Consider the following 57671-nt stretch of genomic DNA (forward strand, 5'->3'; position numbering starts at 1 on the left):
CTGCACACCATCATGCGCTGGGCAGTCATGCAGACCAGCAAGATCCCGGCGTTTCCGCCCGAAATCGAGGCCTCGCTGCAGCCAGAGCCGGGCGACAAGTACGTGCGCGATGCGTCGATGAATCCCGAGGACCTGCGCTAGGAGATTGCAGACGGCGGGGCGGCCGCCCGGATTTGCGCTAGGATTACCCCGACCATTCCGCCCCTCCCCCTGGAGCCCCCGCATGACCGACCTCAGCGCCTTTCCCATCACCAAGAAGTGGCCCGCCCGGCACCCCGACCGCATCCAGCTGTATTCACTGCCCACGCCCAACGGCGTGAAGGTGTCTATCCTGCTGGAGGAATCCGGGCTGCCCTACGAGGTCCACCGGGTCAGCTTCGACGCCCGGGACCAGTTTTCGCCCGAATTCCTGTCGCTCAGCCCGAACAACAAGATTCCAGCCATCCTCGACCCCAACGGTCCCGAGGGCAAGCCGCTGGGCCTGTTCGAGTCTGGCGCCATCCTGATCTATCTGGCCAGCAAGGCGGGCAAGTTCCTGCCGGCGGATACGGCGGGGCGCTACGAGACGCTGCAATGGGTCATGTTCCAGATGGGCGGCATCGGCCCGATGTTCGGCCAGCTGGGCTTCTTCCACAAGTTCGCGGGCAAGGACTATGAAGACAAGCGTCCGCGCGACCGCTACGCGGACGAATCCAAGCGCCTGCTGGCCGTGCTGGACCAGCGCCTGGAGGGGCGTGACTGGGTGATGGGCGACGAGTACACCATCGCCGACATCGCCATCCTGCCCTGGGTGCGCAATCTGGTGGGTTTCTACGGCGCGGGTGAATTGGTGGAGTTCTCGCGCTTCAAGAACGTCGCCCGCGTGCTGGAAGCCTTCGTGGCGCGTCCGGCGGTGGCCAGGGGCCTGACGATCCCCGCGTAGGCGACGGATCGCGCGGCCGCCGCAAGAGCGGCCGCAGTCTTCCGTTTTCGGCAGGCCGGCAGCGGGCTTGCGGCAAATCAAACAAGCCCGCAAGTTATATGTTTTTCGGTCATTAACTTATTACTGAAAGGCGTAAGCTTCCTCCATAAGCTGGACAGGCCGTACGAACACCCCGACGTGCACGCTGCCCAGCGTGCAACGGAGGGCAGTAATGAAGAGGATCGGGATCAAGGCCGCAGTGGTTCTGCTGGCGGCCGCGGGCCTGGCCATCGGCGGCGCGCAGCTGCTGACGGCGAATCGCAAGGCCGACGCGGCGGCGTCCGTCGACGTCAACGACAGGCGGCTGGCCGAGGCCGGCGCCTACATTGCGCGCACGGGCGACTGCGTGGCCTGTCACAGCGTGCCCAATGGCAAGCCCTTTGCGGGCGGCCTGGCGATGCAGACGCCGGTGGGCACCATCTATTCGTCGAACATCACGCCCGACAAGCAGACGGGCATCGGCGGCTACAGCTACGCGGATTTCAAGAACGCGGTGCAGCACGGCATCCGCAAGGACGGCACGCCCCTGTATCCGGCCATGCCGTACCCCTCGTACGCCATCATGCCGGACGCGGACGTCCAGGCGCTGTACGCCTACTTCATGTCGCAGGTCGAACCCGTCAGCCAACCCAGCGCGGATTCCACCATTCCGTGGCCGCTGAACATGCGCTGGCCCATGGCCTGGTGGCAGCTGCTGTTCGCGGGCAAGCGCGAGTTCGCGGCTCCGGCCGGCGCCGATGAAAAGCTGGTGCGCGGCGCCTATCTGGTCGAAGGCCCCGGCCATTGCGGCGCCTGCCACACGCCGCGCGGCCTGGCCTACCAGGAGCAGGCCCTGTCCCTGGCGGACGGCGACGCCTTCCTTTCCGGCGCCGTGATCGACGGCTGGCGCGCCAAGAGCCTGCGCGGCGAGGCCCAGGGCCTGCAATCCTGGAGCGCGCAGGACATCGAGTTGTTCCTGAAGACCGGCCGCACCGACAAGGTGGCGGCATTTGGCGCCATGGCCGACGTGGTCGAGCACAGCACGCGGTATTTCACCGATGGCGACCTCGCCAGCATCGCGGCCTATCTGAAGCAATTGCCCGCGGCCGGCGGCAAGCTCGCCGCCTTCCCGCCCAAGGCCGACAGCACCACCGCGTCCTTGCGCGATGGCCGCTACGACTCGCGCGGCGCGGTCATCTACATGGAGCAATGCGTGGTGTGCCATCGCGCCGACGGGCAGGGCATGGCGCGCATCTTCCCGGCGCTGGCCGGCAATTCGGCGGTGTTTGCGCAGAACCCGCAATCCATTATCCAGATCACGCTGGAAGGCGGCAGGATGCCGGCGAATGACATGGACGCCATGACGTTCGCGATGCCGGGCTTCAAGCACCTGAGCGACCGCGATATCACGGACGTGATCAATTTCATCCGCACGGGATGGACCAACCAGGCGCCCGACATCGTCGAGAAAGACGTCGCGCATATCCGCGAGTTCCTGGCCAGCAAGAAGCCGAACATCGGCGGAGGCAAGCATGAGTAAGCACATCAGGATCGCCGCGCTGCTGGCGGCAGTCGTCGCGGTGGGCGGCTGGACGGTCGCCACGGCGGAGCCCGAGGCCGCGGCGCCAGGCGCGCGCAGTACCTTTCCGGTGCTCGACAAGGACGGCAAGCGGCTGCCGGACTACACCATTCCGTCGGACACGCAGATCGCCTCGCAGCCCAATGCCGAGCAGATCAACTACGGCAAACGCCTCCTGACCGAGACTCGTCGCCTGCTGCCGCAGAACACCGGCGCCAGCCTGAACTGCAACAGCTGCCACGTGCAGGGCGGCAAGAAGCCCATGGGCGCGCCCTACATCAACACGGTCAACACCTTCCCGCAGTTCAATCCGCGCGCCAACCGGGTCGTGACGCTGGAGGACCGCATCAACGGCTGCTTCATGCGTTCAATGAACGGCAAACCGCTGGAGAAGGACTCGGCCGAGATGAAGGCCATGATTGCCTACATGAAGTGGCTGGCCCAGGACGTGCCGCACGGCGCCCGCGTGCAGATCGAGAACGCCTGGCCGATAGACACCAAGCTGGTGCCCGACCCGGTGCGCGGCAAGAGCCTGTACGCGGCCCAATGCGCCTCCTGCCACGGCGCCAACGGCGAGGGCAAGCGCGACCGTTCCGGCGATATTGCGTTCCCGCCCTTGTGGGGCGAAGAGTCCTTCAACATCGGCGCGGGCCTGGCGCGCACCTACAAGGCGGCCGCCTTCATCCGCAACAGCATGCCGATGGGCGTGAACACGCATGGCAGCTGGGGCGAGGGCGGCGTGCTGTCCGACCAGGACGCGGTGGACGTGGCTGAATACTTCACCCACATGCCGCGCCCGGATTTCGCAGGCAAGGACAAGGACTGGCCGCAGGGCAAGAAGCCGAAGGACGCGCGCTACTGAGGCGCGGCGGCCCAGCCTCTACAATCGGCCCTGTCATCCCTTATGGAAAGCCGGGGCCGCCCATGGAACTGCGCCAACTGCGTTACTTCGTCCGCGTCGTGGAGGCGGGCAGCATCGGCCGCGCCGCGCAGTCCATCGGCATGGTGACCTCGGCGCTCAGCCAGCAGATCAGCAGGCTGGAGGGCGAGTTGTCCACCCGGCTGCTGCGGCGCAGCGCCAGCGGCGTGGAGCCCACCGACGCGGGGCTGGCGTTTTTCCGCCAGGCGCAGCTTGCGCTGCGCCACGCCGACGATGCGGTGCACGCGGCGCAGCAGGCCAGGCTGGCGGGCCACGTCAGCGTGGGCCTGCCTTCCACCACCGCCGCCATCCTCGGCGCGCCCTTCGTGCAGGCCATGAATGAGCGTTATCCCGACATCCGCCTGCATCTGGTGGAGGCGCTGTCGGGCCATTTGAGCGACATGCTCAACGGCCGCCTGCTGGACCTGGCCATCGTGTTCCAGGCCGAATCCGCGCGCCGCTGGAGCATTACGCCTTTGCTGGACGAGCCGCTGTTCCTGCTGGCCCATCCCGGCATGCCGGGTTTGCCGGCAGGCGACACCACCCGCATCGAAGCCATTGCGCATCTGCCGCTGGTCCTGCCCAGCGGACGCCACGGGTTGCGGGCGCTGGTCAACCACGCGTACCAGCAGTCGGGCCGCGCGCCGCTGGTGGCGGTGGAGGTGGATGGCCTGCCGGTGCTGATGGACGTGGTGCAGCTGGGTCATGTGGCCACCATCCAGCCCAGTTCCGCCATGGCCAGGATCGCGCCAGGCCAGTTGCACATGGCGCGCATCGACGACGCCCACCTGTACCGTCCCAATCTGCTGGCCAGCCTGTCCGAGGACGAGCTGTCGCCCGCGGCCCTGGCCGCCCGCCTGGTGCTGGCGGATGTCTCGCGCACGCTGGCGCGCGCGGGCAAATGGCCGGTGGTGACCCTTCACGATTCATGAAGACCTGTTGACGCCTGGCTGATATCGGCGGACGCTTGCGCTGGCTACAGTCCGTTCCTTGGAAGAGGAACAATGGCATGGTCGATGTCTTGGTGGTGGGAGGGGGCAACGCGGCGCTGTGCGCGGCCCTGATGGCGCGCGAGGCCGGCGCCAGCGTGCTGCTGCTGGAAGCGGCGCCGCGCGAGTGGCGCGGCGGCAACTCGCAGCACACGCGCAATCTGCGCTGCATGCACGATGCGCCGCAGGACGTGCTGATCGAGGCCTACCCCGAGGAAGAATACTGGCAGGACCTGCTCAAGGTGACGGGCGGGCTGACCAACGAGCATCTGGCGCGCCTGGTCATCCGTGAATCCTCCACCTGTAGGGACTGGATGCGCCGCCACGGCGTGAATTTCCAGCCGCCGCTGTCGGGCGCGCTGCACGTAGCGCGCACCAACGCTTTCTTCATGGGCGGCGGCAAGGCCCTGGTCAACGCCTACTACCGCAGCGCCGAGGCGCTGGGCGTGCAGATCCGCTACGACGCCCCGGTAGACTCGCTGGAGCTGGACGGCGGGCGCTTCGTGGCCGCGCGCATCGGCGATGAACGCATCGAGGCGCGCGCCTGTGTGCTCGCGGCCGGCGGCTTCGAGTCCAACCGCGAGTGGCTGCGCGAGGCCTGGGGCCAGAACGAACGCGGCGAATGGCCGGCCGACAATTTCCTGATCCGCGGCACCCGCTACAACATGGGCGTGCTGCTGAAGTTCATGCTGGATGCGGGCGCGGACCGCATCGGCGATCCGTCGCAGTCGCATTGCGTGGCCATCGACGCGCGCGCACCGCTGTACGACGGCGGCATCTGCACGCGCATCGACTGCGTGTCGTTGGGCGTGGTAGTCAACCGCGAGGCTCGCCGCTTCTATGACGAAGGCGAGGACTTCTGGCCCAAGCGCTACGCCATCTGGGGCCGCCTGACGGCCATGCAGCCGGGGCAGATCGCCTATTCCATCATCGACGCCAAGGCCGTCGGCCGCTTCATGCCGCCAGTGTTCCCCGGCGTGCAGGCCGACACCTTGCCGGGACTGGCCGTGAAGCTGGGGCTGGATCCGGCGGTGTTCGAGCAGACGCTGCGCGACTACAACGCGGCCTGCCGCGTCGGCAAGTTCGACCATACCGCGCTGGACGACTGCCATACCGAGGGCCTGGCGCCGGCCAAGACGCACTGGGCGCGGCCCATCGACACCGCGCCGTTCTATGGCTATGCCTTGCGGCCCGGCATCACCTTCACCTACCTGGGCCTGAAGGTGGACGACACCGCCGCAGTCCGGTTCAACGACATGCCCAGCGACAACCTGTTCGTCGCGGGCGAAATGATGGCTGGCAATGTGCTGGGCAAGGGCTATACGGCCGGGGTGGGCATGTCCATCGGCACGGCCTTCGGCCGCATCGCCGGCACCCGGGCCGCCGCCGCCGCGCGCGGCCGGCACCACGCGGAAGCACGATATGAAGCAGCTTGAAGCCCTGGCGCGCGAGGCGCAGTCCTTTTCCACGCCGCATGCCGAGGCGGCGCCCGTCATGGCCGAGCAGCCGGTGCGCTGGCTAGGCAAACAGGCCAAGCCCCAGGCGGAGCTTCTGACCGGCGATGAAACCGAGGTCGCCCGCGTCATGCAGATCTGCAACGCCTGCCGCTATTGCGAAGGATTCTGCGCGGTGTTTCCCGCCATGACCCGCCGCCTGGAATTCGGCAAAGCCGATCTGAACTACCTGGCCAACCTGTGCCACAACTGCGGCGCCTGTTTGCACGCTTGCCAGTACGCGCCGCCGCACGAGTTCGCGGTGAACGTGCCGCAGGCCATGGCCCGGGTCCGGATGCAGACCTACACCGATTACGCCTGGCCCGCGGCGCTGGGCGCGCTGTACAAGCGCAATGGCCTGGTGTTGTCGCTGGCGACCGCCGCCGGTCTGGCGCTGTTCCTGACGCTGGCCGTGCTGATGGCGGGCGGCCTGTTCCACGAGCCGATGGCCGGCAACTTCTATGCCGTGTTCCCACACAACACGCTGGCGCTGATGTTCGGCGTGGTGTTCGGATTCTCGATGCTGGCCTTGGGCGTGGGCGTGACACGCTTCTGGCGCAATGTCAGCCCGGGGGCGGCCACGGGCGCGGCGGTGGCGGAGGCGGCGCACGACGCGCTGCGGTTGCGCTATCTGGACGGGGGGCATGGCAAGGGCTGCAACAACGCGGACGACGCCTTCACCTTGTGGCGCCGGCGTTTCCATCACTTCACGTTCTATGGGTTCATGCTGTGCTTCGCCGCTACCTGTGTGGCGACGCTGTACCACTATCTGCTGGACCTGCAGGCGCCGTATCCGTTCTGGAGTGCGCCGGTGCTGCTGGGCACTACGGGCGGCATCGGCCTGCTGATCGGGCCGGCGGGATTGCTGTGGCTGAACCTAAAGCGTCATCCGCAGCAGGGCGACGCGGCGCAAAAACCCATGGACCGTGGCTTCATTGCGCTGTTGTTCCTGACCAGCGCCACCGGCCTGGCCTTGTTGGCCGGCCGCGACGGCGGCGCGATGGCGCTGCTGCTGGCGATTCATCTGGGCGTGGTGATGGCGCTGTTCCTGACCTTGCCCTACGGCAAGTTCGCCCATGGCATCTACCGTTCTGCCGCGCTGCTGAAGTGGGCCATCGAGAAGCGCCAGCCCAACAAGCTGCAGCTGGGCTCGGACTGAAGGGCCGCGCAGCCGCGCGGCCATGACGGCGTCCGTCGACGGCGCCGCAACCGATAACAAACCAGGAGACTTCAATGTTCCGCACTTCCTTGCTGGCGCGCGCCGCGCTGGCCGCCTGTCTGCTGCCGGCCTTGCCGGCGGCGCAAGCCCAGGCCTTCCCCTCGAAGCCGATCACGCTGGTGGTGCCGCATTCCGCCGGCGGCACCTCGGACATCCTGGCGCGCACGGTCGCGGCCGAAGCTGCCAAGACCTTGGGGCAGACCATCGTCATCGACAACAAGGGCGGCGCCAACGGCACCATTGCCGCCAAGCAGGTGGCGACGTCCGCGCCGGACGGCTACACGCTGCTGCTGGCCACCGCCAGCACGCATGGCATCAATCCGTCCTTGTACTCGCGGATTTCCTACGATGCGGTGAAGGACTTCACGCCCGTGACGCTGCTGGCCACCGTGCCCAATGTGCTGGTGGTGGGCAAGCAGGTGCAGGCCGCCAATGTGCAGGAGCTGGTGTCCTACATCCAGTCGCAGGGCGACAAGATCAACATGGGCTCGGCCGGCGCGGGCACGCCCGGCCATCTGGCCGGCGAAATGTTCAAGAGCGCAGCGAAACTGCAGTTCACGCACATCCCCTACAAGGGCGGCAGCCCCGCCATCACCGACCTGATCGGCGGGCAGATCGACTTCATGTTCACGACCATTCCCGGCGTGCTGCCGCACGTGAAGGCCGGCACGCTGCGCGCGCTGGCGGTCACCTCGCCGCAGCGCTCGCCCGCCATGCCGGATATTCCCACCATGGCGGAATCGGGCCTGCCGGGCTTTCAGGCGGTGTCGTGGCACGGCATTGTCGCGCCGGCCGGCACGCCGGACGCGGTGGTCGCCACGCTGAACCAGGCCTTGAGCGCGGCGCTGGCGGCGCCGGCCGTCAAGCAGCGCCTGATGGAGGAGGGCGCGCAGGCTTCCAGTCTGAACACCGCGGCATTCGGCGCCTTCATCCAGAGCGAGATCGCGGCCTGGGCCAAGGCGGTCAAGGATTCGGGCGCGACGGCGAACTAGAACTTGTACCGCAGTTGCGCCAGCACGTTGCGCGGCGCGCCGTAGTACACGGAGTTGTAGTTGCCGATGCCGGAGTAGTAGGTCTTGTCCAGCACGTTGTTCAGGTTCACCGTCACGCGCAGGTCCTTGCTGAAGTCATAGGCGGCCATCAAGCCGAGCACGCCATAGCTGTCTTGCGTGAAGCGGCGGTTGGCGCCGTTGACGGACTGCGAGAAATAGGTGCCTCCTTGCCAGTGCACGTTGCCGCCCACCGTCAGGCGGTGCCAGTCTCCCGGCAGGCGATAGGTGGTGGCAAGCTTGAACAACTGCTCGGGCTGGGTCGTGCTGACGCGTTCGCCGTCCCGGTCGCGTGACCGGCTATAGGTGTAGCCTGCATGCAATTGCCAGCCTGGCAGCAATTCACCGGATATCTCCAGTTCGATGCCCCGGGTCGTCACGCCGGGCACGGCAATGTAGGCGGTGCCGCCGGTGGGCGTCATGGCGCCGCTGGGATCCAGTTCGGCGACGTTGTCCTGCTTGAGCTGGAACAGCGCGACGCTGGCGTTCAGCCGGCCGTCCAGGTATTCGCCCTTGGCGCCCACTTCCACGCTTTTGCCCGTCATGGGATCCAGCTGGCGATTGGAGGCATCGAAGTTGAAGGCCTGCGGCTTGAACACGTCGGTGTAGCTGGCATAGACGGTGTGATGGGAGTCCACATCGAACGTGACGCCGGCATACGGGATGAATTTGTTCTTCACCTCGGTGCCGTAATTGCCGCGAAAGCCGCTGCTGAAAACGGAATTCTGTTCCCAACGGTAGTCGGTGAGCCGTCCGCCCAGGATGAGCGCGAACCGGTCGGTGGGGTGCAGGACGGTGGCGCCATAGAGGATCTTCTGCGACACCTCGATATCATGGTCCAGCAGGCGCTTGTAGACGGTGGGCTTGAAGCTGTTGTTGTTCCAGTTGAAGGCGTCCTTGATGATCGTGTCGCTCAGGCCGTCGTCGCGCCGCGAGGTTGAATGCGTGCGCGCGGCGTTGTAGCCGAACACCAGGTCGTGGCGGCGGCCCAGCAACGAGTACATGCCGGAGGCCTGCAGGTCCACGCTGTTCTCGCGGGAGTCCGTATCGAACAGGCTGGCCTGGCCCAGGCTGTGGCTGATGCTGTGCGTCTTCGCGTCGATGAATGAACTGCCCATCCCCGCGATCAACTCGTTGGAGGAATAATTCCGATGCCCCGCGGCCAGCTTCAGTTGCCAGTCGTTGTCGAAGGTATGCGTGACGTCGGCGAAATAGCGGGTGGTCTCGTGATTGCGCCAAGTCCATTTGTCGGCGGGATTGGTCGAACGCGAGAAGCTCGCTTGCCGGCCGTCCGAGTAGAACGCGGGCAGGTGGATGTTGGAAGAGGCGTCGTTCTTGTTCTTTTGGTACTCGATACCCAGCGTCGCGGTCGTGCGCGGGGTGATGTCGGCTTCGACAATGCCGTAGAGCACGTCTTCGCGGGTCTTTGTGTAGTCGATGAAGCTGGCGCTGTCGTCCACCGCGGCGATCATCCGACCGCGGATCCTGCCGTTCTCGGCCAGCGATCCGCTCAGGTCCAGTTCGCCCCGATATTGGTCCCAGGAGCCGGCGCCGGCGGTGACGCTGCCCTGGAATTCGCGGGTGGGCCGCTTGCGGATCAGGTTGATGACGCCCGAAGGATAGCCGGCGCCATTGACCAGGCCCGTGGCGCCCTTGAGGATCTCGACGCGGTCGTAGATGACCGAGCTGCTGATGCTGTAGTTGTCGCGCACGTTGCCGCCGTCGCTGGACAGGCTGGGCAGGCCGTCGAACTGGAAATTCTGCAGCTGGAAGCCGCGGGAATAAAAGGCGTAGCCTTCGGAGTTGCTGCGGCTGACGACCACGCCAGGCGCCTGCTCCAGCGCGCCGGCAACGGTGACGATGCCCTGGTCCTCCATCTGCTGGCGCGTGATGACCGTCACGGACTGCGGCGTTTCGCGCAAGGACAGGCGCATGCGCGTGGCGGAGTTGGATTCCGGCACGGTGTAGGAACCCGTGCCTTCGCTGGGCGGGATGATGCTGCTGGCGGTGACCATTACCGGTTCCAGCGATGTCACGGCGCCGGCCGAGGGTTGCAGGCGCACGCTCAGCACTCCTGCCGGGGTGACGACGAGTTCCAGGCCGGTGCCTGCCAGGGCCTGCCGCGCCGCGGCTTCGGCGCTCAGCGCGCCGCGCACCGGCGCGGCTTGCCTGCCCGCGACGAGTTCCGCATTGGCCGAGATGGTGCGGCCGCTATGCAGCGAAATCCGGCTCAGCGTGTCCGCCAAGGGGGCAGCGGGCAGGTCATAGGACTGCGCGGCCTGGTGCGTGGGGGCGGTGTCCTGTGCAAGCACGGAGGGCGTCAGCGCGCAGGCGCTGAGGGCGCCGGCGACAAGCGCCGCGCTGCGGCTCAAGGGGAAATTCATGATTCAAGATGTCCGGCAAAAATGGGGGGTTTCGGTTGCGTCACAGGTAATGACGGATGCCCGATCCCAATCCCCTCATCGCCGCGGGGGGTATGCGCTTTTTTTTGTTATGCGGCGTCCACCAGCGTCAGCCACGGACCGTAGCGGCGGACCTGTATCGGCAGGGTTTCGCCCAGGGCCAGCAGGGTCTGGCGCGGGTCGTCCAGCGGAAACACGCCAAATACGCGCAGTGCCGCGGCTTCTGGCGACAGGCGGATCACGCCGGGTTGATAGGCGCGCAACTGCTCTATGACTTCGGCCAGGCGGGCATCGCGCACGCTGAGGATGCCGCTGCGCCAGCTGGCTTGCGCGGCATCGTCCCGTTGCCACGCGCGGTTGCGGTCGAAGGCCGCCGTGCCGGCTTGCGGCAGGGCCAGGGGGTTGCCGTGGTCGGGCTGCAGGACCAGCGCGCTTTCCAGGGCGCTGGCCATGGCGTAGGCGTCGAACTGGATCACAGCCAGATGCGATTCGCCGCCGGTCACGGCGCCATAGCGCGTTTGCACCACGAAGGGCCGGCTGTCGGAGCGGGTCTCGGCGTAGAGTCCCCCTTGGCGCAGCACGACCGTGCGCCGCATGCCGTCATAGTGCACATCGGCGGCCGAACGCGCGTTCAGCGTCAGCATGGTGCCGTCTTCCAGCGTGTAGGTCCGGCGTTCGCCCGTGTGAGTGGAGTAGGTTGCGGACAGTCCGGCAAGCGGAATGTAGCGGTCGGCCATCAAGGCGCCGGCCGACACGCCGGAAAACAGCATCGCCAGCTTCAGCACGCGGCGCCGGTCCAGGCCGCTGCCTTGCAGCAGGGCGGCGCGCGCCGCGCGGGCGGGTCCGGGAGCCGCTTCGGCCGCGCCGCGCAATTGGGCCAGCGGCTGGCGCATGATGCCGTCCACCTCGGCCCAGGCGCGCGCATGCTCCGGATGGCTGGCGAGCCAGCGCTCGAAGCGCTGGTGGTCTTGGTCGGTGGCCTGGCCGGATGTCAGCAGCACGATCCAGTCGACCGCGCGTTCCATCAGCGCGTCGCGGGCGGCGCCGGCCATGGAGGCGCCGCTCATGCCGCGTCGCGTGCGCGGCGCGACGCAATGCAATGCAGGAAGGCGCGCTTCACATGGCGTTCCACGGTCGCCAGCGACAGGCCCAGGGTTTGCGCAATGGCGGGATGGGTCATGCCGTCCAGCCGGTTCAGCAGGAAGGCGTGCTTGACCGGCACGGGCAGGCCATCCAGCAGATGGTCGATTTCCATGACCGCCTGCTTCAGCATGATCAGGGTTTCGGGCGACGCGGCGACCGGTTCCGGCTCCAGCGCAAGCGCTTGCAGATAACGCGCCTCGACATCGCGCGCGCGCCACAGGTCGATGGTCAGCCGGCGCGCCAGGGTCAGCAGGTAGGCGCGCGGTTCGGACAGGGGGGCGGCGGCGGGAGAGGTGAGGACGCGGACAAACGTGTCCTGCGTGAGGTCGGCGGCGTCGGCGCGGTTGCTGACGCGCCGGTTCAGCCAGCCGAGCAGCCAGTCGTGGTGATCCGCGTAAAGCCGGTGGACGTTCGTGTACGCGGGGGAATCCATGGATGGCGGGACAGCGATGGGTGTTAATAAGAATAACACTCATTTATAACGTGAATCGCCGGCCAGGACAACGGGCTAGCCCGCGAGCAGCTTGCCCAGCGTCGCCATGCCTTGCTCCATCTCCGGGTTCCAGGGATGTCCGCCGTTCAGGCGCAGGAAGTTGCCGAAGCCGCCGGAGGCCGAGAACAGCGGGCCCGGCGCGATGCTGATGCCGTGGTCGAGCGCGGCGCGGTGGACCTTGAGCGTGTCGATGTGCGCAGGCAGCTCCACCCACACGAAGTAGCCGCCCAGTGGCCGCGTGGCGCGCGTGCCCTTGGGGAAGTAGCGGGCGATGGCCTGCAGCAGCTCGCCTTGCTGCGAGGCCAGGGCCTGGCGGAACTGGCGCAGGTGGCGGTCGAAGCCGCCTTTTTCCAGATAGGCGGCGATGGCGGCCTGGGTGGGCGCGGCGGTCGCCAGGCTGGTGGTGAGCTTGTTGCGCATGATGCGCCGCGTGTAGCGGCCGGCGGCCACCCAGCCCACGCGATAGCCCGGCGCCAGCGTCTTGGAGAACGACGAGCAGTGCATCACGATGCCGTCGCGGTCGAAGGCTTTGGCCGGGCGCGGCCGCTGCTCGCCGAAATACAGCTCGCCGTAGACGTCGTCCTCGATCAGGGCCACGTCGTGGCTGGCCAAGAGCCGCACCAGCGCTTCTTTCTTGTCGTCGGGCATCAGGCTGCCCAGCGGATTCTGGAAGGTGGTCATGAGCCAGCAGGCTTTGGGACGGTGGCGCAGGATGGCCTGTTCCAGCGCTTGCAGGTCCATGCCTGCGCGCGGATGCGTGGCGACTTCGATGGCGTGCAGGTGATTGCGCTCCAGCGATTGCAGCGCGGCGTAGAAGGTGGGGGACTCCACGATGACCGCGTCGCCGGGATTGGTGACCGCCGCCAGGCTCAGGTTCAGGGCGTCCAGCGCGCCGTTGGTGATGATGATGTCGTCCACCGGCACGGACATGCCGTCGGCCAGGTAGCGCAGCGCGATGGCGCGGCGCAGCGCGGCATCGCCCGGGCTGAGGTCGTCGATGGAACCCCAGGGATCCAGGCGCTGCACCGTGGCCGCCATGAACTTCGCCAAGCGTCCGTAGGGCAGCAGCGAGGGGCTGGGAAAGGCCGAGCCGAAGGGCAGCATGTCGCGGCGCAAGGTGGCGTTGAGCACTTGCAGCACGTTGTCGCTGACGTCCACCGGATGGCGTCCGGCGCTGGCGCTGGACAGGCCGTCCAGCTCCGGCAGCGTGGCATGCGGCGCGCGCAGCACGTAGTAGCCGGAGCGGTCGCGCGCGCGGATCAGGCCGCGCGCCTCCAGCAGGTAATAGGCCTTGAACACCGTCGACGGGCTGACCCCGCGGCTGGCGCTGGTCTGCCGCACCGAGGGCAGGCGGTCGCCCGCCTGCAGCAGGCCCGATCGGATCGAGGCGGTGATTTCTTCTGTCAGCCGTTCATAGCGCTTCATGGGGCGGGTCCGTTTGCGTGGGTCGTATCAGGTAGACATGCCGATCGATTTCATCACCAGGCGCAGCGCATAGGCCGCCACGCCCAGCGCCGCGACGCTGCATGCCCAGATCATCGCCAGCCAGAGCAGGCGGCTGCGCCACGAGGGCAGGGAGGGTTGGGATCCGTTCATCAGTGGAACTCCTCGCCAAGGCGCACCTTGCCCCGGAACACGTAGTACGACCAGGCGGTGTACATGAGAATAATCGGAATGATCGCCAGCGCTCCCACCAGCGCGAAGCCCAGGCTTTGCGGCGGGGCGGACGCGGTCCAGATGGACACGTCCGGCGGGATGATGGCGGGCCAGATGCTGATGCCCAGGCCGCTGTAGCCCAGGAACAGCAGCGCCAGCGACAGCACGAAGGGGCCGGCGTTCGGCATGCCCTTGACGCGGCGGATGAGATCGAAGCCGGCCACGGCGACCAGCAGCGGCACCGGCAGGAACCAGAACATATTGGGCAGGCTGAACCAGCGCTGTGCGATCTGCGGCTGCGCCAAGGGCGTCCAGAGGCTGAGCGCCGCGATCACGGCCAGCAGCAGCAGCGTGAGCGTACGGGCGATGTCGCACATGTGGCGGTGCAGGCGGCCCTCGGTCTTCATGATGAGCCAGGTGCAGCCCAGCAGCGCGTAGGCCACCACCAGCCCCACGCCGGTGAACAGCGAAAAGGGGCTGATCCATTCCCAGGCGCCGCCTTGATAGGCGCGGTCCACCACCGGGATGCCTTCGATGTAGGCGCCCAGCGTCACGCCCTGGAAGAAGGTGGCGCACACGGAACCGAGCACAAAGGCGCGGTCCCACAGCGGGCGGTGATGCTCGTCGGCCTTGAAGCGGAATTCGAACGCCACGCCGCGGAAGATCAGGCCCAGCAGCATGAATACCAGCGGCAGGTGCAGCGCGCTCAGGATCACCGAGTAAGCCAGCGGGAACGCGGCCATCAGGCCGGCGCCGCCCAGCACCAGCCAGGTCTCGTTGCCGTCCCACACGGGCGCCACGGTGTTGACCATGACGTCGCGTTCCTCGCGGTCGTTAATCAGCGGAAAGAGGATGCCGATGCCCAGATCGAAGCCATCCATGATTACGTACATCATCACGCCAAACAGGATGATGACGGCCCATACCAGTGCTAGATCGATGCCCATGGCCTCAGACTCCCGAATGCTTGCGTTGCGCGGGCTCGATGCCCGCCAGGGTGGAGGCGGCCGACAACGGCCGCGACGGCTGGCGCGGTTCGCCCGGGCCGCCCGACAGGGGCGCGTGGCCGGGGGCGGGGCTGGGACCCATGCGGATCAGGCGCAGCATGTACGAGACGCCGGCGCCGAACACCAGCAGGTACACCACCACGAACAGCGCTAGCGTCAGCGTCAGTTCGCCCAAGCCGTGCGGCGTGGCGGCGTCGGCCGTGCGCATGACGCCGTACACCACCCAGGGCTGGCGGCCGATTTCCGTCACGTACCAGCCGGCCAGGATGGCGATCAGCCCGGACGGTCCCATCCACAACGCGAAGCGGTGCAGCCAGCGCGATTCGTATAGCCGGCCGCGCCAGCGCGACCAGGCGGCCCAGAGGGCCAGGGCGATCATCAGCATGCCCAGGCCCGCCATCACGCGGAACGACCAGAACACGGCCGTGGCGTTGGGCCGGTCTTCGGGCGGATAGGACTTCAGGCCCGGGAACTGGCCGTCCCAGCTGTGCGTGAGGATCAGGCTGCCCAGGCGTGGGATATTGACCGCGTAGCGCGTTTCCTCGCGTTCCATGTCGGGGATGCCGAACAGCGTCAGCGGCACGCCGGCGCCGGGTTCATTTTCCCAATGGCCTTCGATGGCCGCAATCTTGGCGGGCTGGTGCTTCAGCGTGTTCAGGCCGTGGAAGTCGCCCACCACGGCTTGCAGCGGGGCCACCAGCAGCAGCATGCCCATGGCCATCGCGAACATCTTCTTCACGGCGGGGCTGCGGTCGCCGCGCAGCATGTGCCAGGCGCCGGAAGCGCCCACCATCAGCGCGGTCGCCAGGAAGGCGGCGATGCCCATGTGCGCCAGGCGGTAGGGGAAGGACGGATTGAAGATCACGGCCAGCCAGTCCGTGGGCACCACGCGCCCGTCCAGGATTTCGTAGCCGGCGGGCGTCTGCATCCAGCTGTTGGAGGCCAGGATCCAGGTGGCCGACACCAGCGTGCCCAGCGCCACCATGACAGTCGAAAAGAAGTGCAGGCCCGGCCCGACCCGCGACCAGCCGAACAGCATCACGCCCAGGAAGCCGGCCTCCAGGAAGAAGGCGGTCAGCACTTCATAGGCCAGCAGCGGTCCGGTCACGCTGCCGGCAAAGTCAGAGAAGAAGCTCCAGTTAGTGCCGAACTGATAGGCCATCACCAGGCCGGACACCACGCCCATGCCGAAGTTGACGGCGAAGATCTTGGTCCAGAAATGGTAGAGGTCGCGGTAGACGGTGTTGCGCGTGCGCAGCCACAGGCCTTCGAGCACGGCGAGATAGCTGGCCAGGCCGATGGTGATGGCGGGGAAGATGATGTGAAACGAGATGGTGAAGCCGAACTGTATTCGGGCAAGCAATAGCGCGTCGCTATCCATGGCGGTATTCCTGACTTCTTCGCCAGCGCGCCTCAACCGCCACAAGACGGCGTGCGCTGACGGGTGTTTGACCTACACCGTGAAGTTAGAGCCGCAGCCTGAATCAGTACAGATTCAGAACAAGAAGAAAAAAGCGGATCAGTTTTGGTGAATTACCAGGACGGAATCGACTTTTCATAGGGAAACTATCTGTGCTGCAACTCCTGGTCAGATCGTGGAGTTACAAAAAAAGCAGCACAGAAAAGGCGGCTGCGTCCCCTGATATGCTCGTTTGGAGACGCAGGCCGCCGGGCGCCGCCGTGGTCAAGACGCGGCGCGCGCCGCCTCGTCGATCAGGGCGGCCACCTCGCTGGCGCGGGACGCGAGCGATGCGTGGCTGGCGTCCAGGGTGATGGTCTTGCGCGTATTCATGCGCGCGGCCATCCGCGTCTGGTTCTCGGGAGCGATCATCCGGTCCTGGCTGGAGATCTGGTACCAGGACGGCTTGCTGCGCCATGCGGGGACGGACACCGTTTCGCCGAAGGCGCTGGCCAGGGGCGCCTTCTGCGTGACGGCCATGACCAGGCCCTCGTCGGCGGACAGGTCCTGGCAGAAACTCTCGTGGAACTTGTCAGGGCGCAGCCACAGGTAGCCGTCGCTGTCGGGCGCCAGATTCGGCGCGGCGGCCGGCAGGTGCTCCTGCGTGATGCCACCGGGACTCTCGCCCGCGTCCGGGGCGAAGGCGGCGATGTACACCAGGCCGGCCACGTTGGGCTGATTGCCGGCTTCGCTGATGACGGCGCCGCCGTACGAATGGCCCACCAACAGCACGGGGCCCTTTTGCTGCGCAATCATCTTGCGCGTGCGTTCGGCGTCATCGGCCAGGGACGTCAACGGCATTTCCACGGCGTGCAGGTCTTGGTAGCCCTTGCGCGCCAGCTCCAGGATGACCCGGGTCCAGTGGGCGGCGCCGCCCCAGAAACCGTGGACAAGAATGATGCTGGGTTTGCTGCTCATGGTGCGGCTCCTTCCTTGGGATGGAGCACCGATCATGCGCGAGCCGCGCCGGCGCCGCTATCTGTTTTGCGTGCCGGTGTGTTACAGCGGCCGCGGCGCTGACGCGGCGGCAGCAGGGCGTTGGGTGCGCTGGCTCAGCCACACGCTGGCGACCACGATCGCCATGCCGGCGATCTGCGCGGCGCTCAGTTGCTGGCCCAGGATGCCCCAGCCCAGCAGCACGGCGGTAATGGGACTGAGAAAGCCCAGCGAGGACACCACGGCCGGTTCCAGCCGCGCCACGCCCCGGAACCAGAGCACGTAGGTCAGCGCCGCGCCGATCAGGCCCAGGTAGGCGATGCCGGCCACGTTCAGCGCGGAGAGCGGCGGCAGGGCGGGTTCCGCCGCGAGCGCCAAGGGCACCAGCAGGATGCCGCCCGCCGTCAGCTGCCAGGAGGTGAAGGTGAGCGCCGATACCGGCGGCTGCCAGCGCCGGCTGAGCACCGTGCCCAGCGCCATCGAGGCGGCGCTGACCAATCCGGCCGCGATGCCCACGGGGTCCAGCGCGGCCTTGGGCGTCAGCACCAGCAGCGCCACCCCGCCCAGGCCGCCCAGCGCCGCCAGCACCGACAGGCCGCGCACGGGCGTGCCCAGCAGGCTGCGCGCCAGCAGGATCACCACCAGCGGCTGGATCGCGCCCAGCGTGGCGGCCACGCCGCCGGGCAGGCGATAGGCCGCCACGAACAGCAGGGCCCAGAAAACGGAGAAGTTCAGCGCGCCCAGGATGAAGGCGCGCAGCCACCAGATGCCCTGCGGCAGCTGGCGCACGGCCAGCAGCAGCAAGAGACCTGCGGGCAGGGCGCGCAGCATGGCGACCGTCAGCGGGTAATCCTGCGGCAGCATCAGGGTGGTGACGACATAGGTGCTGCCCCAGATGGCGGGCGCCAGGGCAGTCAACAGCAGATCGGAACCGCGATTCATGGTCATGCTCCGGCAGGGGCTCAGGCGAGTTCAAGCACGTCGTTGACGGGGCGGCGCGGCTTCTGCGGCCAGTTGCCTTCCTGGGCGTAGCCCATGGCGACCAGCATGACCGGCACTTCCTCCTGGCGCAAGCCGAAGGCCTGGGCCACGCCGGCGGCGTCAAAGCCGGTCATCGGGCTGGCGGCCAGGCCCTGGGCCTGGCCTGCCAGCATCAGGGTGGAGGCGCCGAAGGTGGCGCTGCGCACCGCTTCGTCGCGCCGGGTCTGCGGCGAATCGGCGTAGAGGCGGCTGGCCGCGGCTTCCCATGACGGGACCATGGCCGCCGGCATGAAGCCCGCGTCCACCGAGGGCTGTAGGCGGTCGGCCATCCAGGCGGCCTGGGGCAGCACGCCCAGCACGATGAAGGTCACCGCCGATTCGCTGACCTTGGGCTGGTTCCATGCCAGCTCCCGCAGCCGGCGCTTGCCCTCCTGGCTGCGCACGGCGATGAAGCGCCAGTTCTGCAGATTGAAGGCGGTGGGGGCGCGGGTGGCCCAGGAAATCAGGGTGTGGATATCGTCGTCGTCCACGCCGCGGGCGGGATCGAAGAAGTTGGCGGAAACGCGTTGCGCGATTGCGTCGGTCAGGGCGTGGTTCATGGCTGCCATCCTTGGGATTTGCTGAGATTGCCGGCTCGCGACAGGCGCGCCGTCTCCATGCCCACAGGCTAATTGAATCCTGATTTGGCGATAATATCCAATTCAATGGCAATATCATTCACCAAAAGTGAATAATCAATGGATCATCTGACGGCGCTGAGAGTGTTCAGGCAAGTGGTGGAGCGTGGCGGCTTCGCGGCCGCGTCGCGGCAGATGGGCCTGTCGCCCGCGGCGGTCAGCAAGAACATTGCCGAACTGGAAAGCCACCTCGCGGCGCGGCTGCTCAATCGCACCACGCGCCGCATGAGCCTGACCGAAGCCGGCGCGCGCTATTACGACCAAGTGGCCCGCATCCTGGACGACCTGAGCGAAGCCGAGCAATCGCTGGGGCCCTTGCAACAGGCGCCGTCGGGCACCTTGCGGGTCAGCGCGCCCATGTCGCTGAGCCTGGTCCGGCTGTCCGCCGTCATGCCGCGCTTCCTGGAACGCTATCCGCAGGTATCGCTGGACCTCAACCTGGAGGACCGGCGCATCGACATCGTCAAGGAAGGCTACGACCTTGCGATCCGCGGCACCGACAGGCTGGAGGATTCCAGCCTGGTGGCGCGCAAGCTGATGACGCTGGACCATGTGCTTTGCGGCGCGCCGGCCTATTTCGAGCGCCACGGCCTGCCGGCCTCGCCCCTGGCGCTGCGCGGCATGGAGTGCGTGCAGTTCACCTTGTCGGGCCATGCGGACGAATGGACCTTCAAGCGCGCCGGCGAGACCGAGCGCGTGCCGGTGCGCGGGCGCTACAAGGTGAGTTCCAGCCTGGCGGTGCGCGATGCCCTGCGCGCGGGCTTCGGCGTCAGCCTGGTGCCGCGCGTGTACGTGCAGCAGGACCTGGACAGCGGCGCGCTGCGGGCGGTGCTGCAGGACTGGCAGCCGGATGAAACCTACGTTTACGCGGTATATCCGTCGCGCCGCCACATGGTGGCCAAGGTGCGCGCCTTCGTCGACTTCCTGCTGGAAGAGCTGGGCGCGCCGCGGGAATGAGCCGCGGCGGCCCGCTGCCGCATCAATACATGTGCTGGCCGCCGTTCATGGCAACATTGCTGCCTGTCATGAATCCGGCGGCATCGCTGCAGATGAAGGCGACCAGCGCGCCGATCTCTTCGGGGCGGCCGAGCCGGCCCAGCGGGATCTGCGGCAGGATCTTCTCCTTCAATACCTCGTCGGGCACGGCCTCCACCATGCGCGTCGCCAGGTAGCCGGGCGACACGGTGTTCACCGTTACGCCTTTCCTGGCCAGCTCCAGCGCCAGGGATTTGGTGAAGCCGTGGATGCCGGCCTTGGAGGCCGCGTAGTTGGTCTGGCCGAACGCGCCCTTGCTGCCGTTGACGGACGAGATGTTGACGATGCGGCCCCAACCCCGGTCAGCCATGGCGCCGCACAGCGGCTGCGTCATGTTGAACATGGAATCCAGGTTGCCGCGCAACACGTCCGTCCAGTTCTCGTAGCTCATCTTGCGCAGGCTGGCGTCGCGGGTGAGGCCTGCGTTGTTGATCAGGATGTCGATCTGATGGCCGTCTTCCTCCAGGCGCCGCGCCAGCGCCTGGCATGAGTCGTAGTCGGCCACGTCCACCTTGTACATGGCATGGCGGCGGCCCTGGGCTGCCTCCGAGTCGATCCAGGCCCGCGCGGCGTCTTCGTTGGAGTGATAAGTGATGATGACCTGGTGGCCGGCATCGTGCAGGGCCCGCGCGATGGCCTGTCCGAGGCAGCCGGCCCCGCCGGTGACCAGCGCCTTGCGTTCAGCCGTCATGGTGGGCTCCCGGGTTGTTCGCGTCGCGCATGGCCGAGCACGCCGACGCCATCTGGCTCGACAGGGTCTTCCAGATCTGCGCCATGGGCGTGTCTTCGATGCCCATGGCGCCGCCCGTGGCCTGCTTCAGCCAGCCACGCATGGCATCGCTCATGCCGGCGGCGAGGGTGGCCTGCTCTTCGAGCAGCGCGTGGGTGATGGCCTGGCTGGCTTCAAGCTGGCTTTGCCATTGCTTGCGCGTCATTTCGCCCAGCGCGGGCGCGATCTCTTGCCAGTTGCCGGACTGTTGCAGGGGCGCCAGCGTGGCCTGGTACTGTTCGGCGCTGCCGCCGGCCAGGCGGCGGCCCAGTTCGATCCAGCGCTGCTGGCTTTCCTGCGCAAGCTGCGCCATGCGCTGGCAATAGGCGGCATTGGCGCCGGCGAGGCCCAGAGGCGTGGAGGCAGTGGTTTTCTTCATCATCCGTCCTTTTAAGAGAGTGGTAAGGGGTAACGAACACACAGGCCTCAAGCCATCTGGCTGAGGGTCTTGCGAAAGCGCGCCAGCGAAAACGCGAACAGCACCGAGCCGATCAGCGCCAGCGCCAGGAAGGGTTGCCACACGACGCTCAAGCCTGCGCCGCGGTAGAGAATGGCCTGGCCGAGTTCCACGAAATGGGTGGTGGGGGCGGCCAGCATGATGTCCTGCACGAACTGCGGCATGCTTTCGCGCGGCGTGGTGCCGCCCGACAGCATTTGCAGGGGCAGCAGCACTAGTACCAGCAACATGCCGAACTGCGGCATGCTGCGCGCAAGCGTGGCCATGAATATGCCCATAGAGGTCGTCGCGAACAGGTGCAGCGCCGCTCCGACCAGGAACAGCGCCACCGATCCTTCGATCGGTACTTGCAGCAAGCCGCGTACCACGAAAGTCAACGATAGCCCAGCAGACGCCAACACCACCAGCCCCATCGACCAGACCTTGGCAACCATGATTTCGGTCGGCGTCACCGGCATGACCAGCAGGTGCTCGATGGTGCCGTGCTCGCGTTCGCGGATCAGCGCGGCGCCGGTCAGGATGATGGACAGCATGGTGACGTTGTTGATGATCTCCATCAGCGCGCCGAACCAGGCCTGGGTCAAATTGGGGTTGAAGCGCATGCGCACCGCCAGCTCCACCGGCAGTTCGGTGGGCGCGCGGTAGCGCTTGACGAACTCGTTGATCTCGTCGTTGATGATCTGCTGGATGTAGCTGCTGCCCGTGAACGCCTGGCTCATGCGGGTCGCGTCCACGTTGAGCTGGATTTCGGCGGGCCGGCCGGCCAGCACGTCGCGCTGGAAATTGGGCGGGATGTTGACCGAAAAGGTGTAGCGCCCCGCGTCCATGCCGGCATCGGCCTCGGCCGAAGTCGTCACTTCCGGCGGCGTGAAATGAGGCGGATAGAAGGCTGAGGTGATGCGCGCGGACAGGGGTGAAACGTCCTCGTCCACCACCGCGATGGGGGCATTGTGCAGCGTTTCGGGCACGGCCGTGGCGGCGGTGTAGATCATCAGCGTGAAGGACACGAGGATCAGGATCAGCATCATCGGATCGCGCGCCAGGCTCCACAGCTCCTTCACGCCCAGGCGGTAGATATTGGCCAGGTGCCGCATCTCAGGTCTCCTGTTTCTTCAGCAGCAGCGCCGAGGCGCCCAGGATGACGGGAATGGCGATCAGCAGCGGCCAGAACGAGCCTTGCAGGTTGGAGAAGTCCAGGGCCTTGCTGAACACGCCGCGGCTGATGGTCAGCATATGCGTGGCGGGGTAGACCTGCCCGATCAGGCGGCCGGCGCCTTCCAGCGACGACACCGGGTTGAGCAGGCCGGCGAACTGCACCGCGGGCACCAGCGTGCCTATCATGGTGAAGAACAGCGCCGCGATCTGGCTGCGCGTGAAGGTGGAGGCCAGGAGGCCGATGGCGGTCGCCACCACGTTGTAGATCAGCGCGGCCACCAGCAGCGTGAGGAAGCTGCCGGTGATGGGTACGCCGAACAGCGTCACGGCCAGCAGCGTCATCAGCAGGAAATTCAGCATGGCCAGCGCCACATAGGGGGCCTGCTTGCCCAGCAGGAATTCCAGCCGCGTCACGGGCGTGACGTACAGGTTGATGATGGAGCCCAGCTCCTTTTCGCGCACGACGGCCAGCGCCGTCAGCATCGCCGGCATCATCAGGAGCAGCAGCGGAATCACGGCGGGCACCATGGCGGGCAGGCTGCGCACGTCCGGGTTGTAGCGAAAGCGCGTTTCCACGCTGACCGGCAGGGTCGCGTCCGCGCCCAGGCGCTCGCGCGCCTGCTGCATCAGCCAGCCCTGGTGCATGCCCAGGACGTAGCCGCGGATGGTTTCGGCGCGCTGCGGCATGGCGCCGTCGATCCAGACGCCGATCTGCGCGCCGTTGCCGCGCTCCGCGTCGCGCGCGAAACCTTGCGGGATCTCGATGGCCAGCGACAGTTCGCCGCTGCGCATGCGCGCATCCATTTCCTCGTAGCTGGAGATGGGAGGGTGCTCGATGAAGTAGCGCGAGCCGGCCAGGTTCAGGCTGTAGTTGTGGCTCAGGCCGGTCTGGTCGCGGTCCATGACCGCATAGCGCAGGTCTTCCACGTCCATGCTGATGCCAAAGCCCATCACGAACATCAGCAGCAGCGACCCGGCCAGGGCCAGCGTGGCGCGCACCGGGTCGCGGCGCAGTTCCAGCGATTCGCGCCACATGTAGCTCAGCATGCGCTGCAGGCTGAAGCCGCGATGCTCAGGCGCCTCGGCGGGAGCGGCCGCCAAGGCCGGAGCGGCTTGCCCGGCGGCGTCTTCCGCCTTGGTGCCGGCGCCCGCGTCGATCAGGTAGGCGATGAATGCTTCTTCCAGCGTCTTGGCGCCGCGCATCCGCGTGATCTCGTCAGGCGATGCGCTGACCAGCACCTTGCCCGCATGCATCAGCGACATGCGGTCGCAGCGCTGCGCCTCGTTCATGAAGTGGGTGGAAATGAAGATGGTGACCTGGTCGTGGCGGGCCAGCGCGATCAGCAGCCGCCAGAAATTGTCGCGCGCCACGGGGTCCACGCCCGAGGTCGGCTCGTCCAGGATCAGCAGCTCGGGCTTGTGCACCATGGCCACCGCCAGCGACAGCCGCTGGCGCACGCCCATGGGCAGGTTCTCGGGCAGGGTGTCCAGCACCTCGCCCAGGTCGAAGCGCTGCACCATCTCGTCCACGCGCGCCGGAATCTCGGATTCCGGCACATGGAAGAGACGCGCATGCAGCACCAGGTTCTGCTTCACGGTCAGCTCGCCATACAGCGAAAACGCCTGCGACATGTAGCCCACGCGGCGGCGCGTATCGATGTTGCGGGGATCGACCTCGGCGCCGAACAGCCAGGCCTGCCCCTCGCTGGCGGGCAGCAGACCCGTCAGCATTTTCATCGTGGTGGACTTGCCGCAGCCGTTGGATCCCAGGAAGCCGAAGATCTCGCCCTTGCGGATGCGGAAATTGACATGGTCCACCGCGACGAAATCGCCGAAGCGCATGGTCAGGTCGCGCGCCTCGATGGCGATCTCGGCGTCCTCGTCGATCGCCAGCGGAACGATCTCCACCGGTTTGTGGCCGCGGCGCTTTTCTTCCGGCAGCAGGGCGATGAAGGCGGCCTCCAGCGAATCCGCGCCGGTGCGCCGTTCCAGTTCGGCGGGCGTGCCGGTGGCCAGCACCCGGCCCTCGTCCATGGCGATCAGCCAGTCGAAGCGCTGCGCCTCGTCCATGTAGGCCGTGGCCACGATCACGCTCATGCCGCTGCGTTCGCGGCGGATCTCGTTGATCAGGTCCCAGAACTGCGCGCGCGCCAGCGGATCCACGCCGGTGGTGGGTTCGTCCAGGATCAGCAGGTCGGGGTCGTGGATCAGGGCGCAGCACAGCCCCAGCTTCTGCTTCATGCCGCCGGACAGCTTGCCGGCCGGGCGCGACAGGAAGGCCGACATGCCGGTGCTGCGCGTCAGGCTGTCGATGCGGCGGCGGCGCTCGGCTTCGTCATGGCCGAACAGGCGGCCGAAGAACTGCAGGTTCTCCTCGACCGACAGGGTGGGGTAGAGGTTCTTGCCCAGGCCCTGTGGCATGTAGGCGATGCGCGGGCAGACGTCGTCGCGGTGGCGGCGGTCGGCCATGTCGCCGTCCAGCACGTCCACCTTGCCTTCCTGGACCGCGCGCGAGCCGGCGATCAGGGCCAGCAGGCTGGACTTGCCCACGCCGTCCGGGCCGATCAGCCCGACCATGCGGCCGGCGGGAATGTCCAGGGTGATGCGGTCCAGCGCCACCGTCTTGCCGTAGCGCAGGCTGACGCCGGACAGCGTCACGACGGGCGCGGCGTCCGGGGCGGCCATCAGGGCACCTTGACTTCAAGATTGGCGGGCCATTGCGCGTCGGCATCGAGCTTCAGCCAGGCCACACCGGGCAGGCCGGTCTTGACCTGCTTGAGGTGCCGCTGCAGCAGCTCCGGGCTGATCTGGGCCTTGACGCGGAACATCAGTTTCTGCCGTTCGCTGGCGGTCTCCACTGTCTTGGGCGTGAACTGCGCGGTGCTGGCCACGAAGGACACCTTGGCAGGGATCACGTACTGCGGCGCGGCGTCGAGGATGATGCGCACGTCCTGGCCCAGCGCCACGCGGCCGGCCGCCTGCTCGGGCAGGAAGAACGTCATGTAGACGTCGGACAGGTCCACCATGTTCAGCACCTTGCCGCCCGCGCCCAGCACTTCGCCGGGCTGCGCCACGCGGTATTGCACGCGGCCGTCGCGCGGGGCGCGCAGCTCGCTGTCGGCGATGTCGGCCTCGATGCGGGCAATGGTGGCCAGTGCGGCGGTGACGGCGGATTGCGCGCCGATCTCGGCGGCGCGCGCGGCATCGATGGCGGCCTGCGCGGCCTTCACCTGTGCGCGCGCGGCGTGCACCGAGGCCTGCGCGCTGCGCACGCGGGCGCGGTCATCGTCCAGTTCCTGGATGGACGAGGCGCCTTCCTTGGACAGCGTCTCGGAGCGGGCCAGGCGGCGGCGCGCGGCGTCCAGCTCGCTTTCACGCTGCACCACCACGGCCTCGGCGGCCAGCTTGTCGCTCTCGCGCTGCGCGACCTGCGCGCTGGCGCTGGCGGCGCCGTTGACGGCCTGCTGGTGCTGGGCGCGGGCTTCCTCGCGCTGCGCCTGCAAGGTGTCGATCTGCATGCGCGCCAGCGGCTGGCCGGCGGCAACGAAGTCGCCTTCGACCGCCAGCACCTCCTGCACCCGGCCAGCCAGCTTGGCGGCCACGTCGATTTCGGTGGCTTCGATGCGGCCGTTGCCGCTGACGAATCCCTCGCCCGGGCCGGTATCGGACAGTAGCCGCCAGCCGTAGTAGCCGCCGGCGGCGACCGCCAGGGCGATCAGGACAGGGACCAGTTTTCGGGTGGGCAGGCGCATCGGGGATCCTTGGTTCTTGGTTTATCGGGGGCTGGCGTCTTGCGCGGGGGCAGAGGCGGTTTGCGCTGTGGCGGGCGCTTGCGTGCCGCCGCCCAGCGCCGCGTACAGCCGGACGCGGCTGGACAGCAGCGCGCGGCGCGTCTGCGCGAGCTTCTGCTGCGCAGCCAGCAGATCGCGCTGCGCGTCCAGCACTTCCAGGTAGGGCGAGGCGCCATGGTCATAGCGCAGTTGCGCGAGACGGGCGCGCTCGCTCTGGGCTGCCACGGTGGCGCGCAGCACGTCCACCTGCGCGGCCAGCCAGTAGCGCGCGGACAGCGCGTCGGATACGTCCTTGAAGGCGGTCTGTATGGTTTGTTCGTAGGCAGCCACGGCCTGGTCGCGGCGCGCTTCGGTCAGGTCCAGGTTGGCCGAGCGGCGGCCGGCGTCGAAGATCGGCAGGCTGATGCTGGGCGCGAAGTTCCAGGCGCGGCTGCCGCCGGAAAAAAGGCCGTCCAGTTCGTTGCTGGCCGTGCCGAACGCGCCGGTCAGGGTAATGGTCGGCAGGAACGCGGCGCGGGCCGCGCCGATATTGGCGTTGGCGGCCTGGAGCTGATGCTCGGCGGCGACGATGTCGGGGCGGTTGACCAGAAGGTCCGAGGGCAGCCCCGCCGGCAGCTCGCGCATGACGGCGTTGTCGTCCAGGCGCGTGGGCAGCTTGGGCAGGTTCAGCGGCGCACCCACCAGCAGTTCCAGCGCGTTGGCCTGGGCGGCGCGGGTCTGTTCCAGGTCCGCGCCCAGCGCCTTGGCCTGCTGCCACAGCGTTTCGACCTGGGTCAGGTCCAGCTTGGAGATCGCGCCTTCCTCGAAGCGGCGGCGGAAGATGCGCAGGGATTCTTCGCGCGAGGCGATGGTCTCGCGCGTCAGCTGCAGGCGTTCATCGAGTTCGCGCAGGGACAGGTAGCTGTCCGCCACTTCGGCGATCAGGCTCAGCGTGGCGGCGCGCGCGGCTGCATCGGAGGCCAGGTAGTTCTGCAGCGCGGCGTCTTTCAGGCTGCGTACGCGGCCCCAGAAGTCCAGTTCCCAGCTGGCCATGCCCAGGCCCACCTGATACTGGCTGGAGACCAGCGGCTGCCCCGTGAGGTTCAGGTCGCCCGGCACGCGGGAGCGGGAGCCGTCCGCCTGTACGCCCAGAGTGGGGAACTGGTCGGCGCGCTGGATGCCGTACAGCGCGCGCGCTTCCTCCACGCGCAGCAGGGCGCGGCGCAGGTCGCGGTTGTTGGCCAGGGCAGTGGAAATCAGCGTCTGCAACGCCGGGTCGGGAAAGTAGGTCCGCCAGCCGATTTCGGCCGCGGCGGCGGCGCTGGCCGCTGCCGCGCCGGGCGCAGGGGCCGTATAGGCGGCAGGGACGGGCAGGGCGGGGCGCTGATAGTCGGGCGCCATGGACACGCAGCCAGCCGCCAGCAGCGTCAGCAGGGCTGCGGGAACGAAGCGCGTGGCGATCATGGCCGGAAACGGGCGGCGTGTCATGCGGGGTTTCTCCAGCGCGGGGGCCGGGCGCGTCCCGAGGCAAGGCGGGCTTGTGGCGCCGCCTGCGGGGCGGACCCGATACCGGGTTCATGCTTGTAGGTATTGTGCAGTGCGGCGGCTGCGCATTCCTTGATCAGAATCAAAGTAGCGACTGACTGGTCGGTTTTTAATGGACCGCACATGCACAGGGAGCAGAGGGATGGTCATGCAGCGCCGTCGTCTTCCTCCGGCGGTGCGGGTCGGGCAGATTCTCGATGCCGCGCTCCAGGAGTTCTCGCAGGCGGGCTATGCCGGCGCCAGGATGGATGACATCGCGCTGCGGGCAGGCTTGTCCAAGGGCGGGCTCTACGCGCATTTCGACAGCAAGGAGGCGGTCTTCGAGGCCCTGCTGGCGCGCCACCTCAGTCCGTCGCGGCTCGACATCGAGGCCGTGGTGGACGGCGCCGAGTCACCGCGCCATCTGGCCGAACGCATCGTCAATCATCTCTACGTCAGCCTGAGCAATCCGGCGATGATCAGCACCATGCGGCTGCTGCTGGCTGAAAGCGGCCGCGTGCCGCATCTGGCCGCGCGCTGGCGCCAGGAGACCGCGCAGGCGCATCAGATCGATATCGCGCGGCTGCTGGAGCGCGCCCGGACCCGCGGCCTGTGCGCCGATTGCGTGGCGCTCAGGCATCCCTGGCTGCTGCTGTCGCCCATCGTTCATACCCTGGTCATGTCCGCGCTGATGGGGCCGGGCGAGCGCATCGATCTGCCCGAGCGGCGCCAGGCGCATGTGGCGCTGATCTGCGAACTGTTGCGCCAGGCCCCCGCATGATGGACGGGCGCGGAGTTTCTTGACGCTGTGCCCGCCTTGGTGTCCTATCCAGAGTGGTCGCGCGGCGGCCATGCACGACCTACGCGGCGAGGTGACATGGCGACATCGGGAGTGACCGGCGACACACCACCCTGGCGTTATCTGCCAGTGGCTTTGGCATTGATGCTTCCCATCGTGGCCTGCGTGGGCTGGACCTGGCTGCAGGCGCACGAAGCGCAGCGGCTTGAAGGCGAGACGGCGGCGCGCGTGGTGCGCGCCCAGGCAGAGAGCATCCTTGCGCAGTCTGAGGAAATGCTGGGGCGGGTGACGGAGCTTGCGGGCAAGCCTTGCGCCGAGGTACTGCCGGTGCTGCAGCGCTGGGGCACCTTGAATCCCTATTTCCGTTCCCTGGTCCTGGTCCGGGACAAGCGCGTGTACTGTTCGTCGGCTGTGGGCGAGGTGGACGCATCGCTCGACGATTTCAGCAAATGGAAGGTCGACGTGTCGGCGCCACAATGGCAGACGTCCGTGGCCGGCACGCCGCTGGCGCCTGACCGTCCGGCCATTCTGTTGGGCAAGTCCGGCGCGGACGCTGGCAGCAGCGGCATCGTGGTAGTGGATGGCCGCTATGCGCAGGACCTGGTGAACGCGGTCGCCACCATGGACGATCTGCAGCTGGAACTGGCCGTCGGCAGGCATGGCGCGCCCATCCGCAGCGATTCATGGGGCGGCGCGGCGGCGCGCGCGGTGCAGCTGCGCGAGGAAGACGCGCGCGAGGACAGCGTCGCCGGCCTGAGGGTCAGCGTGCTGGCGCCGCCTGAAACGCTGGTGCGCGCATGGTCGCGTTCAATGGCGACGTACCTGCCGGTAGCGCTGTTGCTCGGACTGGGGCTGGCGCTGGGCACGCATCGCCTGCAGGCCAGCAGGCGATCGTTCAAGGAGCAACTGCGCCGCGCCATGCGGGCCGGCGAGTTCCAGGTGCATTACCAGCCCGTATATGGCCAGGCCACGGGCCGCTGCGAGGGCGTGGAGGCGCTGATGCGCTGGGAGCGGCCAGGCATCGGACCGGTGCGCCCGGACCTCTTCATCGCCGAGGCCGAGGCGCAGGGTGCGATCATTGCGCTGACCCAGCACCTGCTCATGCTGATCGAGCGCGACATGCGGACCTGGCCCACGCCGCCGGATTTCCACATCGGCGTGAACATCGCGGCCGAGCACCTGTCCAGCGCGGAACTGCTTCCCGACGTGCAGTCCTTCGCGGCCAAGGTCGCGGCGCGGCATCCGCTGGTGGTGCTGGAGATCACCGAGCGCAGCCTGATCGCCGACGACGGCCAGGCCCGGCGCAACATCGACGCCCTGCGTGCGCAGGGCGTGCGCGTCGCCATCGACGACTTCGGCACTGGCCACTGTTCGCTGTCGTATCTGCAGAAGTTTCCGGTGGACTACCTGAAAGTCGACCAGGGCTTCGTGCAGGCCATTGGACCCGCGGGCGAAGAGGCGCCGGTGCTGGACGCCATCATCACGCTGGCGCATCGCCTGGGGCTGTCGGTGGTGGCGGAGGGCGTGGAAACGCCGCATCAGTTCGATTACCTGAAGGCGCGCGGCGTGGCGTTCATTCAAGGCTATCTGTTCGCGCGGCCGATGCCGTCGGCCGAGTTCGTGCGCTGGTATGCCGGGCATGAACAGCCCGGCGGCGCGGCGTAGCGCTCAGGCGGCTTTGCCGTTGGGGGCGGCCTTGGCGAAGAACAGATCGGTGATGCTCTGGCTGTCCATGGGTTCGCCATTGATGGCGCGGGCCAGCAGCTCCGCGCCCAGCAGTTGCACGGAGAACACCAGATCAGGATTCACCCGGCGGATCTTCTCCAGGTGCTTGCTGGTGTTGACGAGCGCGACTGTCTTGGCGCCGTTCTCGCCGCAAGCTTCCTTCGCGGCCAGCACGATAAAGGCGTTCTCGGCGTCGTCGTCGCGCAGCGCCAGCACGTAGCGGGCGCGCGAGACACCCGCGCTGTGCAGCACGTCGACGCTGGAAGGATCGCCTTCGATGAGGTCCGTGGCGGCAGGGTATTCCTGCGGCACGCCGGGAGGCACGATGACCGTGACTTCGTCGCCGCGGCGGCGCAGGCCGTCGTAGACGCTCATGGCCAGGGGCGTTGCGCCCGCGATGATGATGTGGTTTTTGCGCATGGCGGTGGAGAACCTGCCTTTGACCAGCCGTTTCAGATTGCCGCCGATCACCGGCCCGGCGATCGCGCTGATGGAGGTGGCGAAGATGGTGATGCCCAGGATGATAATCGACGCGGTGAACAGCCGCGCGGTCCCGCTGTGCGGCGTGATGTCGCCATAGCCCACCGTGGACATGGACACGATGGAGAAATAGAGCGCGGTGGTGGCGTCCGTGATGGGCGGGTTGAATTCGTTGCCCAGGTAGAGCGTGCCGAAGACCGCGTAGATCAGCAGCGACAGCATGCTGACCAGGGCAAACAGCGAACCGGCCGTGACGCTGGCGCGGTCGAAGCGGCGCCAATAGGCGATCAGCGCGATGACGAGGACCAGCGTGTAGATCCCCAGGCCGGCGCGGCCGCTGTCTCCCATGATGGCGAAGGTGCCGACGCCGATCAGCAGCACCAGCGAAAACGCCCAGGCGATGCGGGCCTTGAGGATCAGCCCCAGTGCAATGACCTGCAGCCCCACGCCCAGCACCAGGCGCGGTATTTCCAGCAGGCCCACCACGCGCATGACCTCATGCCAGTTGTCGATGGCGAGCCAGAATCCGTATTCGCGCGCCCGCACCTCGCGCAGCACCGGATGCATGAAGGCATAGCCGTCCAGCGCCACCAGGATGGCCAGGCACCAGTTGGGCGGAAACAGTGCAAGCAGCTTGCGCAGGCGGTGCTTGAGGGGAACGGGCAGTGTGGGCATGGGTTTGGCGGGAACGGATCCCAAGTCCTTTGCCGGCATTGTAGGGGGCATGCCGCCCTATATCAGATATGTATGGAAGGCTATCAACAAAGAATTACTGGAAAGCGGTCCGAGGTCCTAAACTTCGTGCATCAAGCGGCTATCCATGGGGAACGCCGCTGATAAGGGCGGGACGCCTGCTGTTTCTGCAAGCGGACGATTCGCCTGGCGTTGATCACGTTGCAGCTTGTGCAGGGACTAGAGACCCGGCCCAGGTTCACGGTCTGACCGTACGTGAGCAGTATGAGGCACGAATGTTGGAATCGCGTGATCCAGGTAGTAGGCATCAGTGCCGGCTGATGACTCCAGGTTCACGTGTTGTTTTAGCGCGGCGTCTTAACCTTTCGGGGCAGCGCCGCGTTTTTTTCGTCCCGGCCCGTTGCGGGCCAGGCTTCAAGTCGACGCGTTCGCGTCAGCCGTTTCGCGGCGCCAGTCGTCCTGGGCCTCCAGCCGGCTTTCTTCTCCCGCCACCCGAAAATCCAGGTCCAGCGCGATGTCCGCTGCGAACATGTAGCCCCAGCCGTGCACGGCGCGGATCGGCAGCGTCATCTGGTTGGCGCTCGCCTTGCGGCGCAAGCGGCTGATCATGACGTCGACGAAGCGGCGCCGTGTGATGCCGCTGTCGCCATCGTCCGCGCCGTCGGCGTAGAAGGCGTCGCGGCTGACCTTGCGGTCGGGGGCGTTCACCAGCCGCGACAGGAAATCGCGTTCTCCGGTGGTCAGCCCCAGGGTCCGTCCCGTAGGGCTAATCAGGGTCCAGCCCTTGTTGGCCAGGCGCCAGGTCTCGTGCATGGGGTCATCCGCCGCATGTCCGTCGGACGCCGCGTCCGCGCCGTCCAGGCCGACCGCGCGGCGTACCAGCGCTTGCAGGGCCGCCGCCAGTTCCAGGCCGGATACGTCCGGCGGCAGGCATGCGTCCGCGCCGCAGAGCAGCGTGCGGATGCGGCTTTCAGCGTCGGCGAAGGTGGCGATGGCGACGATGCCCAGGCCGCGGTCGACCGCGCGCAGCCGGACCGCGGCATTGTGGATGTCGGGCAGCGGCGCCTTCAACACCACCAGCGGGCTGGGGCGGCGCGAGTATCTGTCGTAGACGTCAGCCAGGTCGTGGCAGCGGCGGACGTTGAAACCCAGGTGCGAAAGGGCTTCGACGAGTCCGGCATGCCTGGCGTCGTCGTGGCCCAGAAATATGACATCCAGCGTGTTGTTCATTGATGCTTCCAATGAGGAGACAGGGCGTGGCTGCTGTGCCTGATGTCCAGGTGTGGCGCTGCGTGTCATACCCGTCTCCATGTGCTGCGCGCCGAGGCGCGGGAGCGCCGGGCGGTGTTGTTCGGATGGGCGCGAGGCCGGGGGGCTTGCCCCTGGTTTCGTGCTTTTGCCGATGGCCGCCCATGCTTCGATGCTGCTTGGAAGTCACGCCCGTGTTTCATTTAAACACGGGCGTGTTTTTTTGTGAAGATACGTTTCTGTAGTTTCTGACAGTAACAGAAAGCGGGGCTCCGGCGCTATGGAAACGCTTGAAATAGTGTTTGTTTCGAGATTCCCGGCGTTGCCGCATTATGTATCGCCGATACATTATTTTCGATTTTGAATACTCCAAACGCCATACACTTGCGCAGGATTTTTCTTCCTGCGCGGCGTGCCCGCATGCAAACGGCAAGCGTGGCGCAGCGTTGCCGGGGCGGCAGCGCAAGCGCATGATAGATATGGATTTTTTGATGGGCCGTCGGCGCTGCGCCAGACGCTGTGCGAGGGCGCAAACGGCCGGCTGACGCGATTTACGGATTAGCCCCGCAATTGGGGCGTAATCCGTTTATTTGGCGGCAGTATTGAGATGCTTAAATCAAATAAATAAATTCTTATTAATGTCTCGGGTTGATCGATTGGACACGTTTAGCCATCGTCTGCGCAACGCAAGAATGCTACAGGGATGGACTCAAAAGGACTTGGCGGTCGCGAGCAAACTGTCGCAAAGCGCTATCGGCAACTACGAGAGCGGGCAGCGCCGGCAGCCTTCGAGCGACGCCCTCATCAAGCTGACCCGCGCGCTGTGCGTCAGCCCCATGTGGCTGAGCGCCGGCGAAGGGCCGATGCTGAATCCGGATCCCGGCATGACCCAGGCGGCCGGGGAGCGCGATGCGCTCCCCGCCGCCTGGCCGTTCGAAACCATCTCCTATGCCACCTATGCGCGCTTGAGTTCCCAGGAAAAGCGGCAGATCGAACAGGTGCTGGCCGCCTACATCAAGGCACGCGGCGAATAGACCCGAGGGGCTGCGCGGGCGCGTTGGCGGGACGCCTGCGGGCGCCGGCCGCGGGTGCCGGTTCGCCGTCGTCGGTGCGCAGGCGGCTGCGCAGGCGTTCGATGGGATCCGCGATCACGCTGTTGAGCAGGGCCGAGAATGCAATGGTGCTGGTGATCACCAGGGCCGAGAACAGCAAGGGCTGATCCAGGTGCGCTTCTTCAAGCAGCCACTTGAAGAACATGATCACCAACGAATGGCAGATGTAGATCGGGTAGCTCAACTCGCCTATGGCCTTGTCCAACCTGTGGCGCGACTGGAACAGAAAGGCCAGCGGCAGCAGCGCCGCGAACAGCAGCACGGCCAGGCCGTCGCGCACGTTGTGGTTGATGGCGATTGAGAAATGCAGCACACAATAGACCGCCAGCACGGCCGTGCCGATTTCGGGCAGGCGCTTGATCCGCTGCGTCCATGCCTTGTAGCGCGGCAACAGCACTTGGTGCGACAGCGAACCGAGCAGGAACAGCGCTAGTTCCGTCGGGAAGAAGCGGTAGGTCCAGGGATCGCTCAAGCCTATGCCGGTGGCGATCAGCACGCCGCGCAGTGCCAGCGATGCGGCCAGCAATGCCAGCAGCCGCCGCGGCGAATGCAGCACGAAGGGCGCCACCAGGTAGAAGCTCATCTCCACGCCCAGCGTCCAGGCCTGCGGCACCAGCAGGCCTTCGTAGAGCGGCACTTCGCTATGCGCGAAGCTGCCGGTGAACTTCAGCGCGGAATGCTCTATGCCGAAGAACATCAACCAGTCCTGGCCCATGATGAAAATGTTGGAGAGCACCAGGAACAGTTCGGCGCTGAAGGGCAGGGCATCGTAGATGCGGAAGAATGCGCCGCCGCTCATCACGTGCGCCGCCAAGGTCAGCGCCGCAACCACCAGGTAGATCGGGAACAGGCGCAGGAAGCGGTTTGCATAGAACTTGCCCACCGCGCCTTGATAATGGTCCGTGGCGGTAAGCACATAGGAAATCAGGAAGCCTGAAATGACGTAGAACAGCTGCACCGCGAGGCGGCCGCCCACCAAATTGTCGGTGGCGCCCGCGCCCAGATGGTCCAGCACCACTGACAATGCCAATAAGGTTCTCAAAAAGCCCATCGCTGTGTCTCCCCCGGATTGATCTTATTCTTGGCTCCCGTGAGGAGCCGGACACCTGCGCCTGCGGTTGTTGCGATCGGCTTGCGGACCTTGCGTGCCGGCCTGGCCCGGATGGCGATCTGTACTGATTCTGCGCGTCGGCGTGCGCCGCCGCCATGGGGCGTTCGATGCAGCAAGGCCATGCTATTGGAGCGTGATGGCGGATTTTCCGTGCTGCTTTTGGATACCGCTTATGGGCTTAGGACATGCGTGCACGGCCGCAAGGCCGGTTACAGTCGGGGTATGTGAAATTGATGGAGTCCCGTACATGCCCAAGCTCTTGTCCACGCCCTGCCGCCTGATCGCTCCGGCCCTGCTGGCCGCGGCCCTGGCGGGTTGCGCCGGGTCCACCGGCGGCGCGCGTCCGCAAGGCGCCGCCGCGGCCAACGCCGCCAGCAGCGCGGATTCGCTGGCCCAGACCAGTTGGGAACTGGTGCGCTGGACGCAGGCCGGCGGCGCGTTGCGCGATATCCCCCATGGCGACAACGGCGAACCCGTGCGCCTGACGTTCCTGGCGCAAGGCAAGCAGTACCGCGTCAATGGCTTTTCCGGCTGCAACCGCTACATGGGCACCTACAAGCTCGAAGGCGGCAAGCTCTACATCGACGCGCCGGCCGCCACGCGCATGGCCTGCCCCGCGCCGGAACGCGCCCGCCTTGAAGCGGACTATCTGCGCGGCCTGGCGTCCATCGATACCTTCACGCTGGACAACGGCGGCGCGCCCCGGCACCTGACCTTCAACCTGCGCGGCGGCGACGTGCTGGAATTCGCACGCCGCCAGGATCCGCCCACGCCCTGAGGCGGCCCGCGGGGCGCGCATCAAAGAGTGTCAAGCCGCGCAAGGCGGCGCCGGGCCGGGCCTACAATGGCGTGCTCCGGCCCGCCGCCTTGCGCAGGCGCGGCATTCCTCGTTTTTCCGGGAGACTCTCATGCCCTTTTCCGCGTCCCTGCGTTGGCTGGCGCCTTGCCTGTTGTCCATCGGACTGGCCGCCTGCTCTGCGCCGCCCAAGCGCGCCGCGGATGGACAGGATCCCCGCTTCCAGCCGGCATCGGCTTCCGACATGCTGGCGCAGACCAGCTGGGATCTGGCGCGCTGGACCTTGCCCGGCGGCGGCCTGCGGCAGATTCCGCATCCGTCCTCCGGTTCGCGTCCGCTGACGGCCAGCTTCGTCCATGACCAAGGCTCGCCGCGCATCTCCGGTTTTGCCGGCTGCAATCAGTACAACGGTTCCTATACCGTCGCCAACGGCCTGCTGATCGTGCAGGGGCGCCCGGTGTCGACCAGAATGGCCTGCGCGCCGCAGAACATGACGCTGGAGCAGGATTTCCTGGCGGCGCTGACCAGCATCACCGCCACGTCGGTGGACAACGCCAACAATCCGCAGCGCATGACCTGGGTGCTCAGCTCGGGCGACAGGCTGGACTTCGGACGCCGCGCCGACCCCATCGCCGGCGGCCAGCAGGGACCCACCAAGCTGGTCTACGTGAATTCCGAGCGCGTGCCTTGCACCGCCGGTGCGGGCCGCGCCATGTGCTACCAGGTGCGCGACAGCGCGGGGCAGCCCTGGCAGCTCTGGTATGGCGAAATCACCGGCTTCAATTTCCAGCCCGGCGTACGCTACCGCTTGCGCGTGGTCGAGGTCCGCAACCCGAATCCGCCGGTCGACGCCTCGACGCTGAGCTGGGTGCTGGACGCGGTGGTCGAGCAGGAAATCGTCAATCGTTGAGCGGGATCAAGCGGGGAGGCGGGCGGGGAAAACCGCCCAGCGATTACTATTACGCCTTTCGCCGCCCGCTTTTTTCCGCTTTTCCATGACTTCCGTCGTCAATATCGCCGCTTACAAATTCGTTTCGCTGGATGCCCTGCCGGCGTTGCGCGCCCGCCTGCTGGAAGAGGCCGGCCTGGCCGCGCTCAAGGGCACCATCCTGTTGGCCGAAGAAGGCATCAACCTGTTCCTGGCGGGGACGGCGCAGGGCATCGACGCTTTCTTGCGCACGCTGCGCGCCGATCCGCGTTTCGCCGACCTGGAAGTGAAGTTCAGCCATAGCGCGACGGTGCCGTTCCGCAAGCTGCTGGTGAAGATCAAGCGCGAGATCATCCGCATGGATCATCCGGCGATCCGCCCGGAGGCGGGTCGCGCGCCCGGCGTGGACGCGCGCACCTTGGCGCGCTGGCTGGAAGCCGGCGTGGACGACGCCGGCCGGCCAGTGGTCATGCTGGACACGCGCAACGCCTTCGAAGTCGACGAGGGCACCTTCAGGAACGCCATCGACTGGCGCATCGAGCGCTTCACGCAGTTTCCCGCGGCGGTGCAGGCGCATCGGGCAGAACTTGAAGGCAAGACCGTGGTCAGCTTCTGCACCGGCGGCATCCGCTGCGAGAAGGCCGCCATCTACATGAACGAAGTTGGCCTGCAGAACGTCTATCAACTCGACGGCGGCATCCTCAAGTATTTCGAGGAAACCGGCGGACCGGGCTATGACGGCAAGTGCTTCGTCTTCGACGAGCGCATTTCGCTGGATCCGGCACTGGCGCCCAGCAAGGCCTAATGCTCCGCGCTCGGTAACAAAAAGCCCGCCGATTTGAACTGGCGGGCTTTTTGCATTCAGCGGGCGTCGCGCAATCAGCGCACGCGCATGCCGGGCTTGGCGCCGGGGAACGGTTCCAGCACGTAGATGCCGGCGTCCACGGACTCATCCGCATGGCTGGCTGCCAGCACCATGCCTTCGGACACGCCGAACTTCATCTTGCGCGGCGCCAGGTTGGCCACCAGTACCGTCAGCTTGCCGATCAGGTCTTCCGGCTTGTAGGCCGACTTGATGCCGGAAAACACGTTGCGGTGGCGGCCTTCGCCGGCGTCCAGGGTCAGGCGCAGCAGCTTGGTCGAACCTTCCACGTGTTCGCAGTTGACGATCTGCGCGATGCGCAGGTCGACGCGCGCGAAGTCGTCGATGGAGATGGTCTCGGCGATGGGCTCGCCGCCAGGCACCACCACGGGGGCGGCGGGCGGCTCGAACAGGTCTTCCAGCATTTGCGGTTCGACGCGCTGCATCAGGTGCTTGAACGGCGCCACGCGCTGCGGCAGTACGGCGGCATCGGCCCAGGTGTAGGGCGCCTGCGCGCCGAACAGTTCCAGGGCCACGCGCTCGGCCAGTTCGGGCAGCACCGGGGCCAGCATCACGGACAGGGCCTTGAAGCCCGCCAGCGAGCGCGAGCAGATGTCCTGCAGGGCGGCCTTCTGCGCGTCATCGGCGGTGGCGATGCCCTTGGCCAGCACCCAGGGCTGGGCCGTGTCGAACGCCTGGTTGATGCGATCGGCGTAGGCCATGATTTCGCGGATGGCGCGGTTGTACTCGCGGGCCTCGAACGCGGCGCGGATGGACTCCGCCTGTTCGGCGTACTCCGCGGCCAGCGCCGAGGTGTCGCCCGAATAGCCGAGGACTCCATCGAAATGCTTGGTGATGAAGCTGGCGGCGCGGCTGGCGATGTTGACGTACTTGCCGATCAGGTCGCTGTTGACGCGGGCGATGAAGTCCTCGGGGTTGAAGTCCATGTCTTCGACCCGGGCGTTCAGCTTGGCGGCGATGTAGTAGCGCATCCATTCGGCGTTCATGCCGAGTTCCAGGTAGCGCAGCGGCGAAATGCCCGTGCCGCGGCTCTTGGACATCTTTTCGCCGCTGACAGTGATGAAGCCGTGCACGTTCACGGCGTCAGGCGTCTTGCGGCCAGCGAACTTCAGCATCGCGGGCCAGAACAGCGCGTGGAAATACACGATGTCCTTGCCGATGAAGTGGACCTGTTCGGTGGGGCCGGCCGGGTCGAGCAGCTTGTCGAAGTCCAGGCCCTTGACCGCGCAATACGACTTCAGCGAGGCCAGGTAGCCCACGGGGGCGTCCAGCCAGACGTAGAAGTACTTGCCCGGCGCGTCCGGGATCTCGATGCCGAAGTAGGGGGCGTCGCGGGAAATGTCCCAGTCGCCCAGCTTGGCCTCGCCATCGTCCGACCCCAGCCACTCGCGCGTCTTGGCCAGCATTTCAGGTTGCAGGTGCTTGCCGCCGGCGGCGTTGGAGCCGGTGGTCCATTGCTGCAGGAATTCCACGCAGCGCGGATCGGACAGCTTGAAGAAGAAGTGGTCCGAGGACTTCAGCACCGGCGTGGCGCCGGTCAGGGCCGAATAGGGATTGATCAGCTCGGTGGGCGCGTAGACCGCGCCGCAGACCTCGCAGGAATCGCCGTACTGGTCCTTGGCGTGGCATTTGGGGCATTCGCCCTTGATGTAGCGGTCGGCCAGGAACATGCCCTTGACCGGATCGTAGAACTGCTCGATGGAGCGGGTTTCGATCAGGTCCTGGGCCTTGAGCGCGCGGTAGATGTCTTGCGACAGGGCGACGTTCTCGGCCGAATCGGTCGAATGCCAGTGGTCGAAGCGGATGTGAAAGCCGTTCAGGTACTGCGGGCGTTCGGCCGCGTAGCGGGCCACCAGGGCCTGCGGCGTGATGCCTTCCTTTTCCGCCTTCAGCATGATGGGCGCGCCGTGCGCGTCGTCCGCACCCACGAAGTGCACCGTGTGGCCCGCCATTCGCATCGAACGAACCCAGATATCGGCCTGGATGTACTCCATGATGTGGCCGATGTGGAACGATCCGTTGGCGTAGGGCAGCGCAGTGGTGACAAAAAGGGTGCGAGACATGGTTGTCTTGGTAGGTTGAGGGAAAAAAGGAGTAGGCCGGCCATTTTAGGGCAACGGCGGGGACTTGCCCGGCGGCGGCCTGGATATGGCTCAACCCGCCCTTCGCGGCAAACGAATCAGGCGGGTTGCGAAAGAATGGGGAAACCGGCGCGGATGCCGGGGGGGCGGCCGTCCGGGGGCAGGCCGTCCGGCAATTCAGCGCGTGGGCGCATGAACCCACGGCCCGCTTGCGCCGCGGGCGGCGCAAGCATGCTGGAAAGCCGCCGTCAGCGGATTTCGCGGGCTTCGACGTCGATCACGTCGCCGCGCGGCTGCGTGGCGAAGGGGGCGGTGGCGGACTGGAACGGTCCCGGACGGGCGCCCTGGCGCTGGCTCCAATAGGCGCGCACGCCGAAAGGTTTGCCGCGCACCTTGGCGACCACGTACAGGATCGCCACGGCGATCGCCGTGGAAAGCATGAACACCAGCGCCATCGCCATGCCGATCAAGGCCAGGGCGGCGAATAGGACGGCACGAAAGAAGCGGATAAGTGTGTTGGTCATGAAGATGGGATGCAAAACGCAGGGAAAGGTTCCCGGGTATCCGCTATCCTTTAGGGGATGGCGGGCCGCAGAAGCCGCGCTGCCTACGGAACCATAGTGACATGAGTATAACGATAGAACAAATTCGCGCCGCGCTGCGCGCCGCGCAGGACCCGAATACCGGTATGGATTTGGGTGTTTCTGTAAAAGATCGTGACATCAAGCTGGAAGGCGGACGCGTTTCGCTGGCGTTGGAGCTGGGTTATCCGGCCGAGGCCGCGCGCGCGCAGGTGCGCGAGATCGCCGTGGCGGCGCTGGCTGCGGCCGGCGTGGCCGACGCCCAGGTCGAGGTGACCTGGAAGGTCGCCGCCCATGCGGTGCAGAAAGGCCTGAAACCTTTGCCTAATGTGCGCAACATTATTGCGGTTGCCTCCGGCAAGGGCGGCGTGGGCAAGAGCACCACGGCCGTGAACCTGGCCCTGGCCCTGGCGGCCGAAGGGGCCAAGGTGGGCGTGCTGGATGCCGACATCTACGGCCCCAGCGTGCCAACCATGCTGGGCATCTCGGGCCGTCCCGAAAGCCTGGACAACAAGAGCATGGAGCCGCTCACGGGCCATGGCCTGCAGGCCAACTCCATCGGTTTCCTGATCGACGCCGACTCGCCCGCCATCTGGCGCGGCCCGATGGTGACGCAGGCGCTGGAGCAGCTGCTGCGCCAGACCAACTGGCGCGACCTCGACTACCTGATCGTCGACATGCCGCCGGGCACGGGCGACGTGGCCCTGACCCTGGCGCAGAAGGTGCCGGTCGTGGGCGCGGTCATCGTCACCACGCCGCAAGACGTGGCGCTGCTGGACGCGCGCAAGGGTTTGCGCATGTTCCAGAAGGTCGACGTGCCGATCCTGGGCGTGGTCGAGAACATGGCCATCCACATCTGCTCGCAATGCGGGCATGCCGAGCACATCTTCGGCGAAGGTGGCGGCCAGCGCATGGCCGAGCAATACCACACGCCCTGGCTGGGCAGCCTGCCGCTGACCCTGGCGATCCGCGAGCAGACCGACGCCGGCTCGCCGACCGTGGTGTCCGACCCGGGCAGCGAGGCCGCGTCCCTTTACCGCGGCATCGCCCGCAAGCTGGCGGCTGGCGTGGCAGCGCTACCCCGCGACATGGCCGGGAAATTCCCGTCCATCGTCGTGCAGCAACCGACCTGACGCATGCGGTGGGCAGCCCGCGCCTTCTTGGCAGGACTTGTAGTGATGACGGGCGAGGCATTGGCCAAGCGCCCGGAAATCATCGTGGACCCCGGCGGCGTGCCGCCGGCGGCCCTGCAGGCGATCACCGAGGCCGTCGACGCGATCGCGCGGCTGGCTGAGGACCAGGACGGCGGTGAAATCAACCGCCTGCGCCGCCGTGCGCGCGATGCGACACTGGCGGCCCTGGCCACCCAAGGCTATTTCTCGCCCACGGTGAAGCTCGAGGCCGGCACCGATATCGGTGGAGAAACCTGGGACATCAGCATCGTTTCCGGCAAGCGCACCACCGTCACGTCCGTGGACCTCAATTTCACTGGCCGCATTACCCGGCCCGAGTTCGCCTCGCGGGTGCAGAAGCTGCGCGACGACTGGCAGTTGAAGGCGGGCCAGCCCTTCATCAACAGCGACTGGAACAAGGCCAAGTCGACCCTGCTGGATGAAGTCTCCTCGCGCGATTTCATGCTGGCGCGCATGACCGCGTCGCAGGCCGAGATCGAGGCAGATACGGCGTCGGCCGCCTTGCGCGTCACGATAGACAGCGGCCCCCAGGTGCGCATGGGCGAACTGACCACCGAGGGCCTGAAGCGGGTGCCCGAGAAGCTGGTCGAGCGCTATGTGCGCTATTCCCCCGGCGCCGCCTACGACCAGAACAAGCTGGATACCTGGCAGCAGGATCTGCAATCCACCGCGTTCTTCCGCGGCGCGTTCGTGTCGCTGGAGCAGCCGGGCAAGGCGCAGCAGACTCCCGCGCCCAATGCCGATCGCGCGCGCGCGCCGGGTTCGACCGACCTGGCCGCCTCCACGCCCGCAGGCGATCCCTCCGTGTCCGGCGCCATGCCGCCGCCACCGCCCGTCTACGACTCGAACGGCGAGGTGACCTTGCCGGTGCAGGTGCGGGTGGTGGAAGCGCCGCCCAAGCGGTTCACCGGGTCGATCGGCCTGGACGACGAGGCCGGGGTGCGCGTGGAGTCGCTGTACCGGCAGAACGTGGTATTTGGCCAGCCGCTCACCCTGGAGACGGGCTTCAGCGTCGACCGTCTGCAGCAGCGCGCCTACGCCGACTTCCTGTTGCCGCCGAACCAGCGCGGCTACAAGGATTCCTTCGGCGTCCTGTATGACCACTCCGACATCCAGGGGCTGGACGTGACGCGTTACGCGCTGGGCGCGACGCGCCTGCAAGAGCGCAAGGGCGCCGGCGACAGCCGGGTCGAATACGAAACCCGCTGGGGCCTGCTGCTGGCAGAGGACCACGTGAAGATCGACGGCGGCGACCAGTACAAGCTGCCGACCCTGACCGCGACGGCCGAATGGCTGCGCCGCGACGTGGACAACAAGTACGACCCGCGCGAGGGCAACCTGATCGCGGTCGGCGGCGGCGTGGGCGTGACGCTCGATACCGGCGAACCCTATACCCGCGCCCGGCTGCGGGCCCAGAAATGGTGGCCCATCGGCAAGCTGGACGTGCTGACCGTGCGCGGCGAAGTCGGCCGGGTGTGGTCCAACAGCAAGGTGCGGGTGCCGGACGACTTTGGCTTTCGCACGGGCGGCGCGCGTTCGATCCGGGGCTACAAGTACCAAAGCATCGGCGTGCAGCAAGACGATGCCGTGGTAGGCGCGCCCACGCTGCTGGTCGGCAGCATCGAGTACGACCACTATTTCAATGAACGCTGGGGCATGGGCGTGTTCGTGGACGCCGGCGACGCCGCGGAATCGTTCGGCGACATGTCGATGGCGGTGGGCTACGGCGTAGGCGCCCGCGTGCGCACGCCGGCCGGGCCCCTGTTCCTGGACGTGGCCTACGGCCAGCGCGACCGTGACCTGCGCCTGCACTTTTCCTTGGGGATTGCGTTTTGAAGGCCTTGCGCAAATTCCTGCGCCATGTACTGGTGTGGTGGTTGCCGGGCCTGGCGATGCTGGCCGTGCTGGCGGGCGGCTTCCTGTTCTGGCTGGTCGGTTCGCAGAACGGCACGCGGCTGCTGCTGACCACGGCCGCCCAGCAACTGGATGGCCAGGCGCTGGACGTGAACGGTTCGCTGTTGCGCGGCGTGTCCGTGGGCAAGCTGGACCTGGACGTGGGCGGCACCCGCGTCGACATCACGGACCTGCATCTGGACGTGAACTGGCGCGCCTTGGGCGACCGCCTGCTGCACGTGCGCGACGTATCGGCGGGCTCGGTGTACATCGGCCTGGTTTCGTCGCCCGAGACTGCGCCGGCGGAAGATGACGGCGAGCCGTTCTCGCTGCCTGAACTGCCGGTGGACATTGCCGTGGACCGCGTGGCGCTCGGCGACTTCCAGCTGGAACAGGACGGCGCACCCTTGCCCGTGACGCTGGGCAATCTCGACGCCACCTTCGCCGCGGGCAAGCAGGGCGCGCAATTGCGCATCGCCAGCCTGCGCGTGGGCCACGAGGTCGGTCAGGCGGACGTCTCCGGCCAGGCCGAGCTGCAGGTCATGGCCGACCCCTGGCCATTCGCGGCGCGGCTGGACGTGACTGCGCGCGGAACCGGCCCCGATTCGCCGCTGTGCGAGGCCGACAAGCTGAGCGGGGTGTACGACCGTCCCGCGGGCGCGGCTAGAAAACCCGAGCCCAAGCATGGCGCCAAGCCCGATGCCAAGGCCGATCCCAAGCGCGACGCCAAGGCTGCGGATGCGGCGCCCGCCATGCCGCCCGAGCCGCCGCGCCCGGCCTGCCAGGTAGTGCTGCGCGCCGACGCCGCCGGTTCGCTGGATGGTATCCAGGCCAAGCTGGACGGCGAGGGCTCGGGCCTGCTGCTGGACCTGACCGCCGACTTGGCGCCACGTACCGCGCTGGTGCTGCGCAGCGCCCGGGCGCAGGCGCAATTGCCCGACAAATCTACCCTGGCCGCGCAGCTCGACCTGCAATCCGATACCGCGCAGGGCGCGGGCCGCGAACGCATCGCGGGCACGATCAGCGCCCAGCGCCTGGATCTGTCGCCCTGGCTGGGCAAGGACATACCGCCCGCCTTGCTGACGGTGCGCGGCGACGTGCAAGCCGATATCGAGAACCTGAGCCAGCTGCGCCATGCCGCGGTGGACCTGCGCTTCGAGGAGGGCACGCGCTGGAACAAGCAGCCCCTGACGGGCGCGCTCAAGGCCCAGGTGGATATCGCGGCGCCGGCGAATACCCCGGCCGATACGCCAGCCTCCGCCGCCGTGCCGACCGAGGCCGCCGCGCCCGACGCCGATCCCCTCGCCGGGCTGCGCATCCACGGCCTGGACGTGGACCTGAAACTGGGCCGCAACCGGATCCAGGCCAAGGGCGAGCTGGACGCCAGGGACGGCGCGCTATCGCTGGACGCCCAGGCGCCCCAGCTGGACGCGTTCTGGCCCGGCATCCCCGGCGGGGCGGAATTGAAGGGCAAGCTGGCGGGCACGCTGGCCGCGCACCGCGGCGAGCTGGCGGCCGGCTACACGCCGCCCAAGCCGCGTCCGGGCGTGCTGGGCGAGGCGCCCGCCAAGGCCAACATCGTCTTTGCCGGCTCCTGGGGCAAGGGGCCGGCCGGCACGCCCGACGCCGCCCTGCCGGGATGGCGCGGCACGTTTTCGCGGCTGACGGCAGAGACCGCCGGCTTCACCGTGGCCGTGGACCGGCCGGTCACGCTGGCTTTCGTGCCGTCCGCCGTGGAGCCGCAATGGCAGTGGCAGGTGGGTCAGACGGCGCTGAGCCTGACCCTGCCCGGCAAGGAGCGCGTGGTCCTGGCGCACCGGGGTTCGCGGGGCGGCGGCAAGCGCTGGGAAACCGCTGGCCAGGCCGACAATCTGGTGATCACGGCCGCGATGGCGCGCCAGGTGGTCGGCGCGCTCGATCCCGAGGCCGCGGCCAAGCTGGGCAAGCGGCCCAGCCGCGTGAACGCGATGGTGCCGGAAGGCCAGCGCCGCATCTCGCTGGACGTGCTGTGGGACCTGAAGTTCGATGGCCGGCTGGGCGGCAAGGCGCGCATTGCGCGCCGCGAGGGCGACCTGCTGATACCGGGCGATCCTCCCATCCCGCTGGGCCTGAGGGCGCTGGTGCTGGACCTGACCGCCACGCCGACCTCCGCCAATGCCAGCCGCCTGGACGCCAAGGTCAATCTGGCCACCGACAAGATGGGGGTCGTCAACGGCACCGGCACCGCCGTGCTGGTGGTGGATGCCAAGGGCGGCATGGCCTTGGATCCGCGCCAGCCGCTGCGCGCCAAGCTGGACGCCGACATCGCCGATCTGGCCTGGGTCAGCTTGTTCGTGGGCGACTCGATGGAGGTGGGCGGCTCGGTCAAGGCCAATCTGGAAGCCCAGGGCACCCTGGCGGGCAAATGGTCGGCCAGCGGCAACATCCGTGGCGACAAGCTGCGCGTGGTGCGCATCGACGACGGCGTGCGGCTGATCGACGGCACCCTGTCCGCGCGCCTGGACGGCGACCGGGTGGTGCTGGAGAGCCTGCGCTTCCCGGCTTCGCTGCGCGTGATGCCGGCCGAGTGGCGCACCAAGGAATGGATTACCACCAATCCCGAGGCCAAGGGCGGTTACGCCGAGGCCAAGGGGCAATGGAATTTCATCGACGGCGGCGGCGACATCCGGCTGACCCTGTACCGTTTCCCGGCGCTGCAGCGCTCGGACCGCTACGCCATGGTGTCCGGCGTCATCGACCTGAAGGCGGCCATGCCGCGCATCGACATCGTGGGCGACCTGAAGGCGGACGCGGGCTGGTTCAGCCTGGAAATCCTGCAGGGCGTGCCGTCGCTGGACGATGACGTCAAGGTGCGCCGCCCGGGCGACGACCCCGGAACGGTCTCCACGCCGCTGCAGACCAGCATGAACCTGAAGTTCGACATGGGGCCGCGCTTCTACATCACCGGCATGGGGCTGGACGCCGGTCTGCTGGGGTCCATCCAGATTCTGCTGCAGGACGGCCGCCTGACCGGCGTGGGCGCGCTGCGCACCCGCGGCGGGGGCATCGAGGCCTACGGCCAGAAGCTGCGCCTGAGCCGCGGCACGCTGACCTTCCAGGGCCGCCTGGACAATCCGCTGCTGGACATCGAGGCGTTGCGCACGGGCGAACAGGTCGAGGCCGGCGTCAAGGTGGTCGGCACCGCGCAGCGGCCGCGCATCGACCTGGTGTCCTACCCGGATGTCAGCGACGTGGAAAAGCTCTCCTGGCTGCTGCTGGGCCGCGGCCCCGACGAAAGCGGCGGCGACGCCGCCCTGCTGATGTCGGTGGGCACGGCGCTGCTGGGCGGCGGGCAGCCGTTCTACAAGCAGTTCGGCCTGGACGACGTCAGCATCAAGACCGGCAACATCGGCAGCTCGGGCAGCATCCTGCCGGACCGCACCGTGGCCGGCGACGTCAACCGGGACAGCGACAGCCAGCTGGCGACGCAATTCCTGGTGGCCAGCAAGACCTTCGCCAACGGCATCACCCTGAGCGTCGAGCAGGCGCTCTCGGGCACCGATACCGTGGGCCGTGCCAGCTACCGCCTGGCGCGCGGCCTGTCGGTGGACCTGAAGGGCGGGGCGGTCAACGGCATCGCGCTGGTCTACCGGACTTTCTGGGGGAACTGAGGCGAGCGGGCGGGGCGGCGTCGGCCCGCCCGGCCCCTCGCCGGCGGCGCATCCGCGCTCGGGATAAAATGGCGTCCATTCCATTCCCTAGCACCATTCCCACCATGAGCATCAAAAGCGACCGCTGGATCCGCCGCCAGGCCGAAGCCGGCATGATCGAACCCTTCGAAGCAGGGCAGGTCCGCACGGCCAATGGCGGGCGCATCGTCAGCTACGGCACCAGCAGCTACGGCTACGACGTGCGCTGCGCCGATGAGTTCAAGATCTTCACGAACATCAATTCCACCATCGTCGACCCCAAGAACTTCGACGAAGGCTCGTTCGTGGATTTCAAGGGCGACGTCTGCATCATCCCGCCCAACTCCTTCGCGCTGGCCCGCACGGTCGAGTACTTCCGCATTCCGCGCAGCGTCCTGACGGTCTGCCTGGGCAAGAGCACCTACGCGCGCTGCGGCATCATCGTCAACGTCACGCCGCTGGAACCCGAATGGGAAGGCCACGTCACGCTGGAGTTCTCGAACACCACGCCGCTGCCGGCCAAGATCTATGCCGGCGAAGGCTGCGCGCAGATGCTGTTCCTGGAAAGCGACGAAGTCTGCGAGACCTCCTACCGCGACCGCGGCGGCAAATATCAGGGCCAGCGCGGCGTGACGCTGCCGCGCACCTGAAGTCTCAGTCCGCGCGCCGCGGCGCCGGACGCAGGTAGTCGATGTCCCACTCGCTTTCGCCGGTCTGCACGAATCCGTGCCGGCGGTAGTAGCGGTTCGAGTCGCTGCCGCGCAGCGCGCTCAGGCTTACCGGCAGTCCAAGGCTGTCGGTCTCCCGCAGGATCTTGCGCATGACCTGTCCGCCCAGCCCCGCGCCCTGCGCGGCGGGGCGGATGTACAGATGGTCCAGGCGCAGGCCGTCGCCATCCGGGATCAGCGCGTAAAACCCTATCCGTTGGCCGTCCAGCTCGATGGACCAGGTATGTTCCGGCCGGAACGTGCTGCGCAGGCGCGAGCGTGCGCGCTGCGGATCGAAGCGCCCCAGGCGCTCCAGGCTCTCGCGCATGGCTTCGATGCGCAGCGCCAGCAGGTCCTCGAAATCGGCTTCCGAGACGGGTGAATATTGCAGCTGCGGCGTGGCGAACTCGTCGTAGCCCCGGCCCAGGAACTGCAGGATGCAGATGCCGTGCCCATAGGGATCGCTCAGGTGGGCGATGCGGCCCCAGTCGTGCGAGACGGCCGGGTCTTCCAGGCGCGCGCCGGCGGCCACCGCCTGTTCGACCGCGCGGTCGGCGTCCTCCACCACCACGTCCAGATGCACAGGCGTCCAGTGCCGCGCGTAGTCGCGGGGCTGGCGCGTGGCGCCGGCGGCGGGCGTGCCCGCGGCCTTTTCCAGCAGATAGATGGGCGCCTCGGCTCCCAGCATCTCGGCCGCTTTCGGTCCCAGCCGGCGTCGCAGTGTCAGGCCGAAAGCGCGTTGATAGAAGTCGATGGCGTGTTCGAGATCGGGCACGTCGATGTTGACCAGGATGCGCATTTGGAGTCCGTCCGCAGGTTGGAGGCGAAAAACATATCATGGCCGCCGCGCCCAGTGTTACCAGCGTATGCGCTAAAGAACGCTGCCGCCGCGTCCGTAAAAGACAGTACATGTGTTTGCCGATTTGGCGACGTCATTTCCGCAAGCGTAAAAAAGCCCCGATCCGTGCGTTACCCCCATATCCCCTGGCTGCCTCTGTTGTTCTATCCCGCGCTGCCGGTGGCCGCCGCGGTGGGGCTGCTGTTGTGGCGCGAATGGCCGCCGGCCCTGACGCAGATCGTGCCGTTCGTGCCCTGGGTGATGGCGCTGATCGGCGTCGCCGTGTGCCTGATGTACCAGCGCGCGCAGACCATGGTGCTGATGCTCAGCGTGCTGGCCGCCACGGCGGCCTGGCCGGCGCTGGCCACGGAAGCGCCCTGGGCCGTCGGGCCGGCGCTGGCGTGGTGGTCCCTGGCCTACACCATCAATGCCCTGTGGTCGGAGCGTTCCAGCATGCTGCTGGACCTGGCCGCCCGCATCGGCATGATCGCCGCCGGCGCGGCCGCGATCGCGCTGACCGGCAAGGATGGCGTGTCCGATCTGCTCGGCATGCTGTCCGTGCAAGGCAGGTTGGCGCACCTGAGCGTGCCGATCGAAGGACTGATTGCGCTGCTGGCCACGGGCCTGACGCTGACGCTGCTGCTGTTGCGCTATGGGCGTCCGCAGCAGGCGGGGCAGTGGTTGGGCTTCGTGTGCATGGCCTGGGCCTTGCCGCGCGGGGCCGAGCATCCCGTCGAATTGGCGCTGATGTCCACGGCCGCGCTGACGGCGCTGTGCATCTCGCTGGCGCACGAAGGTTTCCACATGGCGTTCCGCGATGAGCTGACCGGCCTGCCGGGCCGGCGCGCGCTGAACGAGCGGCTGCAGCGCATGGGCCGCGTCTATACGCTGGCGATGGCTGACGTCGACCACTTCAAGGCTTTCAACGACACCCACGGCCACGACGTGGGCGACCAGGTGCTGCGCATGGTGGCGGCCCAGTTGCGGCGCGTGCCTGGGGGCGGCCACGCCTACCGCTACGGCGGCGAGGAATTCACGCTGGTGTTCCCGGGCAAGACCGCGGCGGAAAGCATGCCGCACCTGGAAAGCGTCAGGCGCGCCATCGAGGCCTACCAGATGCGGCTGCGCGACAAGCCGGCGCGTCCCAAGGCCGACCAGATCGGCCTGCGCCGCCGCAGCGGGCGTGACGCGCGCAATGCGCGGCCGCTGCGCGTGACGGTCAGCATAGGCGTAGCCGAACGCAGCGACGCCTTGCGCGCGCCGGAGGCGGTGATCAAGGCGGCGGACCAGGCGCTCTACAAGGCCAAGGACGAGGGCCGCAATCTGGTGCGGGCCTACAGCACCCGGCGCCGGGCGGGCGCGGCCTGAGGCTGGCGGCTACTTGCCGGCCAGCGGCAGCGCCATCAGCGCCTCGTCGTAGAGTTCACCGTTCACGCATAGCGCCTCGCGCTCGCGTCCGTACTCGGTAAAGCCCAGGCTGAGATACAACGCGGTCGCGGCCAGGTTGTTGGCGGTCACGCTCAATTGCACCTGACGGATCCCGCGCATGCCCGCGGCATGGGCGATAGCCGCCTGCATCAACTGCCGGGCCAGCCCCTGGCCGCGCTGCGCCGGGGCCACGTACATGCTCCAGATATGCGCCTTGTGGCGCATCTTCAGTTTGCGCTGCCGGCCCACGCCGACCATGCCGGCCAGGGCCTCGCCCTGGAACACGCCGAACATCGCGCTGTCGTCCGAAGGCTGGATCCAGCCGCGGATGTCCTCCAATGTCAGCGTGTGTTCCTCTTCGTAACTCGATCCGAACGATTCGGGCGTTTCCACCAGCGCGTCCAGGCGCAATTGGCGCAGCGGCGCGGCGTCGGCGGGAACTAGGCGTCGGACGATGACAGGGAGCATGGCGGGCAAGTGTTGGGATTAGGGAACGTTAGGTTGCAGTTTGGGCAGTATAGGGGGACACGCTGCCTATAATGGTCCTAACGCCGCTTGCGGTTTTCACAAAGGAGCCAATGATGTTCGGTTTCCTCAAGACAAACCAGGACGCCAAGCGCGACGAAGTCCAGGAAGAGTTCGTGGCGCGCGTGGCGGGGGCCGCGCAGGACTTTGTCCAGGCTGCCGGCTCGACCGGGGCCGTGCTGGACTACACGCCGTCCAGCGTCCATGCGCTGGACGAAGCGCTGGAGGCCGCCCACCTCGGGACCTTGCCTCTCACCCCCATGCAGACCGTCGGCGCCGCCGCCTACCTCTACGAGGTGGGACGCCGCGCGCATGGCGGCCTCTACGAAGTGTGCGATGACGAGGATCCGGTCGTGCTGGTCTGCGGCGAACCCGGCGCCGAGGTCTGCTTTGGCGCCATTGCCAAGGTCGAAAGGCGCATCCGCTACGGGTCCGCCGAGGCCATCCCGCCCTATTTCGAACAGTTCCTGACGGCCGTGCAGGCGGGCGAGGCCCGCACCATCCGCTAGCGTCCCGGCGCTTCAGGCGCCAGGTTTGCTCCCCCGCGCGGCCCGGGTCTCTGTGCTGAAAATGTCCGCTTTTGGCACGATGACAACGGCCGTTCGGGCCATTCCGGGATTTCCCTTAGGACTGTAAGAAAAACAGCCCTACAATTCGGCCATTCCCGCCGCCCTGGCGGGTGCTCGCGCCGTCTGTCATCAGGCGGATTTTTACTAGAAGTACACTCGCGCCGCGTTACGCGTCCGAACCCGCCTTGCCCCCAGGAGCGCCTGCATGAAATTCCGCTTCCCCATTTTCATCATCGACGAAGACTACCGTTCCGAGAACGCGTCCGGTCTGGGTATCCGCGCCTTGTCCGCGGCGATCGAGGCCGAGGGCGTCGAGGTGATCGGGGTGACCAGTTACGGCGACCTGAGTTCGTTCGCCCAGCAGCAGAGCCGCGCCAGCGCCTTCATCCTGTCGATCGACGACGAAGAGTTCGACGTGGATTCGCCCGAGGACGTGGCCAGCGCCATCAAGAACCTGCGCGCCTTCATCGGCGAACTGCGTTTCCGCAATGCCGACATCCCCATCTACCTGTACGGCGAGACGCGCACCTCCGAGCACATCCCCAACGACATCCTGCGCGAACTGCACGGCTTCATCCACATGTTCGAGGACACCCCCGAATTCGTGGCGCGCCACATCATCCGCGAAGCCCGCAGCTACGTCGACAGCCTGCCGCCGCCGTTCTTCCGCGAGCTGGTCAAGTACGCGCAGGACGGTTCGTACTCCTGGCACTGCCCCGGCCACTCCGGCGGCGTGGCGTTCCTGAAGAGCCCGGTGGGCCAGATGTTCCACCAGTTCTTCGGCGAGAACATGCTGCGCGCCGACGTCTGCAACGCCGTGGACGAACTGGGCCAGCTACTGGACCATACCGGCCCCGTGGCCGAGTCCGAACTGAACGCCGCGCGCATCTTCCACGCCGATCACTGCTTCTTCGTGACCAACGGCACTTCCACCTCCAACAAGGTGGTGTGGCATGCCAACGTCGCCGCCGGCGACGTGGTGGTGGTGGACCGCAACTGCCACAAGTCGATCCTGCACGCCATCACGATGACGGGCGCGATCCCGGTGTTCCTGCGCCCCACGCGCAACCACCTGGGCATCATCGGCCCGATCCCGCTGGAAGAATTCCACCCGGACAACATCCGCAAGAAGATCGAGGCCAACCCCTTCGCGCGCGAAGCGGTGAACAAGAATCCGCGCATCCTGACGCTGACGCAGAGCACCTACGACGGCGTCATCTACAACGTCGAAATGATCAAGAAGCAGCTGGGCAGCTATGTCGACACGCTGCACTTCGACGAAGCCTGGCTGCCGCACGCCTCGTTCCACGAGTACTACCAGGACATGCACGCCATCGGCGTGGACCGCCCGCGCAGCCAGGACGCGATGGTGTTCGCCACCCACTCCACGCACAAGCTGCTGGCCGGTATCTCGCAGGCCTCGCAGATCATCGTGCAGGAGTCCGAGACCCGCAAGCTGGACCGCAACGTCTTCAACGAAGCCTACCTGATGCATACGTCCACCTCGCCCCAGTACGCGATCATCGCGTCCTGCGACGTGGCCGCCGCCATGATGGAGCCGCCGGGCGGCACCGCCCTGGTCGAGGAAAGCATCCGCGAAGCGCTGGACTTCCGCCGCGCCATGCGCAAGGTGGAGTCCGAGTTCGGCAAGAACGACTGGTGGTTCAAGGTCTGGGGCCCGAACCGCCTGGTTTCCGAAGGCATCGGCAACCGCGACGAATGGATCCTGGAATCCAACGACCACTGGCATGGCTTCGGTGAAATGGCCGAAGGCTTCAACATGCTGGACCCGATCAAGGCCACCATCATCACCCCGGGCCTGGACATGTCGGGCAGCTTCGGCGAAACCGGCATTCCGGCCGCGCTGGTGTCCAAGTACCTGACGGAACACGGCGTGGTGGTCGAGAAGACCGGCCTGTACTCGTTCTTCATCCTGTTCACCATCGGCATCACCAAGGGCCGCTGGAACACGCTGCTGACCGCGTTGCAGCAGTTCAAGGACGACTACGACCGCAACCAGCCGCTGTGGCGCATCCTGCCGGAATTCTGCCGCGACCATCGCCGCTACGAGCGCATGGGCCTGCGCGACCTGTGCCAGGAAATCCATGAGGCTTATCGCGCGCGCGACGTGGCCCGCCTGACCACCGAGATGTACCTGAGCGACATGGTGCCGGCGCTCAAGCCGTCGGACGCCTTTGCCCGCATGGCGCACCGCGAGGTCGAGCGCGTCGACATCGACAAGCTCGAAGGCCGCGTCACCGGCGTGCTGCTGACGCCGTATCCCCCGGGCATTCCGCTCTTGATCCCGGGCGAACGCTTCAACCGCACCATCGTCCAGTACCTGCAGTTCGCGCGCGAGTTCAACCAGCGCTTCCCGGGCTTCGAAACCTACATCCACGGCCTGGCCGACGAAGTGGGTCCGGACGGTGAAAAGCGCTACTACGTCGACTGCCTGATCGAAGACTGATGTTCGATGTAGCAGTACTCGGCGCCGGCGCCGCGGGCATGATGTGTGCCGCGGTCGCCGGCCAGCGCGGCTTGCGCGTGGTGCTGGTCGACCACGCCGAGCGCCTGGCGGAGAAGATCCGCATTTCCGGCGGCGGCCGCTGCAACTTCACCAATATCGGCGCCGGCCCCGCCAACTTCCTCTCCGACAACCCGCATTTCTGCCGTTCGGCCTTGGCGGGCTACACGCCGCAGGATTTCCTGGCGCTGATGAAGCGCCACCACATCGCCTGGCACGAGAAACATCGCGGCCAGCTGTTCTGCGACGATTCCAGCGAATCCATCATCGAGATGCTGCGCGCCGAATGCGACGCGGGCGGGGTGCAGTGGCGCATGGGCTGCTCGGTGTCCGAGATCGGACACGGCGAGCAGGGCTTCGAGCTGCGCACCAGCCAGGGGGCGATCCGCGCCGCCAAGCTGGTCGTGGCCACCGGCGGCATGGCCATTCCGCAACTGGGCGCCACCGACTTCGGCCTGAAGATCGCGCGGCAATTCGGCCTGAAGGTGGTGGAGCCGCGGCCCGCCCTGGTGCCGCTGACCTTCGATGCCGAACACTGGCGGTCTTTGTCCGAGTTGTCCGGCGTGGCGCTGGAGGTCAATCTGCAGACAGGGCAGGGCAAGGCGCGTGGCGAGTTCCTCGAGGATCTGCTGTTCACCCATCGCGGCCTGTCCGGCCCCGCCATCCTGCAGATCTCCAGCTACTGGCAACCCGGCGAGCCCATCGTGATCGATCTGGCGCCCGGCCGCGATCTGGCGGAAGAACTGCTGGCGTCGAAATCCGGCAACCGGCAGCAGCTGCATACCGTGCTGGCGGGCCTCTGGCCCAAGCGCCTGGCCGACCGCTGGCTGCACCTGGCGGAGCAGGGCGGCAAGCCCGGCCTGGCGGCGCTGCGCCTGGCCGACGCGCCCGACAAGACCCTGCGCGGGCTGGCGCAGGACATCCACCAGTGGACCCTGGTGCCCAGCGGCACCGCCGGCTACAAAAAGGCCGAAGTCATGCGCGGCGGCGTGGACACGCGCGGCCTGGACCAGAAGTCCATGCAGGCCAAGACCACCGCGGGCCTCTATTTCATCGGCGAAGCCGTGGACGTCACGGGCTGGCTGGGCGGCTACAACTTCCAATGGGCCTGGGCCTCGGGCGTCGCCTGCGGCAAGGCGCTGTAGTTTCCTCGCAGGGCCGCGGCGTCCATAGGCCGGGGCTATGGCAGGAATTGGAAGCTTCTCGTTGTGATATCAAATAAAAATACTTATCATTTATGTTTTCGATATTGATCCAGGCCCTGAATAGGGGCGGATCTCACGGAGACATGCATGGCCTACACCCTTCCGCCCCTGCCGTACGCCTACGACGCGCTGGAACCTCACATCGACGCAATGACGATGGAGATCCACTACAGCAAGCACCATCAGACCTACGTCAACAGCCTGAACGCCGCGCTGGAAGGCGCGGGCATCGTCACCAATGAACCGGTCGAGTCCCTGGTGGCGCGGTTGGAGCAGTTGCCTGAAGCCGTCCGCGGCGCCGTGCGCAACCATGGCGGCGGCCATGCGAACCACAGCCTGTTCTGGTCGGTCATGTCCCCGCAGGGCGGGGGCGAGCCGGACGGCGCGCTGGCTGCGGCCATCGACGCCGAACTGGGCGGGCAGGCCGCCTTCCGCGACGCCTTCACCAAGGCCGCGCTGACCCGCTTCGGCAGCGGCTGGGCCTGGCTTTCGGTCACGCCGGCCGGCAAGCTCACGGTGGAAAGCAGCGCCAACCAGGACAGCCCGTTGATGCATGGCAACACGCCCATCCTGGGGTTGGATGTGTGGGAACACGCCTACTACCTCAAGTACCAGAACCGCAGGCCGGAGTACATCGGCGCCTTTTACAATGTCGTGAACTGGCCTGAAGTGGCGCGCCGTTACGCGGCAACGCAGCGCTGAGCGCATCCCTGGCAAGGAGGGCAGCGGCACATGAATACCTTCAGCCGTCATCGCGTGCGGCCAGCGGCCACCAGCATCAGCGTGTGGACCCTGGCCGTCTTGGTGGCCTGCCTGGGCTTGCACCAGCTGTGGGCCTATCTGGACGTGCGCGCGCCACACGTGGCCGATGCCCTCTTGGGCGGGCTGGTGGCGGCCGCCGCCACGGCGCTGGGCACCCTGCCCATCCTGTTCGCCCGCAGCATTCCGCAAAAAATGCAAGACAGCATGTTCGGCTTCGGGGCCGGCGTCATGCTGGCGGCCAGCGCCTTTTCGCTGGTGGCGCCGGGTATCGCGGCGGGCCGCGACCTGGGCTACGGCCCCTGGGGCGCCGGCTTGACGGTGGGCGCCGCCGTGCTGTTGGGGGCGGCCGTGCTGCTGCTCATGGACCGCACCCTGCCGCACGAGCATTTCATCAAGGGCCGGGAAGGCATCGAGGCGCACCGCCTGCGCCGCACCTGGCTGTTCGTCTTCGCCATCACCCTGCATAACCTGCCCGAGGGCCTGGCCATCGGCGTGGGCTATGCGGGCAACGACGCCATGCGCGGCACCGCGCTGGCTACCGGCATCGCGATCCAGGACATTCCCGAGGGGCTGGTGGTGGCGGTGGCGCTGTTGGCGGCGGGCTACCAGCGCGCGTTCGCCGTGGCGCTGGGTATGCTGTCCGGGCTGGTCGAGCCGCTGGGCGCGGTGTTGGGCGCCGCCGTGGTGGGCTGGTCCGAGCCGCTCTTGCCCTGGGGCCTGGGTTTCGCCGCGGGCGCCATGCTGTTCGTGATCAGCCACGAGATCATTCCCGAATCGCACCGCAAGGGGCACGAGGTCTACGCGACCTGCGGCCTGATGCTGGGTTTCGTGCTGATGATGCTGCTGGACACGGCGCTGGGCTGAGACCGCAGCGGGCATTCCCTGGCCGCGGCTTTCGTTGTATGCTTGCGCCGCTGTCACGCATGTTGCGGGAGAGAGCGGCCTGTATCTCCGGCCGCCGCCGAAGGCGCAATTCGCCCGGAATCGCTCAGGTAACCCATACCGCCCATGCTTGCCCCGTCCCGGTTTTCTCACCGCGTGGACGCGGCAAAACAGTACTCTGGAGAGACCTGGCGCCGCCCCTGAACTAGGGACATAGCGAGCAGCCCAGGCGCCGAAGGTGCAAACCCGCCACGCGGGGCAACTCTCAGGCAAAAGGACAGAGGGGCGGAAGATTCAGCCGCAGTGCAGGCGCAAGCCGCCATGCACCGCCGGCATTCCGTAACCCTGGCAACACTGCCGTCCCGGAGTTTCCGCGCATGTCCGCAACCCTCAAACGCACCCCGCTGGCCGAAGAACACATCGCCTCTGGCGCCCGCATGGTCGACTTCGGCGGCTGGGACATGCCGCTGGCCTACGGTTCGCAGCTGGAAGAGCACCACGCCGTGCGCCAGGACGCCGGCATGTTCGACGTATCGCACATGCTGAACGTCGACCTCGTCGGTCCCGACGCGTTCGCCTTCCTGCAGCGCCTGGTCGCCAACGACGTGTCCAAGCTGACCGTGCCCGGCAAGGCGCTGTACAGCTGCATGCTGAATCCGCAAGGCGGCGTGATCGACGACCTGATCATCTATTTCTTCGCCGCCGACGAATGGCGCGTGGTGGTCAACGCCGGCACGGCCGACAAGGATGTCGCCTGGATGCAGCGCGTCAAGCAGGCCGGCCAGTTCGACGTCGCCATCACCCCGCGCCGCGACCTGGCCATGGTGGCCGTGCAAGGCCCCAACGCCCGCGCCAAGGTCTGGGCCGCGCGCCCGGCCTGGCAGGCCGCCAGCGAGCCGCTGACCCCCTTCGTGGCCGCCCGCGTGGGCGACGACACCCTGGTGGCCCGTACCGGCTACACCGGCGAAGACGGTTTTGAAATCGTGCTGCCCGCCGCCGACGTGGTGCAGCTGTGGCGCGACCTGGTCGCCCAGGGCGTGCGCCCCTGCGGCCTGGGCGCGCGCGACACGCTGCGCCTGGAAGCCGGCATGAATCTCTACGGACAGGACATGGACGAGCTGACCCAGCCCGACCAGGCCGGCCTGACCTGGACCGTGTCCCTGAAGAACGCCGAGCGCCGTTTCATCGGCCGCGACGCGCTGGAACAATTCGCCACCCCCGCCACCTTCATCGGCCTGAAGCTGCAAGAGCGCGGCGTGATGCGCGCACACATGGCCGTGCGCACCAAGGAAGGCATGGGCGAACTCACCAGCGGCACCATGTCGCCCACGCTGGGCGTGTCGATCGGCTTTGCCCGCCTGCCGCAAGGCGTCAAGCCGGGCGACACG

Annotated in this window: 48 protein-coding genes and 2 riboswitches (1 of these 50 running past the window's edge); of the genes, 25 read left to right on the plus strand and 23 right to left on the minus strand. The window is 67.2% G+C overall.

The genetic code is table 11. From position 1 onward, the window contains the following. Positions 1–223 precede the first annotated feature (223 nt). From BRO63_RS25855 to BRO63_RS25885, 7 genes are all read left to right on the plus strand, one after another. The gene (locus BRO63_RS25855; RefSeq protein WP_088142536.1) at positions 224–922 is read left to right on the plus strand and encodes a glutathione S-transferase N-terminal domain-containing protein; all 699 of its coding nucleotides are present in this window, start codon (positions 224–226) and stop codon (positions 920–922) included. Positions 923–1133: 211 nt separating this feature from the next. Then, entirely contained in the window at positions 1134–2480 is a 1347-nt protein-coding gene (locus BRO63_RS25860; RefSeq protein WP_088142537.1) for a c-type cytochrome, read from the plus strand. Further along, complete coding sequence (locus BRO63_RS25865) at positions 2473–3381, plus strand: c-type cytochrome (RefSeq protein WP_088142538.1); 909 nt, start codon at positions 2473–2475, stop codon at positions 3379–3381. Before BRO63_RS25860 ends, BRO63_RS25865 begins: the two co-directional genes overlap by 8 nt. 62 nt (positions 3382–3443) lie before the next feature. Continuing rightward, complete coding sequence (locus BRO63_RS25870; RefSeq protein ID WP_013396277.1) at positions 3444–4370, plus strand: LysR family transcriptional regulator; 927 nt, start codon at positions 3444–3446, stop codon at positions 4368–4370. A 77-nt stretch (positions 4371–4447) separates the two neighbouring features. Next, on the plus strand, positions 4448–5863 hold the full coding sequence (tcuA, locus tag BRO63_RS25875) for an FAD-dependent tricarballylate dehydrogenase TcuA (protein WP_088142539.1): 1416 nt from the start codon (positions 4448–4450) through the stop codon (positions 5861–5863). Continuing rightward, positions 5850–7079, plus strand: a complete 1230-nt coding sequence (tcuB, locus tag BRO63_RS25880) for a tricarballylate utilization 4Fe-4S protein TcuB (RefSeq protein ID WP_088142540.1) — start codon at positions 5850–5852, stop codon at positions 7077–7079. Before tcuA ends, tcuB begins: the two co-directional genes overlap by 14 nt. A gap of 74 nt (positions 7080–7153) precedes the next feature. Continuing rightward, positions 7154–8131, plus strand: a complete 978-nt coding sequence (locus BRO63_RS25885) for a Bug family tripartite tricarboxylate transporter substrate binding protein (RefSeq protein ID WP_088142541.1) — start codon at positions 7154–7156, stop codon at positions 8129–8131. Here BRO63_RS25885 and BRO63_RS25890 read toward each other — a convergent pair. The 10 genes from BRO63_RS25890 to BRO63_RS25935 form a co-directional block, all read right to left on the minus strand. Beyond that, the gene (locus tag BRO63_RS25890; protein WP_088142542.1) at positions 8128–10572 is read right to left on the minus strand and encodes a TonB-dependent siderophore receptor; all 2445 of its coding nucleotides are present in this window, start codon (positions 10570–10572) and stop codon (positions 8128–8130) included. The two genes, BRO63_RS25885 and BRO63_RS25890, sit on opposite strands and share 4 nt — an antisense overlap. 107 nt (positions 10573–10679) lie before the next feature. Further along, a complete protein-coding gene (locus BRO63_RS25895) occupies positions 10680–11657 on the minus strand; it encodes a DUF4880 domain-containing protein (RefSeq protein ID WP_143219512.1) in 978 nt (325 codons plus the stop codon). Beyond that, entirely contained in the window at positions 11654–12166 is a 513-nt protein-coding gene (locus tag BRO63_RS25900) for a sigma-70 family RNA polymerase sigma factor (RefSeq protein ID WP_088142544.1), read from the minus strand. The genes BRO63_RS25895 and BRO63_RS25900 overlap by 4 nt, the downstream gene beginning before the upstream one ends. A 75-nt stretch (positions 12167–12241) precedes the next feature. Continuing rightward, positions 12242–13651 (minus strand): aminotransferase-like domain-containing protein, encoded by a 1410-nt coding sequence (locus BRO63_RS25905; RefSeq protein ID WP_088142545.1) that lies wholly within the window; start codon positions 13649–13651, stop codon positions 12242–12244. 27 nt (positions 13652–13678) lie between these two features. Further along, entirely contained in the window at positions 13679–13822 is a 144-nt protein-coding gene (locus tag BRO63_RS25910; protein WP_088142546.1) for a DUF2474 domain-containing protein, read from the minus strand. After that, complete coding sequence (gene cydB, locus BRO63_RS25915) at positions 13822–14829, minus strand: cytochrome d ubiquinol oxidase subunit II (protein ID WP_088142547.1); 1008 nt, start codon at positions 14827–14829, stop codon at positions 13822–13824. Before cydB ends, BRO63_RS25910 begins: the two co-directional genes overlap by 1 nt. Positions 14830–14833: 4 nt before the next feature. Then, the gene (locus tag BRO63_RS25920; RefSeq protein WP_054452023.1) at positions 14834–16270 is read right to left on the minus strand and encodes a cytochrome ubiquinol oxidase subunit I; all 1437 of its coding nucleotides are present in this window, start codon (positions 16268–16270) and stop codon (positions 14834–14836) included. A gap of 303 nt (positions 16271–16573) precedes the next feature. Next, positions 16574–17266, minus strand: coding sequence for an alpha/beta hydrolase (locus tag BRO63_RS25925; protein ID WP_088142548.1), 693 nt, complete (start codon positions 17264–17266; stop codon positions 16574–16576). An 81-nt stretch (positions 17267–17347) separates the two neighbouring features. Next, complete coding sequence (locus BRO63_RS25930) at positions 17348–18226, minus strand: EamA family transporter (RefSeq protein WP_088142789.1); 879 nt, start codon at positions 18224–18226, stop codon at positions 17348–17350. Between the two features lie 20 nt (positions 18227–18246). Next, positions 18247–18864: a nitroreductase family protein gene (locus tag BRO63_RS25935; protein ID WP_179215217.1), complete on the minus strand. Its 618-nt coding sequence runs from the start codon at positions 18862–18864 to the stop codon at positions 18247–18249. Positions 18865–19002: 138 nt separating this feature from the next. Between BRO63_RS25935 and BRO63_RS25940 the strand changes: the two genes are divergently transcribed. Next, positions 19003–19899 carry a LysR family transcriptional regulator gene (locus BRO63_RS25940; protein ID WP_088142550.1) on the plus strand — a complete coding sequence of 299 codons (897 nt, stop codon included), beginning with the start codon at positions 19003–19005 and terminating at the stop codon, positions 19897–19899. Positions 19900–19921: 22 nt separating this feature from the next. On the opposite strand, the gene phbB is transcribed toward BRO63_RS25940, so the two are convergent. Genes phbB through BRO63_RS25970 form a run of 6 tightly spaced genes read right to left on the minus strand, consistent with a single transcriptional unit; the run spans position 19922 to position 27616 of the window. Next, positions 19922–20668, minus strand: a complete 747-nt coding sequence (gene phbB, locus BRO63_RS25945) for an acetoacetyl-CoA reductase (RefSeq protein ID WP_088142551.1) — start codon at positions 20666–20668, stop codon at positions 19922–19924. Continuing rightward, positions 20658–21125, minus strand: coding sequence for a hypothetical protein (locus BRO63_RS25950; RefSeq protein ID WP_088142790.1), 468 nt, complete (start codon positions 21123–21125; stop codon positions 20658–20660). The genes phbB and BRO63_RS25950 overlap by 11 nt, the downstream gene beginning before the upstream one ends. A 47-nt stretch (positions 21126–21172) precedes the next feature. Then, entirely contained in the window at positions 21173–22297 is a 1125-nt protein-coding gene (locus BRO63_RS25955; RefSeq protein ID WP_088142552.1) for an ABC transporter permease, read from the minus strand. 1 nt (position 22298) lies between these two features. Then, entirely contained in the window at positions 22299–25043 is a 2745-nt protein-coding gene (gene rbbA / locus BRO63_RS25960) for a ribosome-associated ATPase/putative transporter RbbA (protein WP_088142553.1), read from the minus strand. Continuing rightward, a complete protein-coding gene (locus tag BRO63_RS25965) occupies positions 25043–26110 on the minus strand; it encodes an HlyD family secretion protein (protein WP_088142554.1) in 1068 nt (355 codons plus the stop codon). The genes rbbA and BRO63_RS25965 overlap by 1 nt, the downstream gene beginning before the upstream one ends. Positions 26111–26131: 21 nt before the next feature. Beyond that, positions 26132–27616, minus strand: a complete 1485-nt coding sequence (locus BRO63_RS25970) for an efflux transporter outer membrane subunit (RefSeq protein ID WP_088142555.1) — start codon at positions 27614–27616, stop codon at positions 26132–26134. Positions 27617–27815: 199 nt separating this feature from the next. Here BRO63_RS25970 and BRO63_RS25975 point away from each other — a divergent pair, with 199 nt between their 5' ends. Together BRO63_RS25975 and BRO63_RS25980 are read left to right on the plus strand one after the other, a co-directional pair. Further along, positions 27816–28433, plus strand: a complete 618-nt coding sequence (locus BRO63_RS25975; protein WP_088142556.1) for a TetR/AcrR family transcriptional regulator — start codon at positions 27816–27818, stop codon at positions 28431–28433. A gap of 96 nt (positions 28434–28529) precedes the next feature. Next, positions 28530–30116: an EAL domain-containing protein gene (locus BRO63_RS25980; RefSeq protein WP_088142557.1), complete on the plus strand. Its 1587-nt coding sequence runs from the start codon at positions 28530–28532 to the stop codon at positions 30114–30116. A gap of 3 nt (positions 30117–30119) precedes the next feature. Here BRO63_RS25980 and kch read toward each other — a convergent pair whose 3' ends face one another. Next, positions 30120–31331: a voltage-gated potassium channel protein gene (gene kch, locus BRO63_RS25985; protein WP_088142558.1), complete on the minus strand. Its 1212-nt coding sequence runs from the start codon at positions 31329–31331 to the stop codon at positions 30120–30122. Between the two features lie 432 nt (positions 31332–31763). Further along, on the minus strand, positions 31764–32579 hold the full coding sequence (locus BRO63_RS25990; protein ID WP_088142559.1) for a winged helix-turn-helix domain-containing protein: 816 nt from the start codon (positions 32577–32579) through the stop codon (positions 31764–31766). A gap of 656 nt (positions 32580–33235) precedes the next feature. Between BRO63_RS25990 and BRO63_RS25995 the strand changes: the two genes are divergently transcribed. Then, entirely contained in the window at positions 33236–33631 is a 396-nt protein-coding gene (locus BRO63_RS25995; protein ID WP_088142560.1) for a helix-turn-helix domain-containing protein, read from the plus strand. Here BRO63_RS25995 and BRO63_RS26000 read toward each other — a convergent pair. Beyond that, the gene (locus BRO63_RS26000) at positions 33612–34760 is read right to left on the minus strand and encodes an acyltransferase family protein (RefSeq protein ID WP_088142561.1); all 1149 of its coding nucleotides are present in this window, start codon (positions 34758–34760) and stop codon (positions 33612–33614) included. The two genes, BRO63_RS25995 and BRO63_RS26000, sit on opposite strands and share 20 nt — an antisense overlap. A gap of 307 nt (positions 34761–35067) precedes the next feature. Between BRO63_RS26000 and BRO63_RS26005 the strand changes: the two genes are divergently transcribed. The 3 genes from BRO63_RS26005 (at position 35068) to BRO63_RS26015 (ending at position 37349) form a co-directional block, all read left to right on the plus strand. Beyond that, a complete protein-coding gene (locus BRO63_RS26005) occupies positions 35068–35598 on the plus strand; it encodes an META domain-containing protein (RefSeq protein ID WP_088142562.1) in 531 nt (176 codons plus the stop codon). A gap of 130 nt (positions 35599–35728) precedes the next feature. Beyond that, positions 35729–36526, plus strand: coding sequence for an META and DUF4377 domain-containing protein (locus tag BRO63_RS26010; RefSeq protein ID WP_088142563.1), 798 nt, complete (start codon positions 35729–35731; stop codon positions 36524–36526). Positions 36527–36611: 85 nt separating this feature from the next. Next, on the plus strand, positions 36612–37349 hold the full coding sequence (locus BRO63_RS26015; protein ID WP_088142564.1) for a sulfurtransferase: 738 nt from the start codon (positions 36612–36614) through the stop codon (positions 37347–37349). Positions 37350–37423: 74 nt separating this feature from the next. On the opposite strand, the gene metG is transcribed toward BRO63_RS26015, so the two are convergent. Together metG and BRO63_RS26025 are read right to left on the minus strand one after the other, a co-directional pair. Next, the gene (metG, locus tag BRO63_RS26020; RefSeq protein WP_088142565.1) at positions 37424–39490 is read right to left on the minus strand and encodes a methionine--tRNA ligase; all 2067 of its coding nucleotides are present in this window, start codon (positions 39488–39490) and stop codon (positions 37424–37426) included. A gap of 266 nt (positions 39491–39756) precedes the next feature. Continuing rightward, positions 39757–40032 (minus strand): hypothetical protein, encoded by a 276-nt coding sequence (locus BRO63_RS26025; RefSeq protein ID WP_006226181.1) that lies wholly within the window; start codon positions 40030–40032, stop codon positions 39757–39759. Between the two features lie 101 nt (positions 40033–40133). Between BRO63_RS26025 and apbC the strand changes: the two genes are divergently transcribed. From apbC to dcd, 4 genes are all read left to right on the plus strand, one after another. Beyond that, complete coding sequence (gene apbC / locus BRO63_RS26030; RefSeq protein ID WP_088142566.1) at positions 40134–41222, plus strand: iron-sulfur cluster carrier protein ApbC; 1089 nt, start codon at positions 40134–40136, stop codon at positions 41220–41222. Positions 41223–41225: 3 nt separating this feature from the next. Further along, positions 41226–43118 carry an autotransporter assembly complex protein TamA gene (locus tag BRO63_RS26035; RefSeq protein WP_088142567.1) on the plus strand — a complete coding sequence of 631 codons (1893 nt, stop codon included), beginning with the start codon at positions 41226–41228 and terminating at the stop codon, positions 43116–43118. Next, positions 43115–46825: a translocation/assembly module TamB domain-containing protein gene (locus tag BRO63_RS26040; RefSeq protein WP_088142568.1), complete on the plus strand. Its 3711-nt coding sequence runs from the start codon at positions 43115–43117 to the stop codon at positions 46823–46825. The genes BRO63_RS26035 and BRO63_RS26040 overlap by 4 nt, the downstream gene beginning before the upstream one ends. A 104-nt stretch (positions 46826–46929) precedes the next feature. Continuing rightward, positions 46930–47493, plus strand: coding sequence for a dCTP deaminase (gene dcd / locus BRO63_RS26045; protein WP_041654363.1), 564 nt, complete (start codon positions 46930–46932; stop codon positions 47491–47493). 4 nt (positions 47494–47497) lie between these two features. On the opposite strand, the gene BRO63_RS26050 is transcribed toward dcd, so the two are convergent. Further along, positions 47498–48349: a GNAT family N-acetyltransferase gene (locus tag BRO63_RS26050; protein WP_088142569.1), complete on the minus strand. Its 852-nt coding sequence runs from the start codon at positions 48347–48349 to the stop codon at positions 47498–47500. A gap of 165 nt (positions 48350–48514) precedes the next feature. Between BRO63_RS26050 and BRO63_RS26055 the strand changes: the two genes are divergently transcribed. Further along, on the plus strand, positions 48515–49756 hold the full coding sequence (locus BRO63_RS26055; RefSeq protein WP_088142570.1) for a GGDEF domain-containing protein: 1242 nt from the start codon (positions 48515–48517) through the stop codon (positions 49754–49756). A 9-nt stretch (positions 49757–49765) separates the two neighbouring features. On the opposite strand, the gene BRO63_RS26060 is transcribed toward BRO63_RS26055, so the two are convergent. Further along, positions 49766–50284 (minus strand): GNAT family N-acetyltransferase, encoded by a 519-nt coding sequence (locus BRO63_RS26060; RefSeq protein WP_088142571.1) that lies wholly within the window; start codon positions 50282–50284, stop codon positions 49766–49768. A gap of 113 nt (positions 50285–50397) precedes the next feature. Here BRO63_RS26060 and BRO63_RS26065 point away from each other — a divergent pair, with 113 nt between their 5' ends. The 6 genes from BRO63_RS26065 to gcvT form a co-directional block, all read left to right on the plus strand. Then, positions 50398–50850: a hypothetical protein gene (locus BRO63_RS26065; RefSeq protein WP_088142791.1), complete on the plus strand. Its 453-nt coding sequence runs from the start codon at positions 50398–50400 to the stop codon at positions 50848–50850. Positions 50851–51115: 265 nt separating this feature from the next. Further along, entirely contained in the window at positions 51116–53377 is a 2262-nt protein-coding gene (locus BRO63_RS26070; RefSeq protein ID WP_013396238.1) for an arginine/lysine/ornithine decarboxylase, read from the plus strand. Then, positions 53377–54579, plus strand: coding sequence for an NAD(P)/FAD-dependent oxidoreductase (locus tag BRO63_RS26075; RefSeq protein WP_088142572.1), 1203 nt, complete (start codon positions 53377–53379; stop codon positions 54577–54579). Before BRO63_RS26070 ends, BRO63_RS26075 begins: the two co-directional genes overlap by 1 nt. A 147-nt stretch (positions 54580–54726) precedes the next feature. Beyond that, positions 54727–55341 (plus strand): superoxide dismutase, encoded by a 615-nt coding sequence (locus tag BRO63_RS26080; RefSeq protein WP_088142573.1) that lies wholly within the window; start codon positions 54727–54729, stop codon positions 55339–55341. A 30-nt stretch (positions 55342–55371) separates the two neighbouring features. Then, the gene (locus BRO63_RS26085) at positions 55372–56265 is read left to right on the plus strand and encodes a ZIP family metal transporter (protein WP_088142574.1); all 894 of its coding nucleotides are present in this window, start codon (positions 55372–55374) and stop codon (positions 56263–56265) included. A gap of 55 nt (positions 56266–56320) precedes the next feature. Further along, positions 56321–56416, plus strand: a riboswitch (glycine riboswitch). Between the two features lie 35 nt (positions 56417–56451). Next, positions 56452–56574: riboswitch (glycine riboswitch) on the plus strand. Between the two features lie 86 nt (positions 56575–56660). Further along, positions 56661–57671, plus strand: the 5' portion of a protein-coding gene (gcvT, locus tag BRO63_RS26090) for a glycine cleavage system aminomethyltransferase GcvT (RefSeq protein WP_088142575.1). It continues 90 nt past the right edge of the window; only the first 1011 of its 1101 coding nucleotides appear in the window; the start codon lies at positions 56661–56663; its stop codon lies beyond the right edge, outside the window.

It is taken from the genome of Achromobacter xylosoxidans, from assembly GCF_002192695.1.
Taxonomy (GTDB): domain Bacteria; phylum Pseudomonadota; class Gammaproteobacteria; order Burkholderiales; family Burkholderiaceae_B; genus Achromobacter; species Achromobacter xylosoxidans_C.

Bases quoted from the DNA above. Each gene is read 5' to 3' on its own strand.
- phbB (WP_088142551.1), bottom strand. From the start codon at position 20,668: ATGACGGCTGAACGCAAGGCGCTGGTCACCGGCGGGGCCGGCTGCCTC.
- BRO63_RS26065 (WP_088142791.1), top strand. From the start codon at position 50,398: ATGTTCGGTTTCCTCAAGACAAACCAGGACGCCAAGCGCGACGAAGTC.
- BRO63_RS26075 (WP_088142572.1), top strand. From the start codon at position 53,377: ATGTTCGATGTAGCAGTACTCGGCGCCGGCGCCGCGGGCATGATGTGT.
- BRO63_RS25990 (WP_088142559.1), bottom strand. From the start codon at position 32,579: ATGAACAACACGCTGGATGTCATATTTCTGGGCCACGACGACGCCAGG.
- tcuA (WP_088142539.1), top strand. From the start codon at position 4,448: ATGGTCGATGTCTTGGTGGTGGGAGGGGGCAACGCGGCGCTGTGCGCG.
- BRO63_RS26060 (WP_088142571.1), bottom strand. From the start codon at position 50,284: ATGCTCCCTGTCATCGTCCGACGCCTAGTTCCCGCCGACGCCGCGCCG.
- BRO63_RS25900 (WP_088142544.1), bottom strand. From the start codon at position 12,166: ATGGATTCCCCCGCGTACACGAACGTCCACCGGCTTTACGCGGATCAC.
- BRO63_RS26025 (WP_006226181.1), bottom strand. From the start codon at position 40,032: ATGACCAACACACTTATCCGCTTCTTTCGTGCCGTCCTATTCGCCGCC.
- BRO63_RS25910 (WP_088142546.1), bottom strand. From the start codon at position 13,822: ATGAACGGATCCCAACCCTCCCTGCCCTCGTGGCGCAGCCGCCTGCTC.
- rbbA (WP_088142553.1), bottom strand. From the start codon at position 25,043: ATGGCCGCCCCGGACGCCGCGCCCGTCGTGACGCTGTCCGGCGTCAGC.
- BRO63_RS25885 (WP_088142541.1), top strand. From the start codon at position 7,154: ATGTTCCGCACTTCCTTGCTGGCGCGCGCCGCGCTGGCCGCCTGTCTG.
- BRO63_RS25935 (WP_179215217.1), bottom strand. From the start codon at position 18,864: ATGAACCACGCCCTGACCGACGCAATCGCGCAACGCGTTTCCGCCAAC.
- BRO63_RS26005 (WP_088142562.1), top strand. From the start codon at position 35,068: ATGCCCAAGCTCTTGTCCACGCCCTGCCGCCTGATCGCTCCGGCCCTG.
- BRO63_RS26010 (WP_088142563.1), top strand. From the start codon at position 35,729: ATGCCCTTTTCCGCGTCCCTGCGTTGGCTGGCGCCTTGCCTGTTGTCC.
- tcuB (WP_088142540.1), top strand. From the start codon at position 5,850: ATGAAGCAGCTTGAAGCCCTGGCGCGCGAGGCGCAGTCCTTTTCCACG.
- BRO63_RS25920 (WP_054452023.1), bottom strand. From the start codon at position 16,270: ATGGATAGCGACGCGCTATTGCTTGCCCGAATACAGTTCGGCTTCACC.
- BRO63_RS25895 (WP_143219512.1), bottom strand. From the start codon at position 11,657: ATGAGCGGCGCCTCCATGGCCGGCGCCGCCCGCGACGCGCTGATGGAA.
- BRO63_RS25970 (WP_088142555.1), bottom strand. From the start codon at position 27,616: ATGACACGCCGCCCGTTTCCGGCCATGATCGCCACGCGCTTCGTTCCC.
- BRO63_RS25980 (WP_088142557.1), top strand. From the start codon at position 28,530: ATGGCGACATCGGGAGTGACCGGCGACACACCACCCTGGCGTTATCTG.
- BRO63_RS25975 (WP_088142556.1), top strand. From the start codon at position 27,816: ATGGTCATGCAGCGCCGTCGTCTTCCTCCGGCGGTGCGGGTCGGGCAG.
- BRO63_RS25955 (WP_088142552.1), bottom strand. From the start codon at position 22,297: ATGCGGCACCTGGCCAATATCTACCGCCTGGGCGTGAAGGAGCTGTGG.
- BRO63_RS26070 (WP_013396238.1), top strand. From the start codon at position 51,116: ATGAAATTCCGCTTCCCCATTTTCATCATCGACGAAGACTACCGTTCC.
- BRO63_RS25925 (WP_088142548.1), bottom strand. From the start codon at position 17,266: ATGAGCAGCAAACCCAGCATCATTCTTGTCCACGGTTTCTGGGGCGGC.
- BRO63_RS25870 (WP_013396277.1), top strand. From the start codon at position 3,444: ATGGAACTGCGCCAACTGCGTTACTTCGTCCGCGTCGTGGAGGCGGGC.
- BRO63_RS25940 (WP_088142550.1), top strand. From the start codon at position 19,003: ATGGATCATCTGACGGCGCTGAGAGTGTTCAGGCAAGTGGTGGAGCGT.
- kch (WP_088142558.1), bottom strand. From the start codon at position 31,331: ATGCCCACACTGCCCGTTCCCCTCAAGCACCGCCTGCGCAAGCTGCTT.
- BRO63_RS25950 (WP_088142790.1), bottom strand. From the start codon at position 21,125: ATGAAGAAAACCACTGCCTCCACGCCTCTGGGCCTCGCCGGCGCCAAT.
- metG (WP_088142565.1), bottom strand. From the start codon at position 39,490: ATGTCTCGCACCCTTTTTGTCACCACTGCGCTGCCCTACGCCAACGGA.
- BRO63_RS25995 (WP_088142560.1), top strand. From the start codon at position 33,236: ATGTCTCGGGTTGATCGATTGGACACGTTTAGCCATCGTCTGCGCAAC.
- BRO63_RS26000 (WP_088142561.1), bottom strand. From the start codon at position 34,760: ATGGGCTTTTTGAGAACCTTATTGGCATTGTCAGTGGTGCTGGACCAT.
- BRO63_RS25890 (WP_088142542.1), bottom strand. From the start codon at position 10,572: ATGAATTTCCCCTTGAGCCGCAGCGCGGCGCTTGTCGCCGGCGCCCTC.
- BRO63_RS25905 (WP_088142545.1), bottom strand. From the start codon at position 13,651: ATGAAGCGCTATGAACGGCTGACAGAAGAAATCACCGCCTCGATCCGA.
- BRO63_RS25855 (WP_088142536.1), top strand. From the start codon at position 224: ATGACCGACCTCAGCGCCTTTCCCATCACCAAGAAGTGGCCCGCCCGG.
- BRO63_RS25930 (WP_088142789.1), bottom strand. From the start codon at position 18,226: ATGAATCGCGGTTCCGATCTGCTGTTGACTGCCCTGGCGCCCGCCATC.
- BRO63_RS25860 (WP_088142537.1), top strand. From the start codon at position 1,134: ATGAAGAGGATCGGGATCAAGGCCGCAGTGGTTCTGCTGGCGGCCGCG.
- apbC (WP_088142566.1), top strand. From the start codon at position 40,134: ATGAGTATAACGATAGAACAAATTCGCGCCGCGCTGCGCGCCGCGCAG.
- BRO63_RS25865 (WP_088142538.1), top strand. From the start codon at position 2,473: ATGAGTAAGCACATCAGGATCGCCGCGCTGCTGGCGGCAGTCGTCGCG.
- cydB (WP_088142547.1), bottom strand. From the start codon at position 14,829: ATGGGCATCGATCTAGCACTGGTATGGGCCGTCATCATCCTGTTTGGC.
- BRO63_RS26035 (WP_088142567.1), top strand. From the start codon at position 41,226: ATGCGGTGGGCAGCCCGCGCCTTCTTGGCAGGACTTGTAGTGATGACG.
- BRO63_RS25965 (WP_088142554.1), bottom strand. From the start codon at position 26,110: ATGCGCCTGCCCACCCGAAAACTGGTCCCTGTCCTGATCGCCCTGGCG.
- BRO63_RS26085 (WP_088142574.1), top strand. From the start codon at position 55,372: ATGAATACCTTCAGCCGTCATCGCGTGCGGCCAGCGGCCACCAGCATC.
- BRO63_RS26050 (WP_088142569.1), bottom strand. From the start codon at position 48,349: ATGCGCATCCTGGTCAACATCGACGTGCCCGATCTCGAACACGCCATC.
- dcd (WP_041654363.1), top strand. From the start codon at position 46,930: ATGAGCATCAAAAGCGACCGCTGGATCCGCCGCCAGGCCGAAGCCGGC.
- BRO63_RS26080 (WP_088142573.1), top strand. From the start codon at position 54,727: ATGGCCTACACCCTTCCGCCCCTGCCGTACGCCTACGACGCGCTGGAA.
- BRO63_RS26015 (WP_088142564.1), top strand. From the start codon at position 36,612: ATGACTTCCGTCGTCAATATCGCCGCTTACAAATTCGTTTCGCTGGAT.